Below are 57,285 nucleotides of genomic sequence, written 5' to 3' on the forward strand. Positions count from 1 at the left end.
TAGCATTACAGTTGCATTTTCGGTTGACATCTGAATCCATGAGTTTCCATGATTCGGAGGTCATGGATGACAGGTGCATCGGTCGAGACAACGCTTGAACTTTGGGCGTCTTCGTTACGGGAAGTGAAGGCACGGCTGCGCCCGTTGTTCACCCAGGAGCGTGTGGCAGCTTCAGCGGGGCAGTTTTTGGATGGCCTGCTGGGGGACGAAAGACGCAAGACGGGCTGGATGCGCGCGGAAGCGGTAGGCGATCCTGGTCCATGGCGGCAACAGGCAATTCTGGGCCGGGGGCGCTGGGATGCGGATCGGTTGCGTGACATCGTACGCGATTACACGCTCGAAACGCTTGCGGATCCTGATGCCGTCCTCGTGCTTGATGAGACCGGCTTTCTCAAGCAGGGCAAAGCGTCCTGCGGGGTCGGTCGGCAATATACAGGTTCGGCAGGCAAGATCACCAATTGCCAGATCGGCGTGTTCGCCTCTTACGTCTCCCGGCACGGCCATGCCTTCATCGACCGGGCGCTCTATCTGCCGAAAGTCTGGACGGATGACCGGGATCGTCTGGCGGCAGCGCATGTGCCCGAACACGTCCGCTTTGCCACCAAACCCGCCTTGGCGCTCACCATGATCGAGCACGCCATCGCTGGCAATGTGCCGTTCTCCTGGGTGGCGGCCGACAGCGTCTATGGCGTGGGTGACATCGAAATGGCCCTCAAACGAGCAGGCAAGGGCTATGTGCTGGGCGTGAACGCCACCCATTCCTTCCGCTCATGGGACAAGTCGCTGGCCGTGGCTGGAACGGCAAAGGATATCGCCGAAGCCTTGCCGGAGGAGGCCTGGAGACGGCTGTCGGCAGGCGAGGGAAGCAAAGGCGCGAGACTGCATGATTGGGCCTATCTCGAACTCGCCGATCTTGACGCCGATGATTTCGACGCGGACTTTGCCGGCACCTGGACCCGCGGGCTGATGATCCGCCGCAACATCGCCGATGGTGACCTCGCTTTTTTCTCCACCTGGTGTCCGGCTGGGACGACCCTGGAGAAATTGGTCACCGTGGAGGGGCACCGTTGGGCGATAGAAGACAGTTTCGAAACCGCCAAGAACGAGTTTGGCCTCGACCACAATGAGACCCGATCCTGGCATGGCTGGCATCGCCATGTATCGCTCGTCATGCTCGCCTTCGCGATGGTGGCGGTTATCCGCCATCGCGCCAACGCCGTGCCGCCCCCAAAAACGATGCGGCCCGCAAGGCGCAAGATCGACAGTTGATCCGATGGTCGATTCAGGAAATCCGGCGCATCGCTACCCGCCTTGCTCGCGCGCACATTGATCCATCATCCATTATCGCATGGTCGCTCTGGCGACGAGCACATCAGGCCGCCGCTCAACGCGCACAACTCAAATCGAAAATGCAACTGTAATGCTAGAACGGGACGGTCCCACAATGGAGAAAGGCGCGTGAAATGACATTGAGAATGGCAGGATTGACCGTATCCGGTCTGGCGTTGGCCGCGGCCATATCTCCGGCGCTTGCGCAGGAAAGCATCAGTCTTGGCAACGGCGGATACCTCAATGTGCTCGATTACGTGATCGAAACCGATGGTGAGGGGGTCCGCACGCTGTTCGTCAAGGGAGAGCCCGATTTCGTTCCCGAACCCTTCGGTCCCGTGCCGTCTGACGAGTACGCCCGCACTTATGAGCCGCTGTGCCAGACGCTGATCGACAACAGCTGGGATTCCCTCGAGAGCGAGGAGATCGATTTCGTCGTCGTGCGCGCCGACTTCGAGCCGACAGTCAACGAGAGCGAGTTCATCGTGACGCGCTTTCATGAAGCTCTGTTCGAGGTGACCGAGGAACCAGGGTGCCGGCCCATTCCGCTTGGAGTGGGACGCTATAACGGCGCGCCGGATCTGCCGAGCGGCGTGAACGCCACGGCTCGGTACATCGAAACAGGCCCGGTGCCCCGCCGGCTGACCATGACCTATACGCTGGACACGCCCATCGCAGAGATCGAGCGCGACATACTTGAGAACGCGGCCATCGAACTGTGCATCCTCCATGCCGATCTGGTCCTCGAAAGCCAATCTCAGTATTACGAGCAGATCGAGACCGAAACGGTCGCCATCACCTTTGCTGAAGGCCCCACCGAGCGCGGTATCGAGCGCACCGAAACCTTCCTTTTCGGGGTGCGTGATTATGCCTGCGAATCGGGGCTGAGCCCCATGATCAGCGACGCGATTCGCGGCAGAACCGCCGATGAAAACTCGGCTGAGCAGTAGGGCGCTGCCGCACGGAGCGCCGGCCGAGCGCGAACGGGAAGGATCAGTGCGCGGAAACGCTTCTTCTGCGACGGATTTCGCGGCGGCGGAGCACTTCATATACAACAGCGCCAAGGATCGTTACCGCGATCATGATCAGCGCCAGCGCGTTCACCGCGGGAGTCAGTCCGGTGCGGACCTTGGTGGCGATGTAGACCGTCAGGGGCGTGTCGAATCCGCGGACGAACAGCGTGGTGTTGTAGTTCTCGATTGACTGCAGGACGGCGAGAAAGCCTGCCGCAATCAGGGTCGGGGCGAGGAAGGGCAGCAGAACCCTGCGAAACACCATGACCCGTGAAGCCCCCAGGCTCAGGGCGGCTTCTTCCTGGGTTCGGTCGAAGCGCTGCAGGCGCGCCACCACCATCAGCATGACGTAGCATGCGATGTAGCTCGATTGGGCGACGACGATGAGGAAGAGACCTCCGCCCACCCCGACCTGACGCCACAGAATGAGGGTCGCAATGCCGATCACGACGCCCGGGGTGAGAAGCGGGGACACCATCACCGCATAGGCCACGCCCCGAGCTCGGGCGTGCAGGCTGGTGAGCACGAGCGCCGCGGCCGTGCCGACAGGCACGACGACGAGCACGACGCAGACCGCAATCAGGATCGACGTCCACAGCGCCTGCCACATGGCCGTATCGCGAGACAGCTCTTGGAACCAGGTCAGCGTGGTGCCTTGCCATGGCACGACCGTCGGGAACCGGCTTTCGTTGAACGCAGCCGCGCCCATGATGGCCAGCGGCGCAAACAGGTAGAGGAAGAAGGCTACGAAATAGAGGGCATATAGGCCCTTGCGGACGGCCGCGCTCGTGATCATCGCGCCACATCCGCCAGGCTGACCCGCGCGACGCGCAGGGAGACGAGCACCACGGCGAGGCACAGCACCAGCAGCACCAGCGCATAGGCCGCCCCCCGGTTCCAGTCTCCGCCTTCGAAGAACCAGTTGTAGATGATCTGGGTGAACCACCGGCTCCCCGGCGCGCCCAGAAGGGCCGGTGCCACATAGGTGCCCGCCGCGAGCATGAAGGTAAACACGCACCCCGTGGCGATGCCGGCCTTGGCATGGGGTATGACGATCCGGGCGTGGATTCTGACTGTAGAGGCACCCAGATCGCGCGCCGCCTCTATCTGCGCACGCTCGAGACTTTCGATGGCGTTGTAGACCGGAAACAGCATGAACAGAATGAAGGCGTAGACCATGCCGGCCAGAACGCCGCCATCGCCATACCAGCGCATGGGCGCCTCTATAAGCCCGGTGGCGAGCAGCAATTCGTTCAACGGGCCGCGGAAAGCCAGGATGATGTACCAGGCAAGGGTCCTCAGCACCTCGTTGATCCAGAAAGGGATCGTCAGTGCAAGAAGCACAAGTGCAGTCTGGCCCCGGGTCGCGGTCTGGGCCAGCCAGAAGGCGAGGGGATAGCACACGACGAGGGTGACTGCGGCGACCAGCGTGCTGGCCCACACGGTCTTGAAGAAGATGGCGAGATGAACGTCCTCGCCAAAGAAGTAGAGAATGTTCGACAGCGTGTAGCCGTCCGCCGCAGTGCCGATCTCGGAGGGCGTCAGGTTGGGGCGCAGGGCGTAGTCGATCATCATCAGATTGGGGGCCAGCACCATGCCGGCGAGCCACATCAGAACCAGCGCCACAAATCCCGTGGACAGTGCCGGGCCGAACCGGTCGTAGAGCTCACCCATCCGCCAGCACCATTCCGTGTTCGGCCGGGAACCGGAAGATCGCCTTGCTCCCCACTTCGGGCATTGCGGACAGCCCCGTGCTGGCAACAGCCGCCACAAGGGTCTCGCCGGTGTTCGTCGCCCCGTGGACAAGTGCGAACGCGCCTTCGAAGTCCAGGCGGGCGATCGTCACTTCGGTCTGGTTGGTATGTGGCGAGGCGGGCTCCTGGTCGCCGGCGCGGGAAATTGCCATCGCTTCGGGGCGCACATAGATGTGCGCGGACTGCCCGGGCGAAAGCGGCTGCCGGGCACGGCCCTTCATTGGTCCGATCGCGGTTTCAACCCCGACATGCATGCCATCGGACTGCGTGATCTTGCCGGCCAGCGCATTGGTTTCGCCCACGAACCGGGCAACGAACGGAGTTTCTGGGTCGTCGTAAAGCTCGCGGGGCCGGCCCACTTGCTGGAGGATGCCAGCGCTCATGACGGCCACGCGATCGGACATCGCGAGGGCCTCGGACTGGTCGTGCGTGATGTAGATGAACGTAACTCCTGTGCGCTTTTGCAGGCTGCGCAACTCGGCCCGCATGTGCTGGCGCAGCTTGAGATCGAGCGCCGACAGCGGTTCGTCGAGAAGCAGGACTTGCGGCTCGACCGCAAGGGCGCGGGCGATCGCAACGCGTTGGCGCTGACCACCCGAGAGCTCGCCGGGCATCCGGTCACCGAACCCGGGCAGGGCAATGGTCTCGAGGAGCGCTTCGGCCCTCCTGCGCCGATCGGGCCTGGACATGCCTCGGGCCTCGAGCCCGAAGGCGATGTTCTCCCAGACCGGCATGAGCGGGAACAGTGCCAAGGACTGGAAGATCATGGCCGTGGGGCGCTGGTCGGGACCAAGCCCCTTCATGTCCTGTCCGCCGATCCGGACCGATCCGGCCGTCGGCTGGAGAAAACCCGCGATCATGCGCAAGATCGTGGTCTTGCCGCATCCCGATGGCCCGAGGATCGAGAAGAACTCGCCGCTCTCGACGGTGAAGCTGACATCGCTGACCGCGCGCGTGTCCCCAAAGGACATACCCACATCGGCAAGTTCGACGGAATGGCTCATGGCATGGATCTCGGGAATGGCGCGCAAGGAATTGGAGAGCCCGCCTGGCGGGCTCCCCATGAGATCGATCAGGCCGACAGGAAGCGGTCCTGATACTCGTTTCGGCGCGTGACGAACCAGTTTTCCTGGATCGGCCACCACCAGAGGGTGTCCAGCGCGTCGGCCGGGTAGGCGTTGGCAAAGAACGCCTTGGCTTCGTCCGAGATCAGATCGGCAGCACCGACCGCCGTGGAGTTGATCGAGGTCGCGTTGGTGTACATGGCACCCGCTTCCGGCGTCAGCATCCAGTTGATGAAGGCATAGGCCTGATCCAGGTTCTCGGCGCCGGAGGGAATGCACACGCCTTCCATCCACGCCAGCGCGCCTTCGCGCGGAGCGATGAAGCCGATGTTGAGGCCTTCGCGCGCCAGCGCGGCGGCCGAGGAATCCCAGGTCTGGCCAACGGCGCAGCCATTGACGCGGAATGCGCCCTGAGCTTCGTTTTCATTGCTCCAGAACTGGGCGATGTTACCCTTGCGGGCGATCGCTTCTTCCAGGATCACGTCATAGACGGCGATCATGTTCTCTTCGGAGGCGAAGGCATCCCGCATCGGCATGGGCAGGCGGCCTTCGGCCTCCAGCCAGAGGCCAAGGCCCACGAGACCCGAATGGCCGCGAACGGTGGCAAGGCCTTCCATCTCGGGCTTCCAGATGTCGCCATAGGAGGCCGAGCCGTATTCAAGCGGAGCCTGGTCGCGGTCAAAGGTCAGCCCTTCGGTGCCCCAGTCGGTCGGCACCTGATAGCGGTTGCCTTCGATCACGGCACCGAGCTGTTCAGAGCTCGTCCATGCGCTCGGCAGAACGCGATCCACTTCGATGCGGTTGACGTCCAGCGGCTGGACCAGCTCGAACTCCACGTAGTTCGGGACGCGGTCGACGGTCGGCCAGATGATGTCGAAGCCCGAACCGTTGTTGGCGCGGAGCTGGTTGAGCAGCTCGTCATTGGTGCCGTATGGCGTGAACTTGGCGTCGATGCCGGTCTCTTCGCGAAAGGCGGTCAGCATCTCGTCATTGATGTAACCGGCCCAGGCGAAGATGTTGAGCGCACCCGAGGTGCCCTGCGCGAAACCGGTGCGTGACACGAAGGGAGCGGCGAGCGACAGCCCGGCCACGGAAGCCGCGCCGGTCAGGAGCCTGCGGCGTGTGATGATGGACATGAAATAACACTCCAGATTGAGCAAAGAGATTCAAAATGCACCTTGCGATAGGTGCGTTTGATTGCAGCCCGATGACAGTTTTCATCTACGAGCCGTAGCAAAAGTGTCATGAAAACGTCGTACGGCTGACGGCGACATTTCGACCCTTGGGTGCGCCATGCTGGACCTCAACGACCTCCGCCTGTTCGTGCACATCGTGGACCACCGGGGGATCCTGAAAGCCGGGCGGGCGCTGGGGCTACCCAAGTCGACCATGAGCCGCCGGCTTGCCGCCCTCGAAGAGCATCTCAAGGCCCGGCTGGTGATCCGGAGCGGAGAGGAATTTCAGCTCACTGCCGCCGGTCAGCAGGTCTATGCCGCTGGCCGGAACGTTGTGGATATGGCCCGTCAGGCCGAAGAGCAGCTATCCTCGGCGTCGGCGACCATTGGCGGGCCGGTAACGGTGAGCACTTCGCGGCTCTTTACGCCGTGCCTATCGCCCTACCTGCGCGAGATACGCAGCCGGCATCCGGCGGTGACCCTCACGCTTGAAATCACCGATCGGCTGCCCGAGCATACGGGCGATGGCACCGATCTGCACCTGTGCGCCCACTTCGGCCCGCTGCGCGACAGCACGCTGATCCAGCGACGCATCTGCCGGAACCCGACGATCATGGTTGCGGCTCCCACCATCGCTGCGGGCGTCGCGCCCCGGCCGGTCGCGCTGGGTGAAACTCCGCTTTTCGTGTGGGGGCGGGACCCTGAGGCCATCCTCGAGAATTTCTCGGACACCGAGGGCGCATCGGTGCGTCTCTCCAGCGTCGCTGCCGTCGCCACGGCTGACACACCGACGCTTGTTGAGGCGGCTGTCGCTGGAAAGGGCGTTGCCATTCTGCCCGAATATGCGGCTCGGCCCTATCTGGCATCCGGCGTGCTGGTTCCTGTTCTGGAGAACTGGCGTGGGCCCGCGGTCATGGTCACGCTGTTGAGTCCCCCGCGACGACTGATGAATCCGACCCTGCGGCTCGCAGCGGACACCCTCGGGGGAGTGGTCAAATCGGCTGTACTGGGGCGAGGCAAGGGTGTTCCCGAGGTGGGATGGGCGGTTCCATTTTCGCACCCCCCCGATTTCACCGAACTGTCATCGGACGTGCCTAGCCAGGTGGGGCGCGCCGCAGCCATCAGGCGACGGATGAGCGCTAGAGATGCCCCGAAACCTGTTCGAGACGAGATGACAATGAACACCTTCCAGAAAGCCCTCGGCATTGCAGCAGTGAGCGCTGTCTCGCTGTCCATGCCCGCCGCTGCACAGGATGCGGATGGTCCGCTTGTGCTCTACACAAACGACTTCGAAGGCGTGATCACCAACCGCTTCGAGGCCGACACCGGCCGCGAGATCGATGTGGTTCAGATGTCGGGCGGAGAAATCCTCGCCCGCATCGCGGCGGAAGCCTCTAACCCCCAATGGGACGTGCTGGTCTTTAACGGCTCGTACAGCTTCCACTCGCTGGATCTGCAGGGCCAACTGCTCCAAGACGTCGAGCCCGCAAATATCGGCAACCTCAACGCCATCGGCCGGCAGTACCTGCCCGAAAACCGCTCCTGGTTCCCGATCGGCATGGCCGCCTCTTGCGTCATGCTCTATCGCACCGATCTGGTCGATAACCCGCCCGCCAGCTTCGACGACCTTGCCGATCCGCGCTTCAACGGCATGTTCGGCATGGCCGACCCCGCCGTCGCTGCTCCTGCGTATCCCTGTGTTGCCGAGTTCTTCGAATCCCGCGGCATGGAAGAGGCCGAGGCGCTCTTTACCTCCTATTTCGACAACGGCATGCGCGTGTTTCGCACCAATGGCCCCACCGGCCAGGCTCTGATCGCCGGCGATATCGCACTGGCGCTCATCACCTCGCAGGTCGCCTATTCCCAGATTGCGGCCGGTGACGCACCGCTTGAAGTCGTCTGGCCCGAGGATGGCGCCCCCGGCGTCGTACGCGGCGTGGGTATCCAGGCCCAGACCGGTCGCCCCGAAGCGGCCAAGGCCTTTGTTGAGTGGCTCCTTGAAGCCGACACCCAGTCCTACCTCGCCGCGTCCGTCCCCAGCGACGGAATGTTTGAGCCGACCGTAGAAGGTGCGGTGCGCCGCGCGGACGGCCCGCCCGAAGGCATGACCTACCGCGTGGCGTCCGATGCCTTTGCTGTCGAGAACGAAGCGCAGATCAAGACGTGGTTCGCCGACCGCGCTCTGAACTGATCGGTCCGAATGCAGGTGTGCGGGTCGGCAGCGCCGGCCCGCACACGTCAGATCTGATTTCTCGTGCTTTTCAGACCGGAGAAGCGGTGTCGCTTTTCCTGCAAGCGCCCCCGGAGGGCAGGGCCAATGGCTGACATCGTGCATCCCGTATCCGCCGCCCGTACCGGTCTCGGTCAGCGCCGTGCGCTGCTCAAGGCCGAAGATTGGCTTGGCCTCATAGTCGTCGCAGCGCTCGTCATCCTCGTGCTTGCACCCATGGCCACGGTGATCGTTCAGGCTTTCGTGCCGGGCCTTTTCTCGGGCCAGGCAAACCAGATCGGCTTTTCCGGGCTCGGCGAAGTCTTCTCGCGCCCGCTCTGGCAGCGCTCTCTCTCCAATTCGCTCTTCCTCGCCACAAGCGCCGCAGTGATCGGGGGCGCAATGGGCACCGGGCTTGCGATCGTCCGAGCCAATTCGCGCATGGTGCTGGGCCCGGCGCTTGATGTCGCCGCCTGGGCCATCATCGTGTTGCCCTCCTTCATCATCGCCCAGGGGTGGATCCTGTTCGCCTCCCGCGGGGGGATCGCCAACAATTGGCTGGGCCTTTCGTTCGTTCCCGACCTGGTCTTCAATCCCTGGGGTCTCGCCGTGGTGATGAGCCTCAAGGCTTTCCCCTTTGCCTACCTGACCGTGACCGCGGCGCTCCAGTGGCGCATGGACGATTTCGTGCATGCGGCGCGTCTTTGCGGCGCGTCTCGCCTGCGGGTATTCACGACCATTCAGGTGCCCATGGTTCTGCCCGCCGTCCTCTCGGGCACGGCGCTGATCTTCATCGACGTGCTGGGCGATTTCGGGCTGCCGGCCGCGCTGGCGACCACCTACAGGTTTCCCACGCTGACCTATGCGATTTATGTAGCCATCAACCAGTCCCCGATCCGGTTTGATTTGGCCGGCGTTCTGGCCTTCTACGTCACCGCCATCATGCTCCTTGCCGTCATGTCCTATTTCTGGGTGCTGCGGAACCGGCGCTACGATTTCCTCGGCGGCAAGGCCCGGTTGCAAGGAGGAGGGGGATCCCGCTTGGCGCTCTGGCCCAATGTCATTGCCCTTCTGGCGCTGGTGATCACCATCGTCGTGCCGATCGGATCGAGCGCGCTCGTGTCGATCACGACTCGGATCGCCGACGGCCTGGCACCGGCCAATCTCACGCTCGAGCACTATGCCTTTGTGCTGGACACGGGCGGTGCCTTCCTTAGTGCGCTCAGGACATCGATGGGCATCGCGATCATGGCGGCCATCGGAAGCGGCATCATCGCAGCTGCTGCGGCATATGTGGTGACCTTCTCGGACTTCCGGCTCAACCGCCTGATCGACCTCACCTGCACGCTCAGTCTTGCCGTTCCCGGCGTGGTGCTGGGCATTGGGTATATTTTCGTGTGGAATTCGCCCTTCCTCGACAGTCTCGGCCTCTCGCTTTACGGCAAGCCCGCAATCCTCATTCTCGCCGGCATTGCCGGTGCGGTGCCCATCGCGGTCCGCGTGCTGTTGGGCGCCATGGCGCAGGTGCCGGCGTCCATGCTCTCGGCTGCGGCGCTCCAGGGCGCAGCGCTGCCGCGCCGTCTGATGACCATCGCGATCCCTCTCGTGGCCGCGGCACTGGTCTCGGCAACGCTGACCGCGTTCGGCTCGGCCGTCTTCGATCTGGCGATCAACTCGATCCTGCGGCCGCCGCGCCTCGACGTCTTGCCGGTCTATGTAAACCGGGCCTTCGAGCAGGGCCAGTTCGGGGCGGCCACGGCTGCAACGCTGCTAGCCGGTACCCTCACCATCCTTATCATCATGCTGGCGCGCCTCGCTGCCGGCCTCGCCATCAGCCGGCTGTGGTCCGTCCAGCCGCGCCGCGCAAAGGGAGCACGCCATGCTCAGGATTGAGTCCCTCACCCGCCGGTTCGGCGACCAGACCATTCTCAAAGCCCTCTCGCTCGACGTGCCCGAAGGAGACGTCGCCTGCCTCGTAGGGCCCTCCGGCTGTGGCAAGTCCACCCTGCTGCGTCTCGTTGCCGGACTGGACCGGCCCGATGGCGGGCAAATCCGGCTGGGCGAAACCACCCTTTCCGCACCCGGTTGGGCGCTCGAGCCGCACAAGCGCAGGCTCAATATGGTGTTTCAGGACTACGCGCTGTGGCCGCACATGCGCGTGAGCCAGATCGTAGGCTATGGGCTGCGTCACATGACCCGTGCCGATCGCGATGCGCGGGTGGCCCATCTGCTCAAACTCGTGCAGATTCCCCATCTCGCCGATCGGCTCCCTTCCCAGATTTCGGGCGGCCAGCAACAGCGCGTCGCCATCGCCCGCGCGCTCGCGACCGATCCCGATATTTTGCTCCTGGACGAACCGCTCTCCAACTTGGACGTTCAGCTGCGTCTCGAGATGCGCAAGGAATTCAGCGAGCTGTTCAAGGCGGTGGGCAAAACCGTACTCTATGTCACGCACGATCCTCTGGAGGCCTGCGCCTTTGCGGATACGCTGGTTGTGATGCGCGAGGGTGAAATCGAGCAGATGGGCAGTCCGGAAAGCCTGTTCGCAGAGCCGAGATCGGCCTGGATCGCGACATTGGCGGGCTATGAGACGCGCATGGAAGGCGAACTGACCGAGATTAGCGGGCGCGATCGTGTCGGCGTCAGGATTGGCGACCAGTTGATGGAGTTGCCCCGGCGCCATATCGGGTTGGGGCGCACGGGCCGGGCGGTGGTCATGGTGCCGTCGGCGGCGATTTCGCTGGCGGACGATGCCGGACGGGGGCGTCCTGGAACGCTCAAGGGGCAGATCACCCATTGCCTGTTCGAGGGGCGTGGCTGGCGTGTGGTCATTGATATCGAGGGCCAGCCCCTGTCGCTCAATTCCACTCGGAGGTTTGCCCCCGGTGGCTGGACGACCGTTCATGTCGATGCCAGCGCGGCGGCTGTCTTCCCGCAATGACCACAGCGATGTCGTCCCTGGCCGGGACGCAGCCCGGCTATGTCCCGTTTCGCGTCACTCAGTCCGCAGAGCCACTGGGCCATGTGTCCGATGATGTGGCCGACCTTCTGGTCAGGGCCGGATCGGTGAGCAGGTCCGGATCGGCGATTGTGCTTGAACCGCACGACAACCTCACGCTCACCCTGGATCACGTCCGGCAGGTGCTGTTTCAAGAAGCGGCTATAGGACCGCCCAGAGGGGAAGCGATGCCCGTGACCTTGGGGCCCGGCGGAAAGGAAGTGGCCCGAATCGACCGTAGCGCCCTTCGTGTTCTGGGGCTCTGGGCTACCAAGGTGCACATCAACGGTCTGATCCGGGATGCGGCGGGCGAGGGCGCCGTGTGGCTTTCACGTCGCGCAGCGAGCGCGGCAGCAGCCCCCGGGTCGTTCGACACGATGGTTGCCGGTGGCCTTGCCTGCGGGCAGACCCCGCTCGAGACAGCCCGAAAAGAGGCATGGGAAGAAGCCGGCCTGATGCCCGAGGCGCTCGACGCCCTGCGCATGGTAACCCGTATGCCGGTGGTTTACGCCAGCGATCAGGGGCTGCATCAGGAACTGCTGGTAATCTACGATCTGGACCTGCCACCCGGGTTCACTCCCCGATGCATCGACGGGGAGATCGACGAGACCGTGTGTATCCCACTTTCAAGGCTCGGACAGGCGCTCGATGGCGGCATGGCCTTCAAGACCAGTTCGGCGCTGGTCTGCCGGGAGCTGCTGGCGCGGTACGTATCTGAATTCTGATCGAAATAGAGTGCCCCCCACGCTCCTTTCCAGTCGCGTGGGGGGCGGACGCCCGGGAGGAGCGGGCTTTTCCGGATCTAGCCGAAATACCTCACGCGGATCGCGTCGATGGCCACGGCGATGAAGATCATGAACCCGCCGATCATGCCCACATAGAAGGACGGAACGTTGACGATGGCCAGGCCAACCTGGATGACGGTGAGCAGCAACACTCCGCCCAGCACACCGATCACATTTCCACGGCCGCCAAAGACGCTGATGCCGCCAATGATGGGCGCGGCAATCGCATAGAGCAGATAGCTCGAGCCCTGCGATGATGTGATCGCCATCTGCCATGAGGCCAGAAGAAAGCCACCCAGCCCGGCAAGGCAGCCGGCAATGGTGAAGGCGGCGATCTTGACCCGGTCGACGCGAATGCCTGCGGAATTGGCCGCGGTCGCATTGCCGCCCACCGCGTAGATGCTCCGCCCCAGAACCGTGCGCCGGAGCATGATGCCCACGACCACGATAGCGGCGATGAACACCACCGGCATGATCGGCCACCCGCCGACAGTCGCCTGCCCGATCCAGACATATCCGTCCGAAAGATTGGTGATCGTGCGGCCCTGGGTGATCGCGAGCAGCGCGCCTTCGAGGATGATCATCATCGCCAGTGTCTGGATGAGCGACACCATGCGCAGCTTGGTGATGCACAGCCCGTTGAAAAAGCCGATCAGAGTGCCGACCCCGACGCCCACCAGCATGGCGAGGAACCAGGGCAGTCCGAGTTCGGAATAGGCGAGCGCGCCGATGGCCGAGGAAAACCCGAGATTGGCCGGTATCGAGAGGTCGATTTCTGCCACCATCAGGGGCAGGGCGACCGCAAGGCCCAGCATGCCGAGCACGGTCGCCTGGACCATTACGTTCTGCAGGTTGAAGACCGTGAAAAAGAACTGGTTGAACAGGCCGAACAGCACGACCAGCGCCACCAGCCAGATCCAGACCACGTTGTGCAGCACCCAGGCAAGCACGTTGCGACCGGTTGTCGATTTGCCGGAACCGGGTGGCGATCCCGAGAGGGTTGCAGATGAATTGCTCATAGTCTTCTCCATGTCGCCCGTCGTCTCGCCCTAGGCCGTCTGGCGCTGGCGCAGGCGCTGATTGGTTATGTCCGCTCCGGTGATCTCTTCGACGACATCTCCGCCCGCAAAGACGCAGACCCGGTCGACCGAGCGGCAGATCTCGTCGATGTCGGTGGATACGATGACCACGGCGACGCCACGCGAGGCGAGGTCGTCGATGATCCGCAAGACGTCCTGCTTGACGCCCACGTCGATGCCGCGCGTCGGCTCATCGAGGATCAGTAGGCGCGGTTCAGTGGCCATGACGCGCCCGAGACACACCTTCTGCTGGTTGCCGCCGCTCAGCGTGTCCACCTGCACGTCGCCGCCGGGCGCCTTGATGCCCATCAGCTCGAAATAGCGCGCGCTGATGGATCTGATCTCACCGAAATCGATGAAGTTCAATTTAGAGAGGCGACTTAGAGAGGATAGCGAAAGATTCTGGTCGATCGACATCTGACCCACCAATCCGTCGCGACGCCTGTCGTCCGAGAGAAATGCGATCCCCCGATCGAACGCTTCAGTCGGATGGCCGGGCAAGCGCGTGCCCTGCGTTCCGCCAAGGCTGATCGAGCCTGATGAGGAGGGGATGAGTCCGAACAGCGCGCGGGCCAGTTCCTTGGCCCCGGACCCCGGCAGGCCTGTGAACCCCACGATCTCGCCGGGATGCAGATCGAGCGCCTCGAGGCGCACGCCCTGTGCAGCTACGTCCCGGATCTCGATCCGCGCGGACTCGACTCCGAAATCCTGGCGCTTCCGCTGGAAAAGATCGAGTCCACGTCCCAGAACGAGTTCCGAAAGGGCTTCGGAGGTCATTGTGGACATGTCCTTGGTCCCACCGGCCAGCCTGCTGTCACGCAGTACTGAAACCGCGTCGCAGATCTCTAGAATTTCGTCATTGTAGTGCGAGATGAAGATGAAAGTGACGCCCTCGGCCTTGAGCCGCCGCATGAACCCGAAAAGTTCGGTCCGGTCGTCGGCATCGAGCGACGTGGTTGGCTCGTCGAGGATAATGACGTTGCCGCCCGAAAACATGGCGCGCAGGATATTGAGCTTGCGGCGCGCGACGGCGTCGAGCTTGTCGGCGCGCATCCTGGGGTCGATGCCGGTGCCCTCGAGCATGCGGGCTGCGTCGGCGCGCAACGTTCGCCAGTTCACAAAGCCCTTGCTGGACGGCCAGATCCCGAGCATCAAATTCTCGGCCGCGTCCAGATGATCGACGATCATCGGCTCCTGGGTGACGAGAAACACCCCGGCGTGCTCCATGCTCTTGACGTCGGCGTGCTCGATGGGCTTGCCGTTGAGATAGATGGTGCCGCTGGTGGGCTTGCGCTGGCCCGAGATCAGGCCGACCAGCGTGCTCTTGCCGGCCCCGTTCTCGCCCAGCAGGCCGTGGATGGTCCCGCGCTGGATGTCGAGCGTGACGTTCTGGAGTGCGATGACGGCGCCGTATGTGCGGCCCAGGTCCTCGACCCGGAGCACCACATCGCCCTTCTCGCTTTGCGATGATTGAAGGCTCATGATTGGCCCGTCCTGCAAATGATCGGTGTGCCGGCGCCCCATCAAGGCCGCCGGCACTCGGATGATCGGCGCATCAGACGGTAGACCCGCCTGATGCCTGAACGCAATTGGGTTCCCTTAGGTGTAGGCGATGCCCCACTCGCCCTCGGCGATGGCACCCCAGTGGCGCGGATCGTCCACATTGCTGCCGTCGATCACGAAGGCCGGGATGATGAGCGTCGGGCCGGTCGCACCGTCGACGATCTCGCCTTCTTCCCAGAAGTACTTCTCGTTGCGATAGGTGCCGAGCGGCACGGCTTCGCCCTGCATGGAGTGCTTCTGGAGCATCTCGACCGCGATCTCGCCATAGGCGATCGGGTCCTGGGAGACGCAGGCGTCCATGTAGCCGTCGCGGATCCACTCGAGCGCCACCGGCTCGCCGTCGATGTTCACGAAGATGACGTGGCCTTCCTCGCCCACAGGCTTCCAGCGGTCGCGCTGGCGCAGGGCCGTTGCAATGCCGCGGGAAGGGGAGTCGCTGGGGGCGTGCACGGCGTCCAGATCGGGGTATTCCGACAGGGTGGACAGCGTGACCGAGAGCATCTGCTCGAGTTCGCCCTCGGTGGGGCGGGCGAGGTAGTTGATCTCGGGGTACTGCGCGAAGACCGAGTCCATGCCTTCCTTGCGCAGGCGCCAAGCCACGCTCTCGAGCGCGCCATAGCAGTTGAGAACGGTGCCGCGCGGGCTGCCGTACTTCTCGACGAGACGCTTGACGATTTCTTCGGCAGCCATGACGCCACCTTCGAAGTTGTCGAAGCTGATGGTGATCGCCACGTCACCGCCTTCGGACGGCGTATCGATGATAGCGACCGGAATGTTCTGCTGGTTATAGCGACGGATGGCGCTGACAATCGCCTGGCTGTCGATCGGATCGCTGACGATCGCAGACGGCTGGCTGAGCATCAGGCTCTGCCACTGCTCGAGCTGGCGGGTGTTGTCGAAGTTTGCGTTGGTCGCCTGGAATTCCCAGCTATTGGCCTCCACGGCGCGCTTCACGGCCTCTTCTTCAATCACGAAGAAATAATAGTCGAGGCTCTTGTTGGAGAAGGGCACGAAGACGCGATCCTGGCCCATGATGGGGCCCGCCATTGCGGACAAGCCGAGGGCGCTGCCCCCTGCGAGAACGGTGCGCCTGTTCAGTTTGAAGTTTGACACGATTGAATCCTCCCTTGGTCTGGATTGCATGTAGTTTTGCTATTTCTTGAGTTGTGTGTCAACTGACTCGCGCCATCTTCATTGCGAAAATCCGCTCGAATTTGATGATTCTAGGCGTTGGTGTCGCTAGTGTTTCTGCGTCTTTCAAGAAAAATTCGCACAATCGGGCGCTGGCTGGTCGGCGAGGTGCCCCAGCCATGGTAAGCGAGCGGGTATCTAGAGTTTTACTACATTATCGCATCTTAACGTAGGACGAGCCGTCGAAGCACCCGACCACCATGCCGTCTGCCTCCCGCGTGAACAGCCCGTTCTCGACCACGCCGGGAATGCGGTTGAGCTCGATTTCCAGCTTGCCCGGCTCATCGATGGGCGTGCACTTGCAGTCGAGAATGAAGTGGCCGCTGTCTGTGACAACGGGCTGGCCGTCGCGCATGCGCCTCGTGATCTGCGCGCCGGCAATGCCGTGTTCGGTGAGCGCGCGGGCGACCATCCGCTCTGTCTGCTTCCAGGCGAACTGGACGACCTCGACGGGCAGGGGAAATGCGCCCAGCGTATCCACGATCTTGCTCTCGTCGCAGATTGTGATCATCTGGCGCGAGGCATGGGCGACGATCTTTTCCCACAAGAGGCAAGCGCCGCCGCCCTTGATCATGTTGAAGGCGCGGTCGATCTCGTCGGGGCCATCGACCGTCAGGTCGATCTCGCCTAGCTCGTTCGGGTCGGTGATCGCGATGCCCGACTGGCGCGCGACGTCGATGGTGGCGCGCGAAGTGGCCGTGCAGGTCAGCTTCATGCCCTCGGCGACATGCTTGCCCAGCTCACGCACAAAGAAATGGGACGTGGTACCCGAGCCCAGCCCGAGGGTCATGCCGTCGCGCACGAACTCGGCGATCACGCGTCGGCCTGCGGTCTTCTTGGCTTCGTTCTGGATTTCGGTCTTGTCGAGCTGCGATGTCATCGTGTGCAGGTCCGTGTGCTAGATCTTGTCGGTCTGCCAGCTGTCGAGAGCGGGCAATTGGTCTGGAAATTCGCTGCCGCTGATCACGGCAATGGCCGTGACAAGCATGTTGACCACCAGATGGTGGTTCAGCCGCGAGGCGAGGGGGGTCATGAGTTCGGTCCGGTCATAGGGCAGTACCGCCACCAGCGTGTCGGAGACCCGTGCAAGGGGGCTGTCTGCGGCGGTGATCGATACAACCCGCGCGCCGCCGGCCCTGGCAGCGATGGCGATTTCAACCAGTTGCTTGGTGTGACCCGATTGCGAAAAGATCAGCACCACTTCGCCCGGCCGGGCGCTTTCGGCGTGCATCCACTGCTTCTTGCGTCCGATGATGGCCGCGCAGCGCATGCCGAGCCGCTGGAACTTGTGCTCTGCGTCGATCGCGGTGACCTCGGAAATCCCGGTGGCGTAAATGCCGGTCCAGACCGCTTCGTGCAGCCGGTTCGCCGCCTCCTCGATCTGTTCGGGCACGAGGTCCTCCAGGACGCGCTGGATGGCGTTGAGCGAGTTGCGACAGGTCTTGCGCACGATGTTCTCTATGCCGTCATTGGCAACGATCTGCTCGTAGGCGAAGGGCGCGGAGGGCACGAGGCTCTGGGCGAGATGGAGCTTGAAGTCCTGATATCCATCGAACCCGAACCGGCGGCAGAAGCGCACGATCGTGGGATCGCTGGCCGAGCAGTTCTCAGAGAGCTTGGCCATGCTCATATGGATGACCTGGCCGGGGGCTTTGGAGATGTAGTCCGCCACGCGCTGTTCGGCGGCCCCCATGGACTCGCGGTCCTGGAGGATGCGCTGAAGGATGCTCATCGATCGCCCTTTCTGCCGCGCGCGCTCATGCGGGCTGTGCCTTGTGCTTGCCTGCCAGCGTCAGCAGATCGGCAAGCCGGGTCAGGCGCTGGCGATCCTCTACCTCGACGAGCGGGCCGGTGCCCCAGGGCACGACGAAAAACGGAACCTTCGCCCCGACCGCGGTGCGCTTGTCGATTCCGGTGTCCCCGACATAGGCCCAGGCGCTTTCGCCCAGATCCATCTTTTCGGCGACCGCCAGCAGATGGCCTGGGTCGGGCTTGCTGGCCGGCACGGCATCGGCGCCGACATAGGCCTCAAACAGATCGGAGAGCTTGAGGGCCTCGAGGACGCGCCCGGTGAGCGCGTGCGGCTTGTTGGTGCAGATTCCCAGCCGGATGCCGGCGTTGCGAAAGCCCTCGAGGTCCTCGCGCACGTTGGGAAACAGCGTGGATTTTTCTGCCGGGTGTTCCGAGTACTGGGCGATGTATGCGCGCGCGACTTCCGTAATCGTCTCGGGGGAGGCCGGCAGGCCCTGATCTTCCAGAATGTCGCCGATCAGCCGGCGCGAACCGTTGCCGATATAGCGCTCCACATATCTTACGTCCAGTTGCGGCCAGCCGCGCGCAGCAAAGCACACATTGACCGCAGCCGTAATGTCGGGGGCGCTGTCGACGAGCGTGCCGTCGAGATCGAAGATGAGGGCAGCATATGGTGCCATGATGCCGAGCGTTCCTTGTGTTCGCGTTCAGCCGTCCAGTTGGGGGTGTCCCAGCGCGGCAAGGCTGGAAGACAGGGCGGGGTAGAGCGCCCTGTAGATATCATGCGCGCGCCGGTATGGTGCCGCTGTATCGGTGTTCGGTCGCTCCCGCGTCAACTCGCGCAGGACGCCCGCCGCTTCGTTTCCATCCTGCCACACCTGCGCGCCCATGCCCGCAACCAGCGCGGCGCCGAATGCGGCGCCTTCGGCAGCCCCTTCGGTCGTCACCACGTCGCAGCCGAACATGTCGGCCTGGATCTGTCTCCAGAGGGGCGCGCGGACGCCGCCGCCAGAAGCCTTGATGATCTCGCCATTCACGCCCATTTCGCCCATGAGCGCGTACATTTCGTAGAACGCGTGGACGACGCCTTCCATCACTGAGCGGGACATATCCGCCAGCCCATGCCGGGCCGTGAGACCGACAAAGGCGCCTCGCGCCTGCGGATCCGGGTGCGGGCAGCGTTCGCCGTTGAGATAGGGAAGGAACAGAAGGCCCCGCGCGCCGACGGGGGACTTTTCCGCCGCTGCGACGATATCCTCGAAGCCCAGCGCGTCATTGCCGGCCTGTGCCAGAACCTGGCGGAACCAGGACATCGCGCCGCCGGCATTGAGCGAAACGCCCATGGCGTGCCATTTGTCAGGGCAGACATTGCAGAAGAGCTGAATGCGGCCGTCCCCGCATGCGATCGGCTCATCGAGCGCCGCGGCGAGAATGCCGGCCGTTCCGATCGTAGTCTGAAGTTCACCCGGAGAGATGACGCCGGACCCGATGGTCTGGATCACGCTGTCCCCGCCCCCACCGGCAACCGGCGTGCCTTCGGGCAGGCCGAAGAGGCTGGCGCCCGACGCGCTGACGCGGCCGGTGATTTCGTGCGACTCGAAGCAGTCGGGCAGCAGCGCTCTGTCGATGCCGGCCGCCGCGATCAGATCGTCCGCCCATTGCCGCTTGCGGACATCGAAGAGCCCGGTTCCCGACGCGTCCGACACCTCGGTCGCGATGGCGCCGGTCAGCACCAGCCGGAGATAGTCCTTGGGATTGAGCGCGTGGCGCATCCGGCCATAGAGCTCGGACTCGTGGGCCTTCATCCACGCGATCTTGCCGCCCGTGTACCCGACCAGCATACGATTGCCGGTATGGGCGAGCAGAGTGCCGAGCCCGCCGGCGCTTTCGGTGATCGCGTCGCACTCGGCCTGGTTGCGCTGGTCGTTCCAGAGGATCGCCGGGCGCAGAACCTCGAGGTCCGCATCGAGCGGAGTGAGTCCGTGCATCTGCCCCGAGAGCCCGACAGCGAGGATATCGACCTTGCCGGACTTTTCGAGCGCGCCAGCCACCGCCTTGCGCGCGCCCGCCAACCAGAGTGCAGGATCCTGTTCGGTCCATCCGGGACGCGGCTGGGAGAGGGGGTAACTCGCCGTGCTCGAGGCGAGAACGCCGCCTTGCGCGTCGATCAGCAGCGCCTTGCAGCCTGATGTGCCGATATCAATGCCCAGCAACGCCTCGGTCATGTCAGCTTACCCCATGAAACAGGCGGACATGCTTGAAGTTGAAGTATTCGAGCAGGCCCTCGCGCCCATGCTCATACCCCACCCCACTTTGCTTGCGACCGCCATAGGGAGCATTCATGATTCCGGCATCGACATTGTTGATGGCAACGTTCCCATAGTCGAGCTCGGCAGAAATCTTCTGAACCTCAAACAGATCCCGCGTATAGGCATATGACGCCAGACCATAGGGCGTATCATTGGCCAGGGCGATGGCCTCATCGAGCGTATCGAACGGGGCGATGCCGACCAGCGGGCCGAAGGTTTCCTCGATCATGACCTTCATTTCGTGGGTGCAGTCGGCAACAGCGGTCGGACGAAAGAAGTGACCGCGTGCAAAGGCCTCGCCCTCGGGCGCGGCACCGCCGGCCAGCAAGCGCGCACCTTTGTCCAGCGCGTCGGCCAGATGCTCGCGGGTCTTGGTGAGCGGCTCGGCCGAAGCCATGGCACCCACATCTGCGTCCGGCGCCTCGATGCCGTTGCCGACGACGAGGGCATCGGCCGATTTGGCCAGCGCGGCAATGAAGTTCTCGTAGATCGACCGCTCGACATAGATGCGGTTAATCGCGATGCATATCTGGCCCATGTTCCGGAAGCCGCGACGCGTGGCGCCGGCGACGGCCATGTCGAGGTCGGCAGTCGCAGTAACGATCATCGGGCAATTGCCGCCGAGCTCGAGCGAAAGGCGCTTGATGCGCGGACAGGTCTGCTGGATGTGCAGCCCGACGGCGCTCGAGCCCGTGAACGCGATCTTGTCGACGTCGGGGTGCTCAACCAGCGCCTGGCCGACAATCGAGCCCTTGCCGGTGAGGACGCTGACGGCGCCCTCGGGGAAGCCGGCGTCACTCACCTTCCTGGCAATGGCGAGGGCCGTGAATGGCGTGATCTCGGCGGGCTTGATCACGATCGTGCAGCCCGCGGCCAGGGAAGCGCACAGTTTCCAGCCGATCAGCTCAGCCGGGTAGTTCCAGGGTGTGATTGCACCCACAACACCGATGGGTTCGCGCACGACTAGGCTTTGGAAGCCGGGCTTGTCGTTGGGCACGATTTCGCCATGCACCCGCACCGCCTCTTCGGCATAGAAGTGGCAGGCCTCTGCCAGCTTGAGGATTTCGCCGCGCGCTTCGTTGAGCGGCTTGCCCTGCTCGAGGGTCATGATGCGGGCCATGCCGTCGGCGTCCGCGGCGATCAGCTCACCCAGGCGGTGCAACGCCTTGGCCCTTGCGTGCGGGGTGACGCGCGACCACTCCCGGAAAGCCGTCCTGGCTTCGGAAACAGCGCGATCGATGTCCGTTGGCGTTGCCTGGGCGATCTCGCCAATGGCCTCGCCGGTCGCAGGATTTTCAACGGTGATCCGCTCTCCCGCACCGGGTGTCAGTTCTCCGCCGAGAAACAACATTCCGCTCAAGGGTGATATCGCGTCGTCACTCATGCTTTATCCTGTCGTGGACCCGTAGATAAGGTGTGGTCGCATTAATATAGCATAACTACGCCTTTTCAACCCCCCCCGTGATGAGAAGGGGCGCTGTATCATGGTTGATCGAATTGGCGCACTGCGATGTATTATGACGGTTTTGCAGTAGCTTGCGGGGATTACCGGAATCTGCATGGCCGCGGCCGGTGCCGCGCAAATCGCTTGAATGATCCGCGTTCGCTAGTTTAACTAGGTTCGATTAGATTGAGGCGGGCCGCAATCGCGTGCCCATGGGACAAGAGGCTCACTATGACATACCGTTCGAAGCTCGACCTGGACAAGAGGGTCGCTCTGGTAACCGGTGCGGGGCAGGGCATAGGTGCCGCCTGCGCCGAAGCGCTTGCGGAAATGGGCGCGGAGGTGATTTGCACCGATCTGGATGGCGCACGGGCCGAGAGCCAGGCACGGGCGCTGACCGACAAGGGATTCGCGTCGCGCTGGGAACAGCTCGACGTCACCAATTCTACACAGCTCGACGCCCTGGCGACGCGGCTCGGCCCGCTCGACATTCTGGTGTGCAATGCCGGCGTCGTCACCAACGTGCCGGCGGAGGAGATGACCGATGTCCAGTGGCAGAAGGTGATCGATGTAAACCTGACCGGCGTTTTCAAGACCTGCCGCGCTTTCGGGCGACGGATGCTCCGGGCCGGCAAGGGCTCGATCATCACGATCGGCTCGATGTCGGGCCAGATCGTCAACACCCCCCAGCCTCAATGCCACTATAATGCCTCGAAAGCAGGGGTGCATCATCTCACGCGGTCTCTGGCGGTCGAATGGGCGAAAAAAGGCGTGCGGGTAAACTCTGTAGCGCCAACCTATATAGAGACGCCGCTATTGAAAGAGCTCGAAGGACAGGCCGGCCTGATCGATCGCTGGCTCGATCTCACCCCTGCGGGCCGCATGGGCCGCGCTGATGAGATCGCCTCGGTGGTGCAGTTCCTTGCCTCCGACGCATCGAGCCTCATGACCGGCGCCATACTGACCGCCGATGCGGGCTACACCAGCATCTGAGGTGAACGGACAATGGTTCAGGCGCCAGGTTGCGCCGGTACGGGGGAAGGGCTGGACTCAATCACGAAGAGATCGTCGTTTCCGTCCGCCGGATAGCCGTTCGTCAGAATATCGACGATGTCCCCATCACGCTTGCCGAGCAGTGAATAGTGATTGGCACCGATAACGGGAAGAAATTGCCCGTGAGGCGCCGACGCGAACAGGCGCTGGCCAAGGCTCGGCGGAACGACCTGATCATGATCTCCATGAGTGACGATGATATATGCCGCGCGCGAACGCGCGATCCTCTGTTGCGAGACGAATGTGTCGTGCATCAGAAAACCCGGCAGGAAGGGAATGGTAGTGGCGACCACGTCGGGCAATGAGCTGAACGGCGCTTCGAGCACGAGGCCGAGGCTGTCGTGGCGCTCGGAAATGGCCACGGCCACGCCCGAGCCCAGCGAGTAGCCGTGCAGGACCACGGGACTAGCGGGCGCCCGGTCGCGCACGAAACGCAGCGCGGATTCACCGTCCTCGATCAACCCGGTTTCCGAGGGCCGGCCAGTCGAGCCCGGATAGCCTCGATAAGCGAAGGCGAGCACGCCGAACCCTGCCTCGGCCCAAGGAGCTTGTCCGAACCGGGCGGCCATGGGTTCCGGCAGGCTGCCATTGCCGTGGAACGCGATGATCACAGGCGCATTGCCCGTGGGCGGCTTCCAATAGGCCTTGAGCGATTCACCATCGATGGTGACCAGCACAACGCGCTCGAACTCGGGCCCGACCATAGTCTGGAAGGGCGCAGGATTGACGTATCTGCGCGGAAACACGAACTCCCGCTGTACGGAATAAACCCCTCCGACGAGCAGAAGATACGCGCCGGCAGCCCCGGCCAGAATCCTGAACCACGATCTGAAAAAAGCCTGCATCACGGCACTCCACCAAGCACGAAATCGCGGAACCGCTCCCCAATGCAATTGTGTGAGATGATTTGGCCGTGAGCTCAAGCCAATGCTGCGACCATGACAGTAATGTGACTGCGACGTGCCCCTATGGGCGCGGGATGAAAAACCCGGTCCGCTCCTTGTAACGGGCATACTGCGCCGCGAATTCAGAACCCTCGAAGCTGCGCTCTTCCAGCTGTGCTGCCCAGACATAGAGGCACAGAAGGGGGATGAGGCCGACAAGGGCCAGCAGATGCCAGACGGCCAGTGACCATCCGGCCCAGAATATCGCGTAGGACACATAGAACGGGTGACGGACCAGCCGGTATGGTCCCTCGGTGACGAGCGTCTGAGGGTTGGCGTGATCGAAGACGAAACGCAGCCTCGCGCGCTTGGATGTCCCGATCGCCCAAACGAACAGAGCCCCAGCGGCGAGTTGAATCGCCAAGCCGAGGGCCTGGGCAGGCAGGGGCTGGGTGAATGCCCATGTCAGGGAGGCCAGAAGCAGGGTACTGGCGATGACGAACACCGCGATCAGGCGCGCGCCAGCGGGCATGGAGTCGGATTTGAAATGGCCCTGCACAGACCAGACATAGGCCCCGACCGTGACCAATCCCGCAACCGTGACCAGAGCGTCAAACGCTGTTTCCACCATGCCTGGCTGCCCCGCTCGATTCCGCGCCCAAATTGCAGGGATGATCTTAACTACGATTTCACCAGTCAAGGCAACGATAAGTAGAGGGGTGATCGCGCATCATCGTGCCGATCCAAGGAGTTTTCGCTGGTGCGCATCTCGGCCCCGAGCCACAATGTCGAGCAATTGGCGTTCCGCGACAGCGGGCACGGCGCCCCTGTCGTGATGCTGCACGGACTGGGCTTTGATGGCGCGGTGTTCGACCATCAGTTCGAAAGCCCGCTCTCGGACATGTTCAGGCTCATCTCCCCCGATTTGCCGGGCCATGGCGCCAGCGCTGATGCCAAGGACCCCTCGGTCACCTACACGGTATCGGGCTTGGCGGACGTGGTGGTTCAACTTCTCGATGCGCTGGGACTCCACAAGCCGGTCCTGATGGGCTGGTCGCTGGGCGGTCACGTGGCCCTCGATCTCATGGAGCGCTATCCTGATCGGGTTGCCGGGGTTATGGCCGTGGGCACACCACCCTTCGGGCGCGGAATGCTGGCCAGCCTTTTTGGCTTCCGGCTGCGCCGCGAACTGCTGTTGGCCTCCAAACCCGCGTACTCGGCCCAGGATGCCGAGCGCTTCGCCCGCCTCTGCTTTGGCGATCGGGCCGAAGCGCGCCACATCGATGCTCTGCTAAGGGCGAACGGTCCCATGCGGCCCCTGGTCAATCGCAGCCTGATGACCGGGCAGGTCGCCAGTCAGCGCGAGACGGCGGAGCGAAGCCCTGTGCCCCTCGCCATGGTCAACGGCGCGGACGAACCGCTGGTCCGGACCAGCTATGTTGCGGGGCTCGATTATGCCCGGCTCTGGGAAAACCGCTGTCACGAAATCCCCGGGGCAGGGCACGCTCCGTTTTTCAGCCATCCTCATGCGTTCAACGCGATCCTGCACAGGTTCGCCACCGAGATGTCGCTGAGGGTGGAGCGACCATCCGCTGCGCCGTTGGCACAACGGGCCTGATCCTATCCCCGCTTGTGCAGGCGAACCCAGATTCCACCCTCAGGGCGCAGGGTGATGGAGGGAAGGTACCCAACCGGCTTGTCCGTCAGGCGCTCGATATCGAAACGGCGCGCGATCGTGGCCAGCATCAGCATGGCCTCCATCATCGCAAAGCGGTTGCCGATGCAGATGCGTGGGCCACCGCCGAACGGAAAATAGGCAAACCTGGGCAAGGTCCGGCGAAAGTCGCCCACCCAGCGCTCGGGTCGGAACATCAGAGGGTCCTCGAAATAGCGAGGATCGCGCTGAGTGACCCACGGGCTGAGGATCACCGTGGTGCCCTTGGCCACTGCATAATCCCCGAGTGTCACGTCCTCCCGCGCCTCGCGCCCGATCGCCCAGCCGGGAGGGAGCAGTCGCAGGATTTCGATCACCGACCACTCGGTGAGCGAGAGCTTCGCGATGTCCTCATAGGTGAGGGCACGGTCACCGGCGACCTCGTGGGCTTCCTGTGCAATTCGATCCTGGATATCACGGTGTTGTCCCAAAAGGTGGAAACCCCACGCCATTGAGAGGGCAGAGGTCTCGTAGCCAGCGAGAAGCATATTGCAGATCTCGTCGCGCAACTGCCGGTCCGACATGGGGTTGCCGTTCTCGTCGCGTGCCGACATCAGGAGCGACAGGAATCCTGCAGGCTCGCCCCTTCCCGAACGCTGTTCCGCGATGATCCGGTAGATCATCTTTTCCATGTATGCGATGCCACGCCGATAGCGGATATGTCCGGGCAGGGGCACCGCATCGGGAATGACCACGGGGCGCGAGAACCTGGCCGCCACTTCATCGATCACCCAGTATGCGGCCTGCTCCATTTCCTCGAGATACTCGCTGACATCGGCGTTGAGCAGCGTGCGCGCCGCGATCATCAGGCCCAGGGCCATCATTTCGCGGTGCATGTCGATTTCCTGACCGTCTTGCCAGCGACCGATCACCTTCTCGGTGAGTTCGACCATGTGAGGCGCGTAGTCCTGCAGCGGACGGGTGGCAAATGCCGGGGCGGACAGCTTCCGCTGGCGCTGCCATTCGGCGTCTTCGGCAGTGAACAGGCCATTGCCCAGCAGCGCTTCAAGCTGACGCCAGAACACCCTGTTCTTGGTGAAGCGTTCATGTTGCTTGACCAGCACTTGCTCGATCAGATCGGCTTCGTTGACCAGCACCGCGGGGAAGACCCCCAGCTTGAGCCGGGTGACATCGCCATGTTCACGCGCGCTGCGCTCAAGAAAGCCGAGCATGTCCCGGTTCATGTCCAGGAGATGGCCGAGCACCGGAAGCGCCCGGGGGCCAGTCACGGGACGGGGCGATCCTGCAGTGTTTGGCGATGGCGCGAGCGTGGACATCCTGTGACCCCAATCCTGTTTCGCGCCGGCAAGATAGGTGTAAAGGCACAGGCCGTCCACCACCGTGGCTGGGGTAGGGCGAAGCCGTCGGGTCATCGCGATCCAAGAACGGATTTGCGCTATACCGCAGCAAACAAAGACGGGTTTCCTGGAATTAGGACTTGATCGGAACAGCTTTGCGCTGGAAGTATGTTGTCCTCTAGAGAGACGAGAAATGCTCAAACTTTCACAAGGGAGACGAACGTGAATACTCTGGAAAAACGTATCGGCATCAAGACTGCGACTGTGGCTGCTGCTGGCGTCATGCTGGCCTTTTCGGCTGCTCCGTCGATGGCACAGCAACAGTTCGTGACGATTGGCACGGGCGGCGTTACTGGCGTCTACTACCCCGCAGGCGGCGCGATCTGTCTGAATGTGAACCAGGGCCGTGCCGAACACGGCATCCGCTGCTCGGCCGAATCGACCGGCGGATCGGTCTTCAACCTCAACTCGATCCGTGAGGGAGAGCTCAACATCGGTGTGGTTCAGTCCGACGTTCAGTACAACGCGCTCAACGGCATCGATCAGTTTGCCGACGCCGGGGAATACGAAGATCTGCGCGCGTTGTTTTCTCTGCACCCCGAGCCGTTCACCGTCGTGGCACGGGCTGACGCGGGCATCGAGTCCTTCGAGGACCTTGTGGGCAAGCGCGTGAACATCGGCAACCCCGGGTCGGGCCAGCGCAACACCATGGAACTGCTCATGGAAGAGTATGGCTGGACCATGGACGACTTTGCCCTTGCCGCAGAGTTGCCCTCGCGTGAACAGGCTCAGGGCCTTTGCGACAACCAGTTCGACGCCTTCGTCTTCACCGTCGGCCATCCCTCCGGTTCGATCTCCGAGCCGGTCGCGACCTGCGATGCCGTTCTGGTCAACGTGACCGGTGACATCATCGACGATCTGGTGGAAGCCAACCCTTATTACTTCCACGCCACTATTCCGGCCGGCATGTACAACAACGAGGAAGACGTCTCGACCTTCGGTGTCGGGGCAACGGTCGTATCCTCGACCGACACATCGGCAGACATGGTTTACGAGGTCGTCAAAGCGGTCTTCGAGAACTTCGACCAATTCAAGGGTCTGCACCCGGCGTTCGCAGTGCTCGAAGCCGAGACCATGGTGTCTTCGGGCCTGTCTGCTCCGCTCCACGAAGGCGCTGAGCGCTACTTCGAAGAAGCAGGTCTGCTCTAGACGGCAATTGGCGGTGGGCTCGGCGACGTTCGGGCCCACTTTCGTTTCGGGCAGTCGCTTTGGCTGCTTTCGCACATGGGCAGGGCGAGATTGCGCCCTGCCGCCAGAGGGTAGATTGCGAGAGGGGCGAAGATGTCCGAAACGATAGGCACAAAGGCGCAAACTGATGCTCCCGACAGCCGGGATCTCCAGGATATGGTGGCCGCAGCCGATACCGGCGCGCGCAACCCGAAAGGATTTCCGGCAAGCCTGCTGTTCGGCGTAGCGATCGCGTGGTCGTTGTTCCAGCTCTGGATCGCCTCGCCACTGCCCTTCATGCTCGCGCCGACGATCGACCCGATCCTGCGCGGCCTGCTTGGAGTTGTCCTCGGGGACAACAGTGCCAGTATCGTCTTCAACAGCACTCAGGCGCGTTCGATTCATCTCGCCTTCGCGATGTTCCTCGCGCTGACGGCCTATCCCGGCGCTGTCCAGCGCACCGCGAGTTTCCCGGTTTTTGCCGTACTCTATGTGATCGCCGCACTCGGCTTTGCCTATTATGCGTTGACCCTCGCGGGTGCAGGGGACCCGCAATGGCTGGTGTTCACCGTGATGACGGTGCTTGCGCTCATGGCGGGATACTCGGCATGGCGCCCGACGCCGCTCGATCGCGTGCCCAGCATCGATTGGGTGCTGGCGGCGGCCGCGGCATTCTCGTCCGCCTACCTCTATATCTTTTATGCGGAACTGGCGCAGCGTCCGGGCTCGCCTGAACTGTTCGACCTGATCGTGGCCGGTGCTGGGGTCGTGCTGCTGCTGGAGGCCACGCGACGCGCGCTTGGCCCCGCGTTGCTGTTCATCGCCGCGATCTTCCTGGTCTATACCTTCGCCGGGCCGTACATGCCCGACCTTATCGCCCATCGGGGCGCGTCCTTCCAGCGCGCCATGAGTCAGCAATGGCTGACCGCAGAAGGCGTGTTCGGGATCGCGCTCGGCGTATCGACGAGCTTTGTGTTTCTGTTTGTGCTCTTCGGGGCCTTGCTCGACAAGGCAGGGGCCGGCAATTATTTCATCAAGGTCGCATTCGCGCTGCTGGGGCACATGCGGGGCGGGCCTGCAAAGGCCTCGGTCGTGGCGTCGGCGATGACCGGAATCATATCGGGTTCCTCGATCGCCAATGTCGTAACCACCGGCACGTTCACCATCCCGCTGATGAAGCGTGTCGGGTTCAGTGCCGAAAAGGCCGGTGCGGTCGAAGTCGCAGGGTCGACCAATGGCCAGATCACGCCTCCGGTGATGGGGGCGGCGGCGTTCCTGATGGTCGAGTATGTGGGCATTTCCTACGTCGAGGTGATCCAGCACGCCCTGCTGCCGGCGCTGCTCGCATATGCCGGGCTCATCTACCTGGTGCACCTGGAGTCCCTCAAGCTGGGCCTCGAAGGGCTGCCCAAGCGCAAGGTGACTCCCTGGTTCTGGAGCCTCTTCAATTTCGGCATCACGATCGCGAGCATCGTGATCCTCGCCGCCATTGTCTATTACGGCATCGGCTGGACGCGGAACGTGTTCGGCCCTGCGGCCAGCGTGGTGGTTCTCGGTCTGATCCTGGCGACTTATCTGGGGCTGCTCTGGATGTCGGCTCGCGAGGACGAACTACAGATCGATGACCCGAACGATCCTGTTCTCGAATTGCCCGATACAGGTCCCACGGTGCGCAGCGGGCTCTATTTCCTCCTGCCCATAGTCGTCCTGCTCTGGGCCTTGATCGTGGAGCGGCTGTCGCCGGGCCTGTCGGCCTTCTATGCCGTGGCAGTGATGATGTTCATCCTCGTTACCCAGCGCCCGATCCTCGCGCTGATGCGAAAGCGTGGAGAGTTGATCGCGTCAGTAAGGCAAGGCTGTGCGGATCTCGTCGAGGGCTTGGCCGCCGGCGCGCGCAACATGGTGGGAATCGGTGTTGCCACGGCATCGGCAGGCATCATCGTGGGTACAGTGGCGCAGACCGGTATAGGGGCCGTTCTGGTGGAGCTCGTACAGTATATCTCGGGTGGCAACCTGCTGCTCATGCTCTGCCTCACCGCAGTGTTCTGCATCGTTCTCGGCCTCGGCCTGCCCACCACGGCGAACTACATCATCGTCGCCACGCTCATGGCTCCGGTGATCGTGGAACTGGGCACCCAGCAGGGGCTCGTCGTGCCGTTGATCGCAGTGCATCTGTTCGTGTTCTATTTCGGACTGATGGCAGACGCCACGCCGCCCGTGGGGCTTGCCGCTTACGCCGCGGCTGCCGTATCGCGCGGTGACCCGATCAAGACCGGGTTGACCTCGATTACCTACGACATCAGGACGATCATCCTGCCGTTCATCTTCATCTTCAACACCCAGCTGCTGCTGATCGGCATCGATGGACTGTTGACGCTGATCAGCGTTGTCGTAACCGGCTTCATTGGCATGCTGATGTTCGCGGCGGGCTCGCACGGCTATTTCATTACGCGCAGCCGCCTCTGGGAATCGGCCGCACTGCTGCTGGTGTCCTTCACGCTGTTCCGGCCCGATTTCTGGATCGACATGATCGATCCACGCTACGAAACGCATCCGCCCAGCGAGATCATGAAGGTCATCGAGACCAAGCCGGACGGGTCCTTCCTGCGGCTCGAGGTATCTGGCCTGACTATGATGGGCGACGAGGTGACCCGCACGGTCATGCTCAATATGGGCCCCGAGGCCCCGCCGATGGATCGGCTGCGCAGCGCCGGCCTCGAGGTCATGGCCACGGGCGATACCGTGCAGGTGATGAATGTGCAATTTGGCAGCGAAGCCGAACGCATGGGAGTCGAGTTCGGCATGCAGGTGACCGAGGTGCTTACGCCCAATGACGACCGGTTGCCCGACGAGATCGCTTACATCCCTGCCTTGCTGCTGCTTGGCGGAGTCTATGTGTTGCAAAGGCGCCGAAAGGCGTCCGAACCGGACAAGCCCAAGGCGCAGAGGCCGGCAGTCGAAGCCTAGGGAGGCGGCCATGTACAAGAATATCCTGCTTACCATCGACCTCGCGAATCTCGACGGTGAGCGCAGGGCGGTCGATACGGTGGTGGAGTATGCACGAGCGTTTGGGGCGCAGCTTCATATCCTGACGGTGGTCCCTGATTTTGGCATGTCCATCGTCGGCAGCTTCTTTCCGCCCGAGCATGAAAAACGGGCGGTCGAGACGGCGAACGAGCAATTGCACGCCTTCACGCGCACGGCGATCCCGGTCGATATCCGGCACCGGCACATCGTCGATCACGGCGTGATCTACCGTGTGATCCTGCACTATACGCGCGAGACGCAGTGCGATCTGGTGGTCATGTCCTCCGGACGCCCGGATCTTGAGGATTACATCCTTGGGCCCAACGCCGCGCGGGTTATGCGGCATGCGCGCTGCTCTGTGCTGGTGGTGCGCGACGACGGGGAAGCCCATTAGCGCCACATTTGGCCTGGGAGGGCCCCATGAAATCGCGATACGTATTTCCACGTCATACCGGGGCGGACCTTCCCGTCGCGGTTGGCGGGGACGGAATCCATCTGATCGATAGCGAGGGTCGGCGTTATATCGATGCCAGCGGCGGAGCAGCCGTTTCGTGTCTCGGGCACTCGGACGCCGATGTAACCGCAGCCATATGCCGGCAGGCTGAAAAGCTCGCCTTCGCGCATACCGGATTTTTCACCAGCGAGCCCACCGAAGCGTTGGCCGAGAAGCTGGTAAGGTTGGCGCCTGAAGGCATCGAGCGCGCCTATTTCGTGTCCGGTGGGTCAGAAGCAATGGAGGCCGCGCTCAAGCTGGCGCGGCAGTATTATCTCGAGGTGGGCCAGCCCCAGCGGCGACAAATCATCGCCCGCTGGCAGAGCTATCATGGCAATACGCTCGGTGCGCTATCGGCGGGCGGTAATCGCTGGCGGCGTGCGCAGTTCGAGCCGTTCATGGTCGGGGCCATGCATCATGTATCCCCATGCAATGCCTGGCGGTACAAGGCGGAAGGGGAGACCGACGATGCCTATGGTGACAGGCTCGCGGCGGAACTGGACGCAAAGATCGAGGAACTGGGGCCCGAAACCGTTGCCGCCTTTGTGGCCGAACCGATCGTGGGGGCGACGATGGGAGCGGTTCCGCCTGTCGAAGGATATTTCCGCAAGATCAAAGCCGTATGTGAGAAACATGGCGTATTGCTCATCCTCGACGAGGTCATGTGCGGCATGGGCCGGACCGGGACTTTGTTTGCGTGTGAACAGGACGGGATAAGCCCGGACATGATCGCGGTCGCCAAGGGACTGGGCGCCGGCTATCAGCCCATCGGCGCGCTTTTGGTTTCGGCCGGGGTATATGCGGCCATCGAGGCGGGCTCGGGCTTTTTCCAGCATGGGCACACCTATGTCGGCCATCCGATCGGCACGGCCGCAGCGCTTGCTGTGCTCGAGAAGATATCGGGCCCCGAGATGCTGGCGCAGGTCAGGCACAGCGGCAGCCATCTCATGGCCAACCTGTGCGCGCGGTATCGCAACCATCCTCATATCGGGGAGGTCAGGGGCAGAGGGCTCTTCATCGGGCTGGAGGTTGTCGCAGACCGGGCGACCAAGGAGCCGTTCGATCCAGCGCGGCGTTTGGCAGCGCGCATCAAGTCCGAGGCCATGGCCAATGGTCTGATGTGCTACCCAATGAGTGGAACCGTGGATGGCGAACGCGGAGATCATGTTCTGCTCGCGCCGCCTTTCATCGCAACGATCGACGAGCTCGATCTGCTGGCCGATTTGCTGGATAAAAGCATCGCGCGCGTTCTGGCGGCTTGAGGCGGCCAAATTTTGCTCTTGGCCGCCGAGCGGGGAAACCGCGTTTCCCGTCCGGAGAGCCCGCCGGAATATCGGTTCTCCAAGGGGACTGGCGAACTGGCCGCAGTCTGTGGCACTGTGAAGGCTGTCGAGAGAAGCGCGCACGCGCCCAGAGAGAGAGGGGACCTCACACCCATGGGGATCATGAAACCAATAGCCGGCACCCTGGCGGCCGGGACAATCCTTGCCGCATCGCTTGCCGGGGCCGTGCAGGCGCAGGAGACCGACGCGTCGGTGCTGGCCGGAACTTGCGCGAACTGCCACGGCACAGACGGAGTGTCGCCCGGCAGCATTCCGAGCATTGCCGGACAGCCCTATGCCGTCCTGATTGCGCAGCTCCAAGCCTTCAAGGCAGGTGAAGTCCCCGGCGCTACCATCATGACTCGCATCGCGAGCGGCTATACCGACGAAGAACTCGAGGCGATCGCCCGGTACTTCTCGGAAATCGAGCAGTAAGGGGAGGCTGGAATGGTCACGAGACGCACACTCATCAAATCGCTCGGCGCCGTATCGGTTGCCGCACCCATGTTCTCCATGCCCTCGATCGCGCGTGGCCAGTCGGCCGGTCGCGTCGTCGTGGTCGGCGGCGGCTTTGGTGGCGCCACGGCAGCCAAGTATCTCAAGCGGCAAAACCCGGCGCTTGATGTAACGCTGGTGGAGGCATCCGGGCGCTTCTACACCTGTCCGTTCTCGAACCTTTATCTGGGCGGGCTGCGGGACTTCGAATCCATCGGACATTCTTACGACGAACTCACGGACGTCTACGGGGTGAACCTCGTGACGGATTGGGCGGAAGGCGTGGATGGCGATGCGCATACAGTCACATTGGCCTCGGGCGAGGTCCTAGACTACGACAAGCTGTTGCTTTCTCCGGGCGTAGACATGCGCTGGGGTGCGATCGAAGGCTATGACGAGTCCGCAGCGCAGCTTGCTCCGCACGCCTGGAAAGCCGGCGAGCAAACGCAGATCCTAAAAGCGCAACTTGAAAGCATGGATGATGGTGGCCTGTTCATCCTGTCCTCGCCCGAAAACCCGTTCCGGTGCCCTCCGGGGCCTTATGAGCGGGTGTCGATGATTGCCAACTATTTTACCAACAACAAACCCAACTCCAAGATTTTGGTGCTGGATTCCAAGGATGCGTTCTCCAAGCAAGGGCTTTTCGAGGCTGGATGGCGCGAACTCTATGGGGACATGATCGAGTGGGTGTCGCTTTCCAACGACGGTCGCGTTGTTCGCGTCGACGCGGAGAACCTGGAGGTCGAGACCGAATTTGGAGAGGTTCACAAAGCCGACGTCCTCAATATCGTTCCGCCGCAGAAGGCCGGGGCCATCGCTGATGCGGCCGGTGTGACCAATGAGGGCGGGTGGGTTCCGATCGTTCCCGAAACATTCGAGTCCCAGCAGGTTCCCGATATCTATGTTGTCGGCGATGCCACAGTCGCGGCTCCGATGCCCAAGTCGGGGTTCTGCGCCAACTCGCAGGGTAAGGTTGCAGCTGCAGCCATCGTTGCCTCACTGGCCGGACAGGAGCCGCCAGCACCGTCCTGGGTCAACACCTGCTATTCCGTTCTGGCCCCCGATTACGGGATTTCGGTTGCGGGCGTCTATCACGTGGCGGACGGACAGATCGCAGAAGTTGCCGATTCGGGCGGGGTCAGCCCGGCTGATGCAGATTCCGACTTCAGGCGGCGCGAGGCGGAATACGCTGTCGGCTGGTACGATGCGATCGCCCGCGATACCTGGGGGACCGGCGCCTAGAGCATTCCGAGGAAAATACCCGTCCCAAAGTCAATTGGGGATGGGTACACTTCCCGGGTCGGAAACGCGACACGTCGAAGAATCAGAACTCCTGTTCTGGATCAATCAGAACAGGAGCAACCGGCATCTTGAGGAGGGCGGTCGTTGCCACCCGATCAATTGGTACTGTGGGCGGGGCTGGTTATCGGCCTCGCCTTCGGCATATGTGGACAGATTTCCGGGTTCTGCCTGATGAGCGGCCTGCGCGGCTGGTGGGTGACCGGCGACGGGCGCAAGGTTCGCGCCTTCGCGCTGGCGCTGGCCGTTGCGATCGTCGGCAGCCAGATGCTCGAGGCAGCCGGACTGGTCGCGTTCTCAAGCTCGATCTATGTCCAACCCAGCTTTTCACTGGTCCTGACGGTACTGGGCGGCGCGCTGTTCGGGTTTGGCATGGTCATGTCCAATGGCTGCGGCGCCCGGGCGCTCGTGCTTTTGGGAAATGGCAATCTGCGGTCGTTCCTCGTGCTGGTGTGCCTGGGTATCGCCGCCTATATCATGCTCTCGGGCCTGCTTGCACCGGTGCGGCTCGCCCTTGGCCAATGGCTCTCGGTGACGCCGCCGGGCGGCGGCTCGACGATCGGACTGCTTGCCACTGCCGGGCTGGACCCGGTCCTGGGCCGTTGGCTGCTGGTGGGCATCCTTGCCGCGGGGCTGGCCGCGTTCTGTCTCCTCGACCCGCGGTTCAGGACTGATCCCATCGCTGTCGGCAGCGGTATCGTGATCGGTCTGCTTGTGCCGGCAGGCTGGTACGCCACCGGCGTGCTGGGCGCGGACGACTTCGATCCTGCGCCGCTCGTATCGCTGACCTTCGTGGCGCCCATCGGAGACACCCTTCAATATGCGATGCTCTCGACCGGCACGCGGCTGAGCTTCGGCGTCGTGGTGGTCATCGGTATCTTCGTCGGGTCGCTGCTAACGGCCCTTATGACACGGCGCGCGCGCCTAGAAGGCTTCACGCGTGCCCGATCAATGTTGCGTTACATGGGCGGCGGTGCGCTGATGGGAACGGGGGGCGCAATGGCCCTCGGCTGTTCCATCGGTCAGGGCCTGACAGGCCTATCTACCTTGGCTGTTGCGTCTTTTCTGGCCGTGGTGGGCATACTGGGCGGCGCGGCGTTGGCGCTGCGTGGGCCGCTTCGGCTGGCACCGCCCGAGCCTTGAGGGGCGGATGGTGCCCACCTATATTCGGGAAAAGGAGGACGACATGCCCAAAGCCCCAACAGCTTCCGCCGTTACACTGTCCCGACGCACCGTCATCGCGCTGACTGCGAACGCCGCCACGTTGGCCCTGACCCCGCTCGGGGCCCTGGCCCAGGGCGGAGGTGCGTGGTCCCGGGTCGACGAGGCGCTTGCGATTGTCGGGGATGCCGACCCGATTGCTGAGGGCGTGGTATTGGACCTTCCGGCGGTTTCAGAAGACGGCTCGACCGTGCCTCTGGGCGTCAGCGTCGACCGGCCCATGCAGCAAGGCGAGTTTGTTAAGGCGATCCATATCATCGCGCCGGGCAATCCCTATCCGCTGATTGCCACCTTCAATTTCACCGAGCTTTCCGGCCGGCCCGAAGTCGAGACGCGCGTGCGGTTGAACGAAAGCCAGACTGTGATCGCGCTCGTTGAGCTGTCCAGCGGTGCGATGCTCGTGGGCGAGCGGGACGTGCGCGTCACCGTCAGTGGGTGCCTGGCGCGTGCCGACACCTACGATACGGCAAACCTCTTCACCACCCGCGTCCGTGTGCCCGAATCCCTTGCTGCGGGGGAGTCAGGGGAGGTGCTGACCATGATCAACCACCCGCAGGAAAGCGGCCTGCGCGAGAGCATGGATGGTGGTCTGGTGCCCAAGCGTCTGATCGAGCGGATGGACGTGACGCTGGATGGCGAGCCGGTGTTTTCCGCCGACCTTCACCGGTCGGTGTCGTCCAACCCCTATATCAAGTTCTTCATGACGCCCCAGAGCGGGGGCACGCTGGACTTCACATGGACCGAGGATACCGGCGAGACGGCGCACGAGAGCGCTGAACTCGCCGTTTAACGCTCACGGACGACAGCGTTCAGAGCACTACCTGGTGCTCTGCCTGCCCGCGGGTGACATCCTCTGCAGCAAAGGTCATTCCGCTGTAGGGTGCATCGCGCAGGTTCTTCTCGTCGAGACCTTCGCGGGCCGTCGTGCAGAACAGTGTGGTGAGGGACGGGCCGCCGAATGCCGGGCATGAGGCGTGAGGAGCCTCGACGCTGACCGTGCGCATCATCGAGCCGTCGGGGGCGTAGGCAGCGATCCGGCCAGCCCCCCACTGAGCGATCCACATCATGCCTTCGGCATCGATCACCGCGCCGTCCGGATTGAGGTTCTCGCCCGAGAAATCGATGAACAGCTCGGGCTGTCCGGCCAGCCAGCCGGTGTGTGGATCAAGCCCGACCTGGAAGACTTTCTGCTCGGCGGTATCTGAAAAGAAGGCCCGGCGCCCGTCGATCGAAAAGCACATGGAATTGGTGATCGAGACTGAGGGCACGATCTTGCGCACTTCGCCGCGGTAGAACCGATAAATCGCGCCGGCCCCCTTTTCGGCCTTTTTGCCCATCGTGCCGATCCAGAAGCCCCCGAAGGGGTCGGCCCGGCCGTCATTGGAGCGGGTGGAGGCGTTGTCGGCGTCGAGGTCCGCCACGACCGTGGTCTTGCCCGTCTCGATATCGAAGCGCAACAGGGCCGTCTCCGAGGCAACGAGCAATGTGCTCTTGTCTACCCATCCGGCAGCCGAGACCATGTCGTCAAACGTCCAACTATGCTCGCGCTCACCAACCCGCGTGCAAAGCGTGCGCCCGATGATGTCGAACCAGAAGAGCTGCTCGCGTTCGGGGTGCCAGAGCGGCCCTTCACCCAGTGTGCACGGACGATCATCGAAAATGCGGGCGTGCATACGTGCTGCCTTCGGTTCGAGTGCGTGGTAGCCGGAGTTGATCGGCTGGTCCGGTCGATGTCAACCGATGGTGGCGCGCCGCCGGACCTCGCCCTGACCTCGGGCGACGGGGTCGTGGAGGAAATCGCCCTGAAGCTCGGCCTGGAGATCAAGCATGGCCTGCTCGGCATAGGCCATGTGATCGGACATGATCGTGTGCACTGCGTCGGCATCGCCGCGGCGCATCGCGGCGATCAGCTCGCGCTGATAGGCAATGCCGCGCTGCCGGAGCACGGGGCGGGGCTGGCGGTAGATGTCGCGGCATACGGCCTGCTCCTTGAGCAGGCGCTGCAGGAAGCGGCAGGTGAAAGCGAGCAGGGCGTTGTCCGCGTATTCGGCGACCACGCTGTGGAAGTCGAGTTCGGCCATGCGCTGGTCCCAGCGCTCCTGAGCGTCGGCCGGCTCGTGGTCGTAGATGGCGATGATGTCGGCGAGCCGCCGATAGCCGGCTTCTTCGATATTGGCCATGGCGCTGACGGCGGTCAGCGGCTCAAGCACCTTGCGCAGGGCGTAGATGTCGGCAATCGAAATTTCCTTGGCAAAGAGGAAGTTCGACAGAAGGCTCATGGCGCGCTGTTCCGACATGCGCTCGATGAAGGCCCCGCCGCCCGGGCCGGTGCGGGTGCGGATCAGCCCCTGCACCTCAAGCGCCTTGAGCGCTTCGCGGATTGTGCCTTTGCTGGCTGCGAACTGTTCGATCAGCTCGCGCTCCTGGGGTAGCCGGTCGCCGGGCTGCAATCCGTGCTCGACGATGGTCCGCTTGATGGCGTCGACGATTTCGTCAGTCCGTTTCCGGCGCAGCGGCTGGTCGCTTTCCAAGATAATGTGTCCTATTCGGCGGCACGGTTGAGGCGCGGGGCGCTCGCGATGAGCTCCCTTGTATAGTCATGGCCCGGCGCGCGGAAGAGGGCCTGGGCTGTTTCCATCTCCACCATCTCGCCAAGATACATGACGCCGACCCGGTCCGAGACCGATTCGACCACGGCCAGATCATGGCTGATGAAGAGGTAGGACAGGCCGAACTCGTGCTTGAGATCGTCCAGCAGCAGAAGGACCTGAGCCTGTACCGAGACGTCCAGCGCCGAGACCGGCTCGTCGAGTACGAGTATCCTCGCTTCCGCGGCAAGGGCCCTGGCGATGGCGATGCGCTGGGCCTGGCCGCCCGAAAATTCGTGCGGATAGCGCTCAAGCGTATCGGTGGGCATCTGTACCGCGTCGAGCAGTTCACGTTTGCGGGCCGCACGCTTTTCCGAATCGTGGCCGCGCAGCAGCCGGAGCGGGACGTCGAGGATCGAATCGATGGTCTTGCGCGGGTTGAGCGAAGCGACGGGGTCCTGGAAAACGTACTGGATCACGCGCCCGAACACCTGCGAGCCCTGCGCACGCAGCTTTGCGGCATCCTGGCCCTCGATCTCCATGACGCCAGAGGTCGGGGTTTCCAGGCCCACGAGCATGCGCGCGATGGTCGACTTGCCCGAGCCCGATTCCCCGACGATGGCAAGGGTCTCGCCGCGCTGCAGCTCAAAGGACACCCCTTTGACTGCCTGCACGGCATGGGAGGTGCCGCCGAACAGAGAGCGGTTGCCCCCGAACGTCTTGACCAGATCGCGAACGACGATTGCAGGTTCGCTCATGGCTGTTTCTCCGCAAAGAGGGGGCGGAGACCTTCGAGGAAAGCTTTGCCCTGGCCGATCTCGGGGACGCACGCGATCAGCTTCCTGGTGTAGGCGTGCTGGGGATCGGCCAGCACCTCGCCCGTGATCCCGGCCTCGACAATATCGCCGTCCTTCATCACGGCGACGCGGTCGCAGACCTGAGCGACGACACCGAAATCATGGGTGATCAGCAACAGCGCCATGCCGCGTTCGCGCCGCAGGTCCTGGAGAAGATCGAGAATCCTGGCCTGCACGGTGACGTCCAGTGCCGTCGTGGGCTCGTCGGCGATGATGATGTCGGGATCGTTGGCGAGCGCCATGGCTATCCCGATCCGCTGGCGCTGGCCGCCTGACATCTCGTGGGGGAAGGCATCGACCCGTTCCTTTGCGTCCCGGATTCCGACCTTTTCCATCAATTCCAGCGCGCGCGATCTCGCCTCGCTGCGATTGATCCTGCGATGCGCAAGAATGGCTTCGGCGATCTGGTCACCGACCTTAAAGAGGGGGTGCAGCGTGGTCAGCGGATCCTGGAAGACATAAGCGACTTTCGACCCCCGGAGCGCCCTGACACCCGTTTCTGTGCGGGAGAACACGTCCTCGCCTTCGATATAGACCGCGCCGTTGGTGATCATGCCTGGTGGTGACGCGACGAGGCCGAGGAGGGAAAGCGCCGTGACCGATTTGCCCGAGCCCGATTCCCCGATCAGCCCGAGGCATTCGCCCTTTTTGAGCGAAAAGGAAATGTCCTTGACCGCCGGGACCGTTTTGCGGCCTTTCTGGAAACTGGTTTCCAGCCCCTGCACATCGAGGATTGCGTCGGTCTCGATCCGCGGTTCGGGCTTGCTGCGGCGCTCAAGGCGGGTCATCGAGCGCGGTCGTGTCAGATCGCCTGCGCGCAGACGAGGATCGAGAACGTCACGGACCCCGTCGCCCAGAAGGTTGATGCTCATCACGAGGGCAAAGATCATAAGGCCGGGAATGACCGACACATGCGGCGCAGTGAACAGAACCCGGCGCCCTTCACCCAGCATGGAGCCGAGATCTGCCTGGGGCGGCTGGGCGCCGAGGCCCAGGAAAGACAGGCCCGCAGTTTCGAGAATCATCCAGCCTACGGTTGTGGACATGGTGATCACGATGACGGGCAATACCCCGGGAAGCACTTCGGTGAAGAGGATGGAGGCGTGACCTTTGCCCGACAGCCGCGCCGCGTCGACGAATTCGCGCGAGACCAGCCCGACCGTCACCCCGCGCACATTGCGCGCAAAGAACGGGATATTGACGATGGCGATGGCGTAGAGCGCATTGATGAGGCTGGGGCCAAGCACCGCGACGATCGCCAAGGCCAGCAGGATGTAGGGGAAGGCCATGAGCATGTCGATGCCGCGCATCATGACGTTGTCCGTCCGTCCGCCGGCATAGCCTGCGACAAGCCCGATGATCGACCCAAAGAGCGCCGCGATGGCGGTTGCCGCCAGCCCAACCGCGATGGAAATCTGCGAGCCCCAGATCAGCCGGGACAGAACGTCTCTGCCGAGCTGGTCGGTGCCCAGCAGATGCCCCTCGGTCAGGGGCGGTTGCAGCCGGTCTGCGGGGCTGGTGGCATTTGGATCGTCAAGCGGCAGAATGGGTGCGAGAATAGCGAGGAGCGCAATTAGCCCGAGGATGATGAGGCCACCCGTGGCAAGCCGGTTGTTGAGCAGCAGGCTCCAGGAGGAAAGGCGAGAAGAGGTGGCCGGGCTGGTGGTTGCAGCTTGAAGTTGACTCATGACTTCAGCCTCGGGTCGAGAAGGGCCTGGAACACGTCTGCTGCGAGGTTGAAAAGCACGTAGCTCGCGGCGACGAACAGGACGCCTCCTTGGACGAGCAGTATATCGCGCGTGGAAATCGCGTTGACGAGCATCTGGCCGATACCGGGCCACTGGAAGACGGTCTCGATGTAGACCGCGCCACCAAGTACGAAGCCGGCCTGGATGCCGATGACGGGAATGACGCTGACAAAGGCGGCCTTGAAGGCGTGCTTGTAGATGACTGTGCGCTCATCGAGCCCCTTGGCGCGAGCCGTGCGCACGAAATCCTGCCGCAGCACTTCCAGCATGGCAGCGCGGGTCAGGCGCGCGATAACCCCCGTTGCTACGACCGCGAGCGTTGTGGCGGGCAGGATCATGTGGCGCAACAGATCGGGCAGATCGCCCCCACCATAGATCGCGTACATGCCGCTGGCAGGCAGCAGGCGCCACTGCACGGCGAAAACGAGGATCAGCAGCAGCCCCAGCCAGAATGCGGGCATGGAAATTCCGATCAGGACAAAGAAGGTGATGATGCGGTCGGCCCAGCCGAACTGGCGAACTGCCGAGACGATACCGGCCAGAAGGCCCAGAATCGAGCAGATGACCAGCGAGGTTCCGGCGAGAACGAGAGTGGCGCTGTAGCGCTCGAGAATCTCGTCCAGCACAGGACGGTTGAGCCTGAACGAGCGCCCGAAATCACCCTGCAGGACATTGGTGATCCAGGCGAAATATTGCTCGGGGAGGGACCGGTCCAGCCCCAGATCGCGGTTGATGCGCTCCACGTTCTCCGGCGTCGCGTAAGCGCCAAGGATGGCCGTGGCAGGATCGCCGGGTATGAGCGCCATGATGGCGAACACGATGACCGACAGACCGAAAAGCACCGGTACTGCCGAGATGAGCCGCTTTGCGATATAGCCGAGCATCGCATTCTCCTGCGCCGGGCCGTGCGTGATGCGATCGGCAGCGGGAGCCGCCGATCGCAGGGTTGCGTGAGGAAACTTACCGCTTGGTGACGTCGCCAAGCTGCAGCAGGAAGGAAGGCTGGAGCTCGAAGTTCTCAACCGCTGACGATGTCACCGCACCCTGCTGCCAGTTGGCGACAAAGATCCACGGTGCATCCTCAAAGACGATCGCCTGCATCTCCTTGTAGAGTTCGGCGCGTTCGTCCTGATCGGTTGCCGTGCGGGCAGCGTTCAGCAATTCATCCACTTCCTCGTTGGAATAGTAGGACGAATTGAAGCCGCCGGCATCGGGCCATGCCTCGGTCCGCAGGGTCAGAAAGGGCAGGGTGTCCGGATCGTTGGTCATCCATGCCATCTGAGCCATGTCAGCCTGATCTTCGAGGCCGGCGTTCACGAGACCCAGGAAGGTGTTCCACTCATAGGTCTCGATGTTGACCTCAAAGCCTGCAGCCTCGAGATCGGCCTGAATCGCCGTGCCCATGGTGATGGGGTCGAGCATACCCGAGCCACCTTCGGTCACATAGAACGTGACTTCGGCGCCTTCCGCCCCAGCCTCGGCCAGCAATTCGCGGGCCATTTCAGGGTCATAGGGGTAGGGCTCGAGATCCTCGTTATAGGCCCAGTTGAAGGCCGGGGGGATTGGGCTGTCCGAGACCGTGGCCGTGCCCTGGAGGATGTCATCGACCAGCGCTTCCTTGTTGACCGCATAGTTGGCGGCCTGGCGCACGCGCACGTCGGAGAACGGACCTTCGGCTGCATTGAGCATCACGTACCAGACGTGCGGTCCGGCCTGCTCATGCACCGTGAAATTGGCATCGGCCTCGAACGTGCCGACATTGTCGGCAGGCACTTCGACGAGAACGTCGATGCCGCCCGAGAGCATTTCGGCGACCCGGGTGTTGGCATCTGTGATCGGGCGGAAAACGACCGCCTCGAGTTCAGGCGCACCATCCCAGTAGTCGGCGTTACGCTCGACCACTACGCGGGTGTTCGATGCCCATTCCACGAACTGGTAGGGGCCGGTGCCGACCGGGTTGCGGCCGTAATCTTCCCCGAATTCCTCGACAGCAGCCGGCGAGACGATCAGACCGGTGGGGTAGGCAAGGTTGGACAGGAAGGGCGCGAAGGGCTCAGAGTGGACGAACTCGACGGTGAACTCGTCGATGACGTTCACTTCCTCGACCGAGTCGAAATTGAACGAGAGCGGAAAGGGGCCGGTCTCGTAAAAAGGGTGGCTCTCGTCGAGCATGCGGTCGAAGTTGAACTTCACCGCCTCGGCGTTGAACGGCGTGCCGTCATGGAAGGTGACGTCGTCGCGCAGGGTGAAGGTATAGACCAGCCCGTCTTCGGACACTTCCCAGTCGGTCGCAAGTGAAGGCTCGACCTCGAGCGTGCCGTCCGCGTAACGGACAAGTCCGTCATAGACGTTTACCGCGATCCGAAAATCGTTGACCGCTGTGGCGACGTGGGGATCGAGCGATTGCGGCTCGGCAATCTGGCCCACGACCAGAACGTTGGGGGGCGTTTGGGCAGATGCAGGCGAAGCTGCAAGCAATGCCGCGATCGCGACCCCGGCTAGCAAGTTTTTCATGACAACCTCCTTTGACCAGACGTGCCCCGAAACGCTTGCGAGGCATCGGTACTGCGATTAATTTATCAGCATAAATGGACAGCGCAAGGAAGTTATCAGTATAAATGGACAGGCCATACAGAGAGTCGCGCCCATGACGTTTTCCATTGTCGCCCGTGATGCCGCCACAGGATATGTCGGCGTTGCCACTGCGACCGGCGGTCCCGCCGTCGGCTCCCTCGTTCCGCACGCGCGTCCCGGCTTGGGCGCCATTGCCACCCAGGGCCTGACCAATCCCTTCCTCGGCTTTGACGGCCTCGAGGCGCTGGCCGAGGGGCTTTCGGCTGGAGAGGCACTGGAAAGGGTGAAGGCGGCGGATGCCGATATCGCCAAGCGTCAGGTGATCATCGTGGATCGCAACGGGGGCACGCAAGGTTGGTGCGGCTGCGCTCTGGGCGCAGAATCGGGAATGGTGCTGGCCGAGGGTGTCGCGGTTGCCGGCAATCTGCTGGCGGACACCGAAGTGCTCGATGCCATGCTGGCGGCTTACCAGCGGCGTGAGGGCGAGGCACTGGAGGCCCGACTGCTGGCGGCGCTGGGTGCAGGAGAGGCGCGGGGCGGCGACCGCCGCGGCACACGCTCGGCGGCGCTCAAGGTTTATGCGGACCAGCCTTATCCCCGCTATGACGTCCGCGTCGATTCCTCGGACCATCCGATCGCCCAGCTTGCCGAAGTGCTGGGCGAGGTGCGGATCGGCGATTACGCAGAGTTCTTCGCGCAGGTGCCCCGGCGGTAGGTGAACCGCCGGGACGCCTCGATTCGATCTATGAAAGCGCCTTGGTAAGCTCCGGAACCGCCTCGAAGATATCGGCGACCAGCCCATAATCTGCCACACCGAATATGGCCGCATCCGGATCCTTGTCGATGGCGACGATGACCCGGGCGTTCTTCATCCCGGCCAGGTGCTGTATGGCCCCGGAAATGCCGATGGCGATATAAAGATCAGGCTGGACGACCTTGCCGGTCTGGCCCACCTGCCAGTCATTGGGGGCGTAGCCGGCATCCACCGCGGCGCGGCTTGCGCCGATCGCGGCCCCGAGCGTTTCGGCAAGGGGCGTGAGCAGCGCCTCGAAGTTCTCAGCAGAGCCCAGCGCCCGACCGCCCGAGACGACGATCCGCGCCGATGCGAGGTCCGGACCTTTGCCCGCTGCGCGCTCCTTGCCGACGAATCGCGTGCGCGCAGGGGAAGAAGGGGTGAATGCGACCGTTTCGATGGGGGCTGTGGCCTCTCCCGTCGCCGCCATCTCGAATGCCGGCGCGCGGACGGTGAGAACGATCTTCTCGCCCGTCGCCTCGACCTTCTGGATCGCACCGCCTGCGTAGATCGGACGCTCGAAGATCGTATCGGAGACCACCGCGCTGATGTCGGACACCTGCATGACGCCGAGCAGCGCGGCGACGCGGGGCAGGACGTTCTTGCCAAAGCTGGTGGCTGCCGCCGCGATGTGGCGGTAGGGCTCTGCCACCGAGACAATCAGCTCGCCCAGCGGTTCGGCCAGCCCGTGGGCAAGGGCCGCGCCGTTCGCGACCAGAACCTTTTCGACCCCTGAAATGGACGCGGCCTCGGCCGCGACGGCATCGCATCCCTCTCCGGCGACGAGAATGTGAATTGGCGCACCGAGCGCCGAAGCCGCCGAGATGGCGCGCAGCGTGGCAGGATTGAGCCGGGCATTGTCATGCTCTGCAAGGACGAGAGTGCTCATATCACCCGTGCCTCCGTCTTGAGTCGTTCCACCAGGTCTGCCACCGACTCAACGGTGCTGCCCGGCTTGCGCGCTTCGGGTGCCCGGGTCTCGAGAATCTTGAGCAGTGGCGTAAGGTCGATGCCGAGCTCGGAGGCCTCGATCTGCTCGAGCGGCTTTTTCTTCGCCTTCATGACGTTGGGGAGCGAGGCGTAGCGTGGGGTGTTGAGCCGCAGATCCGCAGAGATCACCGCGGGAAGGTCGAGCTCGAGGGTTTCGAGCCCGCCATCCACCTCGCGGGTGACGGTCACGACAGCCTCGCTTACCTCCACCTTTGAGGCGAAGGTCGCCTGCGGCCAGCCGACCAGCGCCGAGAGCATCTGGGCGGTCTGGTTGGAATCGTCGTCGATGGCCTGCTTGCCCATGATGACGAGATCGGGCGCTTCCCGCTCGACGAGGACGGCCAGCAGCCGGGCCACGGCAAGCGGTTCGACCGGCTGGTCGGTAAGAACGAGGATCGCCGTATCCGCACCCATGGCCAGAGCGGAGCGCAGCGTGTCCTGGGCCTGCGCGGGGCCTATCGACACCGCCACGACGTCGCTCGCAACGCCCGCCTCCTTGAGCCGCACCGCCTCTTCGAGCGCAATTTCGTCGAACGGGTTCATGGACATCTTGAGATTGGCGAGGTCGACGCCGGAGCCATCCGGCTTGACCCTTACGGCCACATTGGCGTCCAGGACGCGCTTGACGGGAACGAGAATTTTCAACGGGACCTCCGGACCGGGTGTCGGGCTGGCCAATGGATGGCCATTCGCATCCCCGAATGCAAGGAACGAGATACCAATTTCGCGGCCGGAAGGAGAAATGGTGGAGCTGATCGGGATCGAACCGACGACCTCGTCATTGCGAACGACGCGCTCTCCCAACTGAGCTACAGCCCCATTCGGCTTCGCGTCTTATACCATCCAAAAGCGGGCGAAAAGAGCAAACTCGCACGCGCGCCGATCTGCTGTCAGCCTCGGGCTTCAAGCGGCAGGGCGAGGGCGATCAGGCCCGGGAGCGTGCGGGTTGGATCAAAGCTCAGGTTCTGGCAATTGGATGCGAAGATAGCGGTCCATTGCGCCGCGCCGTTGCGAATGAAGGCGGTGCGCGCCGCCGGGCCGGAGAGCTCGAGCGCGCTGGCCGCGAACTCGGCGCGCTGCACGGCGCTCATGAAATCGGAATCGGCGAAGTATGAGCATTCCTCGACCTCGATCGACTGCCAGGCCAGGAGCGCGGTGTCGATCATGTCGCCTGCGACCTGACGGCCGAAATCAAGGAACGGGACAAGGCCCTCATGCCCGCAGGCAATGGCGGCCGCATCGCCGCGCATGGTGGACATCCGGTCGGCAAGGTCTTGGACGGTGGGGCGAAGGGAATCGGAAAGCTGCTCGATGCGATACTCTATGGCGGTTACCTCGATGGGCTCGAGATAGGTCACACTTGAATCAAAGAGCGCACAGCGCGTGCTGACCTGGCTGGCGACTACAAGGGCATCGAGATCCACCAGTGCCTGCTGGTTTGCATCGGCCTGTGCCGGCGCGGCCTCCTGCTCTTGCGCCCCCGCGTGGAACGGAATCAGAAGCGCAAGGATGAGGGACAGGGCAGCGGCACGCACCTTGGGAGAACTCCCGATCAATTCCGTATATGGCATGAGACAGAAGAACACCTGCATGCGCGGCATTTATATGGCGCCAATGTGGTGGCAGGGAAAGCGCCAATGGCGCCCTCACGGCAATTTCGGAGCGTTTCCGATTCCTTAACCGTGCCGGAAAACAAAGGTTAAAATCCCGTTTAAGTTTGTGTGGTCAATTTGCAACATCGGGTTCGCAACCCTGCAATCGTGGGTCCCGGGGGGTGTTTGGCCTGTTGCGCGGGGCGCGGGCATCGCTAGAGTGGGTCTTGCGAATCCATGCATGGGATCGTTTGTCGGTCGCAACGCGACGGCAACACACGACACCAACAATAATGTGGTCGCGTTTCGACAAACCGCCGGAAAGCCCGGCACACTAATGACTGACTTTGGAGGTCAATTATGAAAATCAAGAGCCTTCTTCTGGGTTCTGCAGCCGCTCTGGCCCTGTCCTCGGGTGCCTACGCCGCTGATCCGGCCATGGCCGAATTCGTTTCTCTCGACGTCTGCGATGCTTACGGCATCTCCGGCCTGACCATTGCTTCGGACGACACCTGCCTGCTGATCACGGGCGAAGTGTCCTACGAGTTCGAGGTCGAAGGCGTTGCTGGCAACGATCTCGACGAAAATGATTATTCGTCGATCATCGATTGGTCGCTGACGTTCGATGCGTCGACCCAGACTGATGCGGGTCGCGCGCAGGCCGTCATCACGCTCTTCAATGACGAAGACGAAGAAGACGTGATGTTCGATGAGGCCTATGTCGCTTTCGGCGACACCACCGTCCTGATGGCCGGTAAGAAGGGCACCATCTTCGAAGTTACCGACAACAGCCACATTGCGCTGGTTGACGAGCGGCTCGATCGGTTCAATGGCTGGTTCGATCAGGCGGAAGAGATTGACGATTATATCTTCCCCGAGCGTGGCGGTCACGTGATCCAGGTGGTTTCCGAGGTTGCTGACGGCTTCAGCGTCAAGGTTGGTCTCGAAGACCTCGACAACGCCGATTCTGGTGGCGGTACCCTGGGTGCTGGGGTCGGCTATGCGGGTGCTGGCGTTGCCGGCAACGTCGGTGTGCTCTTTGGCGATATCTTCGGCGATCAGGACGAATGGTCGGTCTACGGTGACGTGACTGCCGATCTTGGCGTTGCAGAAATCTTTGCATCGTCGGTCTATAGCGACACTGAGTGGGGCTATAGCTCCTGGGCAGCTCTTCTGACCGCTTCGGCAGAGTTCGATCTGTTCTCGGTTCGCGCGGGCGTCGGCTACGAGTCGGAAGAGTATCCGATCCTTGGTAACTATAGCCCAGAAGTGTTCTCGGTCGGTGCAGGCGTTGGCTTTGCTTTGACTGATACTGCTGATCTCGATGTTGAAGTTCGGTACTTTGACGGTGACGTCACCACGCGCCATGGTCGTTCGGCCGACAGCGAACTCGACGCAGAGCTCGGTGTTGCAGTCGCTCTGACTGAAGCTCTGACCGCCAGCGCATTTGTCGGCGGCAACTGGGATGACACGGGCGCAGACGACGTCTACCGCTTCGGCGCAGGCCTTGCCTATGCGCCCGGCGGCAACTTCGAGACCAGCCTCGACGCCGAAGTCAACACTCTTGAAGAGTACTCGCTGACCTTCGCAGCTTCGAAGTCGTTCTAATCGACTCTTCGACGCTTCAAGACAGGGAAGGGGTCGGCCATTGGCCGGCCCCTTTTCTTATGCGCTGGCGCGGGTGTTGGCTGTGGCGGTTGGCGACGTGATCTGCGAAACTGCGCGACACACTTCCCGAGTCGGGTGGGCGCATCGAATGGCGGTCCGGTCCGACTTTGTGCCCGGAGGCTTTCAACCGTTGCGACCGCGCCTGCTCTCTCTTCTGGCTTGCGGCCTGATGGCCGGCACAGCCGTGACCGTTTCTCCCGCCAACGCTCAACACAGCCACCACCTTCAACTTGCGCAGTTCCAGGTGCTCGAGACCGACGAGGCGGCGCCCGATGTGCCGCTTGCGGAACCGGTGGACGATCCCGAGGCCGTCGAGACTGCCCCGGTGACAACGCCGGACCTCGAAGCCCAGCCCGAAGGTGATGCAGAACCTGAGACCGGGATCGACTCGGAACCTGAGGCGGGGTCTTTTATCTGGACGCTCGAGATCGCGCCGGGCGCTATCGTCGCGACGGGATCGGCTCCGGGTTCACAGTTCCGGACATTTCAGTCCTCACGTCTCTCCAATTTCAGCGACGAGACGAGGGAGGCCGGAGAGGCGCCCGAAGGCTTTGTGGGCAATGCCCTGGCGGCCCTCGATATCGCAACGATGATCGAAAGCGGCACCATCCGCTTTGACGAAAATGGCTGGACCCTCGATGCGGTGTTGGCGCAAGGATCCGATCCGGGGCGCGTGGAAACACGGCTGCAGGCGGGCGGGGCGGATCAGACCCTCTGGTCCCTGACCTATAGGGAAGGGGAATCTGTCGGCGACGCATCGGAATCGTTAGATGAAGCGGTGCCGCCAGCCCCCGACACCATAACGGAAATTATCGAGGAGGCGCAGCCGGACGACCTGCCGGTCGAGCCGGAGCCGGTCCAATCCGAAGTCCCGGCCGAGGACGAGGGCATGGATATCCCGTCCGAGGCCCCGGTCGAGGACGAAGAATCCACTGAGCCAACTGAGGACAGTTCTGCCGAGGGTGCGCCGGTCACCGCAGAGCCAGAGGCGATGGAACCGCCTGCCGAGGCTCAGTCGGAGGTTCAGGGCACTGACGCTGCCGATGCGGGCACCGTCGATGAGGCTCCCGCGCCCGACATGCCGATTGTCGAGGACCCGGAAGCGCCGGAGCTCGGGGCGAGTGAACAGACGCAGCCAGAGGAGCCGGATGCTGCCGATGAGGAGGTCGAGAACGAAGACGCCACCGACCCGGCGCCTGTCGATAGCGAGCCCGCCGATCAGGATATCTCCGAGGATGCCGATGCGCCCGAAGACGCTGAACCGGCTGCCGCTACGGTCGACCCCGACTATGCATTTTCCGTCATGCAGCGGGCCGACGGTTCCCTGACCATGAGTGGTTCGGTGCCCAGCGAAGCGGTGCGTCAGCTCCTGGCCGATCTGCCCGGACAGACCGTCGATGCTGACGATCTCGGCGTGGCGCCGGGCGCGCCGGACGACATGTTCACCTCCATACTCGCCGGACTGTCCGCGCTCGAGCTGCTCGATGCCGGGCGTGTGGCATTGTCTTCTGGACAGTGGTCCATTTCGGGCCGTGCGCGCATCGATTCCGTGCGGACAGACGCCCTGGAACGGCTGGACCGGGCAGGGGGCGCCGAGACGTGGCGGGTGACCGTCACCGCACCGCGCGCCGAGGATATCTGCCGCGACGAGGTGCAGGCCTATATGGAGGACCGGTCGATCCTCTTTGCATCGGGCAGCGCCGCGTTGACGCCGGAATCGGCCGAGCTGATGCCCGAACTCGCGAGTATACTCAGTGTTTGCCCAGAGACCGTGGTCTATGTAGAAGGACACACGGATTCCGTCGGTGGGCAGGAGCTGAACCTGCCGTTGTCGGTTTCGCGTGCCGAAGCGGTCGTGGATGCGCTGATCGAGGAGGGCGTCTCCGTGATGCGGCTCTACGCAGTCGGCTATGGCGCCAGCCTGCCTATCGCGAGCAACGATACGGCGGCAGGACGGATGGAAAACAGGCGGATCGTCTTTACCTTCGAGGACCCTGCCGAGCAATGAACGCGGCAGCGTGGGGAGTGAACATGAGCCTTGATGCGGTCTTGTACCTTTTGCAGACCTACTGGATTTTCCTGGTTCTGGCCCTGGTGATCGGGGTCGCCACCGGCTGGTACAGCCATGATGGCGGCGATAGCGCGAAGGGCTGACCGGACATGAACGCGACCCCCCATATTCTCGAAAGCGCATTGCTGCTTCTGGCGGCGTTCCTCATCGGCTGCCTCGTCGGGTATCTCGCGCGCCGCATGTTCGGCAAGGCACCCGCCGAGCGGCCCGCCGCACCAGCGCCGGCAGCAGTTGTGCCGGCCGAGCCCGAAACCGCCAGCGCACCGGCGGCCACCGAGCAGCCGGTCGCCGAGGCTCCGGTCACCGCCGAGGCTGTTGCCACTCCGGCACCGGCCCCCAGGGCGCGAGCCACCAAGCGCGCCAAGGCAGTGCCTGAAACGGCGCCAAAGACCGCTGCACCGAGCGAGATTGCCGAACAGCAGACGGTCGCCGTTCCGGCCAACACGCAGGCAAAGCCCGATAATCTGCGGGCCATCAATGGGTTGGGGCCGAAGATGGAATCAAAACTTCATGCAGCCGGCGTGACGCAGTTGGACGAGATCGCCGGGTGGAGCCGCAAGGCCGCCGATGCGATGGACGCCAAGCTCGGTGCGCAGGGCCGGATCGAGCGCGACGACTGGGTCGGCCAGGCCAAGGCACTGCTCAAGAAGAAGAGCTGATCGCGCTCGTATCCCCGGGCCTGGGCACTTGCCTGCCCGGCGTGCCCAGGGCATCGGCCTGATCGAGAAATTTGGCGAGTGCGACCAGCGTCTCGATGTCCTCGAAAAGTGCGGGGCTGCCCTGTCCAGGGACTTCGTGGCGGGTGGCGTCCGGTCGAAGCCGCATCATCTCCTCGAACGTGGCGCGCCGCACCTGGTCGGTGAACTGGGTGCGCATGAGCATCAGAGGTGCGTGCGAGAGCGCCCTGAACAGGGCCCATTGCGGATCGAGCACATCGTCGAAATCGAAATCGGCAAGCTGGGCGATCAGCCGGGGATCGAAGAGCGTGCGGACGTTTTCGCGGCGGTCGAGCCAATAGACGCGTTCGGCGAGCATCTCAAGATGGGCTTCGGGTTCGCCGGGGTAGTCGGTGGAGAGCACGCGGCGGAACGCCCTGCGCGCGCCGGGCGCGCCGCGGATCTTGCACACATAGTCGTGATTGTTGCGCATGCGCACGAGGCTTTGGGGATCCGACAGAGGCCCTGAATCCACGAGGATCGTTCCCGCGAGCACCGACGGACGTCGTCGCGCCACCAGAAGCGCGACCTGGCCGCCATGGCCCTGGCCCAGCAAATGGGCCCTCGTGATGCCGAGCACAGCAAGCACCGCGAGCACGTCCTCGGCGTCGCGAAGGGAAACGTAGCGCTCGGTCTTGGGCAGCCAGTCGGATCGCCCGCGGCCGGCGAGATCGATCAGCACCACGGCGCGTTCTTTCGCGCCATACCGCCCGACGCCTGAATAAAGGGCCGAGAAATCGAGCATGTTCCGCACATAGCCGGGCAGGCAGACCAGCGGCGGGCCGGCAGTAAGGTCTCCGCTCACATGCACGGCCACCCGCCGGGCCGCCGAGATGCTGGCGATCTTGCGCACGGGGAGGTCCGAGAAGCGCTCGAATTGGTCGATGGGTGTTGCGCGTTTGAACATGATGCTTCATAGCACGACGGCGCCGCCCGGCAACGGGGGCCGCGCGCGGTGCGCGCCCGATTGCGGTGTTGTTGCCCCTCAGGGGCTCCCGCACTATGGTGCCGCGCCAGGCGCGCGCGACCGAACGCGCCAAGCAACAGAGGGTCACCGGGCGCGCCGGATGGCCAGACACGAGGACTACTGGATGTTCAGCGGATCGATCACGGCGTTGCTGACGCCGTTCAGGAATGGTGCGGTTGATGAAGATGCCATGGCACGCTTCGTCAAATGGCAGATCGACGAAGGCAGCCACGGCCTCGTTCCCGTAGGCACCACCGGGGAATCGCCCACAGTCAGCCACGAGGAGCATCGCAGGATCATCGAGATCACGATCGCGGTTGCCGACAAGCGTGTGCCGGTGATCGCGGGGGCGGGGTCCAACTCGACCCGTGAGGCGATCCATCTCGTGGAGTTCGCCGAACAGGCGGGCGCCGATGCCGTGCTGACAATCCTGCCCTATTACAACAAGCCCAATCAGGAGGGTCTTTTCCGTCACTTCGAGGCTGTCGCAAAGGCGACCAGCTTGCCGGTGATCCTCTATTCGGTGCCCACGCGGACCGTCATCGACATCAATGTCGAGACCATCCGGCGGCTGACGGAGGTGTGTCCCAACATCATCGGCATCAAGGATGCCACGGCGGACATGGCCAAGGCCTCCATGGAGCGCGTTGGGCTGGGCGAGGATTTCGTGCTGCTCTCGGGTGAAGACATCACCGCGCTGGGCTTTAACGCCCATGGCGGAAGGGGCTGCATCTCGGTGACGTCCAATGTTGCCCCGGCGCTCTGCGCCGCATTCCAGAACGCCTGTCAGGCAGGGGACTATGCGACCGCGCTGCGTCTGCAGGACCGGCTTGCCCCGCTCCACAAGGCCCTGTTCATCGAGCCCAATCCCGCCGGTATCAAATATGCAGCTTCGCGCCTTGGCCTCTGCGAAAACGAGGTGCGTCTGCCCATAGTGCCCGTGGCCGAGAGCACGAGCGCGGCAATCGACGCAGCCCTGGCTCATGCCGGGTTGATTTAGGGGGCGCCATGGCGGCACGCAACAAGCGCGGAGATTCGGGCCTGATTTCCCACGGGACCGTGGCGGAGAACCGTCGCGCGCGGTTCGACTATGAGGTGCTCGATACGCTCGAGGCAGGGATCATGCTCACCGGCACCGAGGTGAAAGCCTTGCGCAATGGCGAAGCGCAGATCACCGAATCGTACGTTTCACCGGAAGGCGGGGAGTTGTGGCTGATCAACGCCACGATCCCCGAATATATCCAGGCCAACCGCTTCAACCACGACGAAAAGCGCAGGCGCAAGCTGCTGGTATCGCGCAAGGAAATGGTCAGGCTGGCGAAGGGGGTCGAGCGCTCGGGAAACACGATCGTGGCGCTCAAGCTCTATTTCAATGATCGCGGTCTGGCGAAGCTGCTGATCGGTCTGGCCAAGGGCCGCAAGTCGTTCGACAAGCGCAACGTGCTCAAGGACCGGGACTGGGCGAGAGACAAGCAGCGGTTGCTCAAGCAGGGCTGATGCGTGCAGGGCGGCTGACTTAGCCTGCCTTTGCGTATTTGGCGGCAAGCCCCATGGCGCTCTCGAACATATCGGCGGTCAGCCTGCCCGTGTTGGTATTGTACCGCGAGCAGTGATAGCTGTCGACGAGGACCCGGCCTTCGCCCAGCTGGTGCACCGCGGCGTGGCCGAAGGGCATGCGGGATCTGGGGATGCCGAGTGCCGACAGCAGGGAATCGTGGGCGATGCGCCCGAGCGCAAAGAACGCTCGTGCCTGCGGGTTGGCATTGATCGTGTTGGTCAGAAAGCGCCTGCAGGTCTTGATCTCTTCGCCGGTCGGCTTGTTCTGAGGGGGGACGCACCGGACCGAGTTGACGATCAGTGCTCCGGTCAGCCGCAGGCTGTCATCGGGGGCTGCCGCGTATTCGCCCTGAGCCAGTCCGAATTTCTTGAGCGTGTCGTAAAGCAGATCGCCCGCGTAGTCGCCGGTGAAAGGGCGCCCGGTCCGGTTGGCCCCGCGCAGCCCCGGTGCGAGGCCCACGATCAGAAGCGCAGGCGCCTCCGAACCCCAATTGTTCACTGGTCCATTGTGCCAGTCGGGGTGCTCCTTCTGCGCCTTGTGCCGAAAGGCAACGAGCCGCGGACACAGCGGGCAGTCGGAAGGCGGGTTGGTCTGCATCAAAAAGTCACGCTAACAAAAATTCAGGAGGTCGCATCCTCCCTTGCCGCGCTGGACCGGTCAACCTGGGGCCGCCCTACCGTTTCCAGCAAGTCGGCGATCTCCATGAAATAATCGGCCTGCCGACGCAGATCGTCCGAGATCATCGGGGTTGAGGTGGTCAGGGTCGAAGCCACGGTGACCTTCTTGCCTCTGCGCTGAAGCGCGGCGACGAGGGCGGTGAAATCGCCGTCCCCCGAAAACAGGACGAGATGGTCATAATGGGGTGCCATCTCAAAGGCATCGATCGCCAGCTCGATGTCCATATTGCCCTTGATCTTGCGGCGACCATTGGAATCCACGAACTCCTTGGCGGGCTTGGTCACAACCGTGTAGCCATTGTAGTCCAGCCAGTCGATCAACGGGCGGATGGAGGAATATTCCTGATCCTCCACCAGCGCCGTGTAATAATAGGCCCTGAGCAGATACGCTTCGGACTTGAACTGGATCAGCAGCCGTTTGTAGTCGATGTCGACGGCGAGCGCGCGGGAGGTGGCGTAAAGGTTGGCGCCATCTATAAACAGAACGACCTTCTCGCGGGGGTCAAACATTCCAAAAATACTCCAGCCGGAAAACGGGTGTCGGCAATCAAATGCATGACCGCACAACGCTTTCGGGCGCTGCGGGTTCACCAACACATTGCCATTGTTTCCCCCGGACCCCTGCCTGGCAGAGCGCGTCGTGCTTGCTATGGCTGGCGTCCTCGTGTAATACGCCAACAATTCCCCACAAGGCGATGGAGACCGGCAGTGGCACGCGTCACCGTAGAAGATTGCATTGAACAGATCCCCAACCGGTTCGAACTGGTCCTTCTGGCAGCTCACCGCGCGCGGATGATCTCTTCGGGCACCCAGATCACCGTCGATCGTGACAACGACAAGAATCCGGTCGTTGCCCTGCGCGAGATCGGTGACAGGACCATTTCTCCCGAGGACCTCAAGGAGGACCTCATCCACTCGCTGCAGAAATATGTCGAGGTCGACGAGCCCGAGAGCGACATCGTTCCGCGCATCGAGACCGCCTCGGACGAGGAGGGGCCGGTGTTCGACTCGATCAGCGAAGAAGAACTCCTGCGCGGTATTGAATCGCTTTCGCCTCCCGAGCGCCGCGACGATTGATCGCCGGAAGGCTTTCTCGCTATTGTGATTTGGGCGTTCGGCCGCTGGCCGGGCGCCTTTGTGGTTGTGGCGAACGGATTGCGACATGGAGCATCCCCGACGCATGATGCGTCAGTACGAACTCGTCGAACGGGTACTGGCCTATAACCCGGATGCCGACGAGAGCCTTCTGAACAAGGCCTATGTCTATGCCATGCAAAAGCATGGCACCCAGAAGCGCGCCTCAGGCGATCCCTATTTCGCCCACCCGCTCGAAGTTGCCGCCATTCTCACGGACCTCAAGCTCGACGACGCAACCATTGCCGTCGCCCTTCTTCACGACACGATCGAAGATACCGACGCCACGCGCGCCGAGATCGACGAGATGTTCGGCACCGAGATCGGCAGGATCGTCGAGGGTCTCACAAAGATCGAGCGGCTGAACCTCATGAGTCGGGAAGAGGCTCAGGCGGAAAACCTTCGCAAGCTGCTGCTGGCGATCTCCGAGGACGTGCGGGTCCTTCTCGTCAAGCTTGCAGACCGGCTCCACAACATGCGGACCCTGGAGTTCGTGCCGGTGCACAAGCGGGCCCGCATCGCCCAGGAAACCATGGATATCTATGCGCCGCTCGCCGGACGCATGGGCATGCAGGACATGCGCAATGAGCTCGAGGACCTTTCTTTCAAGGTCCTCCATCCAGAGCATTACAGCGCGATCTCCTCGCGGCTTGCGGCGATGGAATCGTCCTCTCGGGACATCACGCGCGAAATCACCGATGAGCTGCAGCAGCACCTCGCAAGCCAGGGGATTTCAGCCGAAGTCAGCTTCCGGGTGAAGTCGGCGTGGTCGATCTTCTCCAAGATCGAGCGTAAGGCCATAGCGCTTGAGCAGCTCTCGGACATGATCGGCTTTCGCGTCGTCGTCGACAACCTTTGGGACTGCTATCGCACACTGGGGGTGATCCACACGAACTGGAAGGTCGTTCCGGGCCGATTCAAGGACTATATCTCGGTCCCCAAGCATAACGATTACCGCTCGATCCACACCACTATCGTGGGACCGGGCCGCCAGCGGGTAGAACTGCAGATTCGCACGCGGGAAATGCACGCGATCGCTGAGGTCGGTATCGCGGCGCATGCGCTCTACAAGGACAACATTTCGGGCGACATGACCAAGCTCGAGGCGGAAAGCCAAGCCTATAACTGGCTCCGCACCACGATCGCGCACCTCACCGAAGGCGACAATCCCGAGGAATTCGTCGAGCATACCAAGCTCGAGCTGTTCCAGGATCAGGTGTTCTGCTTCACCCCCCGCGGGCGCCTGATCGCCCTGCCGCGTGGCGCGACGCCTATCGACTTCGCCTACGCGGTGCACACCGATGTCGGCGACACCTGCGTGGGCTGCAAGATCAATGGCGCGGTGATGCCGCTGATCACCCATCTGCGTTCGGGCGACGAGGTTGAGATCGTCCGCGATGCCAACCATATTCCGCCCCCGAACTGGGAGAACATCGCCGTCACCGGCAAGGCGCGCTCGGCCATCCGCCGCGCCGTCCGCCTGGCGGCGCAGCACCGCGCCATATCGCTTGGCGAGCAGGTGCTCGCCGCAGTCATAGAGCGCGAAGGGCTGGAATTTTCCGAGGAGGACGTGCTGGCGCTGGCCGCCTATTTCGAGATGGGGGACCGTCGCGAACTGATAATCGGGATCGGGGAAGGGCGGGTGAGCGCCGAC

The 57,285-nt window shown here is 63.0% G+C and carries 52 protein-coding genes and 1 tRNA gene (1 of these 53 only partly in view); 25 read left to right on the forward strand and 28 right to left on the reverse strand.

What is annotated here, in order from left to right; translation table 11 throughout:
- The first annotated feature begins 48 nt into the window (after window positions 1–48).
- Window positions 49–1,269: an IS701 family transposase gene (locus EO136_RS01190; RefSeq protein WP_127142641.1), complete on the forward strand. Its 1,221-nt coding sequence runs from the start codon at window positions 49–51 to the stop codon at window positions 1,267–1,269.
- Between the two features lie 206 nt (window positions 1,270–1,475).
- Complete coding sequence (locus tag EO136_RS01195; RefSeq protein ID WP_206513244.1) at window positions 1,476–2,279, forward strand: hypothetical protein; 804 nt, start codon at window positions 1,476–1,478, stop codon at window positions 2,277–2,279.
- 43 nt (window positions 2,280–2,322) lie between these two features.
- Here the strand turns inward: EO136_RS01195 and EO136_RS01200 are convergent, their stop codons facing one another.
- The 4 genes from EO136_RS01200 to EO136_RS01215 form a co-directional block, all read right to left on the reverse strand.
- Complete coding sequence (locus EO136_RS01200) at window positions 2,323–3,138, reverse strand: ABC transporter permease (RefSeq protein WP_127142651.1); 816 nt, start codon at window positions 3,136–3,138, stop codon at window positions 2,323–2,325.
- Complete coding sequence (locus EO136_RS01205) at window positions 3,135–4,016, reverse strand: ABC transporter permease (RefSeq protein WP_127142652.1); 882 nt, start codon at window positions 4,014–4,016, stop codon at window positions 3,135–3,137. The genes EO136_RS01200 and EO136_RS01205 overlap by 4 nt, the downstream gene beginning before the upstream one ends.
- Window positions 4,009–5,100, reverse strand: a complete 1,092-nt coding sequence (locus tag EO136_RS01210) for an ABC transporter ATP-binding protein (RefSeq protein WP_127142777.1) — start codon at window positions 5,098–5,100, stop codon at window positions 4,009–4,011. The genes EO136_RS01205 and EO136_RS01210 overlap by 8 nt, the downstream gene beginning before the upstream one ends.
- Window positions 5,101–5,168: 68 nt before the next feature.
- Window positions 5,169–6,296 carry an extracellular solute-binding protein gene (locus EO136_RS01215; RefSeq protein WP_127142653.1) on the reverse strand — a complete coding sequence of 376 codons (1,128 nt, stop codon included), beginning with the start codon at window positions 6,294–6,296 and terminating at the stop codon, window positions 5,169–5,171.
- Window positions 6,297–6,453: 157 nt separating this feature from the next.
- Here EO136_RS01215 and EO136_RS01220 point away from each other — a divergent pair, with 157 nt between their 5' ends.
- The 4 genes from EO136_RS01220 to EO136_RS01235 all read left to right on the forward strand — a co-directional run bounded on the left by EO136_RS01220 (window position 6,454) and on the right by EO136_RS01235 (window position 12,267).
- Window positions 6,454–8,526, forward strand: coding sequence for an extracellular solute-binding protein (locus tag EO136_RS01220; RefSeq protein WP_127142654.1), 2,073 nt, complete (start codon window positions 6,454–6,456; stop codon window positions 8,524–8,526).
- Between the two features lie 126 nt (window positions 8,527–8,652).
- On the forward strand, window positions 8,653–10,437 hold the full coding sequence (locus EO136_RS01225; protein WP_127142655.1) for an ABC transporter permease: 1,785 nt from the start codon (window positions 8,653–8,655) through the stop codon (window positions 10,435–10,437).
- Window positions 10,424–11,485 carry an ABC transporter ATP-binding protein gene (locus tag EO136_RS01230; RefSeq protein ID WP_127142656.1) on the forward strand — a complete coding sequence of 354 codons (1,062 nt, stop codon included), beginning with the start codon at window positions 10,424–10,426 and terminating at the stop codon, window positions 11,483–11,485. Before EO136_RS01225 ends, EO136_RS01230 begins: the two co-directional genes overlap by 14 nt.
- An 8-nt stretch (window positions 11,486–11,493) precedes the next feature.
- Window positions 11,494–12,267, forward strand: coding sequence for an NUDIX domain-containing protein (locus EO136_RS01235; RefSeq protein ID WP_164730381.1), 774 nt, complete (start codon window positions 11,494–11,496; stop codon window positions 12,265–12,267).
- Window positions 12,268–12,344: 77 nt separating this feature from the next.
- Here the strand turns inward: EO136_RS01235 and EO136_RS01240 are convergent, their stop codons facing one another.
- The 8 genes from EO136_RS01240 to EO136_RS01275 all read right to left on the reverse strand — a co-directional run bounded on the left by EO136_RS01240 (window position 12,345) and on the right by EO136_RS01275 (window position 21,605).
- On the reverse strand, window positions 12,345–13,346 hold the full coding sequence (locus EO136_RS01240) for an ABC transporter permease (protein WP_127142658.1): 1,002 nt from the start codon (window positions 13,344–13,346) through the stop codon (window positions 12,345–12,347).
- Between the two features lie 30 nt (window positions 13,347–13,376).
- Window positions 13,377–14,888, reverse strand: a complete 1,512-nt coding sequence (locus EO136_RS01245; protein ID WP_127142659.1) for a sugar ABC transporter ATP-binding protein — start codon at window positions 14,886–14,888, stop codon at window positions 13,377–13,379.
- 117 nt (window positions 14,889–15,005) lie between these two features.
- Window positions 15,006–16,082 (reverse strand): sugar ABC transporter substrate-binding protein, encoded by a 1,077-nt coding sequence (locus EO136_RS01250; protein WP_246018231.1) that lies wholly within the window; start codon window positions 16,080–16,082, stop codon window positions 15,006–15,008.
- 232 nt (window positions 16,083–16,314) lie between these two features.
- Window positions 16,315–17,040 carry a ribose-5-phosphate isomerase RpiA gene (gene rpiA, locus EO136_RS01255; protein ID WP_127142661.1) on the reverse strand — a complete coding sequence of 242 codons (726 nt, stop codon included), beginning with the start codon at window positions 17,038–17,040 and terminating at the stop codon, window positions 16,315–16,317.
- Between the two features lie 18 nt (window positions 17,041–17,058).
- On the reverse strand, window positions 17,059–17,892 hold the full coding sequence (locus tag EO136_RS01260) for a MurR/RpiR family transcriptional regulator (RefSeq protein WP_127142662.1): 834 nt from the start codon (window positions 17,890–17,892) through the stop codon (window positions 17,059–17,061).
- A 25-nt stretch (window positions 17,893–17,917) separates the two neighbouring features.
- Window positions 17,918–18,592, reverse strand: coding sequence for an HAD-IA family hydrolase (locus tag EO136_RS01265; protein ID WP_127142663.1), 675 nt, complete (start codon window positions 18,590–18,592; stop codon window positions 17,918–17,920).
- Window positions 18,593–18,619: 27 nt separating this feature from the next.
- Window positions 18,620–20,137, reverse strand: coding sequence for a xylulokinase (gene xylB / locus EO136_RS01270; RefSeq protein ID WP_127142664.1), 1,518 nt, complete (start codon window positions 20,135–20,137; stop codon window positions 18,620–18,622).
- A gap of 1 nt (window position 20,138) precedes the next feature.
- Window positions 20,139–21,605, reverse strand: a complete 1,467-nt coding sequence (locus EO136_RS01275) for an aldehyde dehydrogenase family protein (RefSeq protein ID WP_127142665.1) — start codon at window positions 21,603–21,605, stop codon at window positions 20,139–20,141.
- 291 nt (window positions 21,606–21,896) lie between these two features.
- Between EO136_RS01275 and EO136_RS01280 the strand changes: the two genes are divergently transcribed.
- Entirely contained in the window at window positions 21,897–22,658 is a 762-nt protein-coding gene (locus tag EO136_RS01280) for an SDR family NAD(P)-dependent oxidoreductase (protein WP_127142666.1), read from the forward strand.
- A 17-nt stretch (window positions 22,659–22,675) separates the two neighbouring features.
- On the opposite strand, the gene EO136_RS01285 is transcribed toward EO136_RS01280, so the two are convergent.
- Window positions 22,676–23,464 carry an alpha/beta hydrolase gene (locus EO136_RS01285; RefSeq protein ID WP_164730382.1) on the reverse strand — a complete coding sequence of 263 codons (789 nt, stop codon included), beginning with the start codon at window positions 23,462–23,464 and terminating at the stop codon, window positions 22,676–22,678.
- A 220-nt stretch (window positions 23,465–23,684) separates the two neighbouring features.
- Window positions 23,685–24,233 carry a methyltransferase family protein gene (locus tag EO136_RS01290; protein ID WP_127142668.1) on the reverse strand — a complete coding sequence of 183 codons (549 nt, stop codon included), beginning with the start codon at window positions 24,231–24,233 and terminating at the stop codon, window positions 23,685–23,687.
- Window positions 24,234–24,362: 129 nt separating this feature from the next.
- Between EO136_RS01290 and EO136_RS01295 the strand changes: the two genes are divergently transcribed.
- Window positions 24,363–25,220, forward strand: a complete 858-nt coding sequence (locus EO136_RS01295; RefSeq protein WP_127142669.1) for an alpha/beta fold hydrolase — start codon at window positions 24,363–24,365, stop codon at window positions 25,218–25,220.
- Between the two features lie 2 nt (window positions 25,221–25,222).
- On the opposite strand, the gene EO136_RS01300 is transcribed toward EO136_RS01295, so the two are convergent.
- The gene (locus EO136_RS01300) at window positions 25,223–26,545 is read right to left on the reverse strand and encodes a cytochrome P450 (RefSeq protein ID WP_164730383.1); all 1,323 of its coding nucleotides are present in this window, start codon (window positions 26,543–26,545) and stop codon (window positions 25,223–25,225) included.
- Window positions 26,546–26,836: 291 nt separating this feature from the next.
- On the opposite strand from EO136_RS01300, the gene EO136_RS01305 reads away from it, so the two are divergent.
- The 8 genes from EO136_RS01305 (at window position 26,837) to EO136_RS01340 (ending at window position 36,488) form a co-directional block, all read left to right on the forward strand.
- Window positions 26,837–27,823 (forward strand): TAXI family TRAP transporter solute-binding subunit, encoded by a 987-nt coding sequence (locus tag EO136_RS01305; protein ID WP_425466578.1) that lies wholly within the window; start codon window positions 26,837–26,839, stop codon window positions 27,821–27,823.
- A gap of 132 nt (window positions 27,824–27,955) precedes the next feature.
- Window positions 27,956–30,808, forward strand: coding sequence for a TRAP transporter permease (locus EO136_RS01310; RefSeq protein WP_127142672.1), 2,853 nt, complete (start codon window positions 27,956–27,958; stop codon window positions 30,806–30,808).
- A gap of 10 nt (window positions 30,809–30,818) precedes the next feature.
- Window positions 30,819–31,262, forward strand: a complete 444-nt coding sequence (locus EO136_RS01315) for a universal stress protein (protein ID WP_127142673.1) — start codon at window positions 30,819–30,821, stop codon at window positions 31,260–31,262.
- Between the two features lie 26 nt (window positions 31,263–31,288).
- Window positions 31,289–32,623: an aspartate aminotransferase family protein gene (locus tag EO136_RS01320; RefSeq protein WP_127142674.1), complete on the forward strand. Its 1,335-nt coding sequence runs from the start codon at window positions 31,289–31,291 to the stop codon at window positions 32,621–32,623.
- Between the two features lie 174 nt (window positions 32,624–32,797).
- Window positions 32,798–33,118 (forward strand): c-type cytochrome, encoded by a 321-nt coding sequence (locus EO136_RS01325; protein ID WP_127142675.1) that lies wholly within the window; start codon window positions 32,798–32,800, stop codon window positions 33,116–33,118.
- 12 nt (window positions 33,119–33,130) lie between these two features.
- Window positions 33,131–34,420 carry an NAD(P)/FAD-dependent oxidoreductase gene (locus tag EO136_RS01330; RefSeq protein ID WP_127142676.1) on the forward strand — a complete coding sequence of 430 codons (1,290 nt, stop codon included), beginning with the start codon at window positions 33,131–33,133 and terminating at the stop codon, window positions 34,418–34,420.
- A 144-nt stretch (window positions 34,421–34,564) separates the two neighbouring features.
- Entirely contained in the window at window positions 34,565–35,620 is a 1,056-nt protein-coding gene (locus tag EO136_RS01335; RefSeq protein ID WP_164730384.1) for a YeeE/YedE family protein, read from the forward strand.
- A gap of 43 nt (window positions 35,621–35,663) precedes the next feature.
- Window positions 35,664–36,488, forward strand: coding sequence for a thiosulfate oxidation carrier protein SoxY (locus EO136_RS01340; RefSeq protein WP_164730385.1), 825 nt, complete (start codon window positions 35,664–35,666; stop codon window positions 36,486–36,488).
- Window positions 36,489–36,507: 19 nt separating this feature from the next.
- On the opposite strand, the gene EO136_RS01345 is transcribed toward EO136_RS01340, so the two are convergent.
- The 6 genes from EO136_RS01345 to EO136_RS01370 all read right to left on the reverse strand — a co-directional run bounded on the left by EO136_RS01345 (window position 36,508) and on the right by EO136_RS01370 (window position 43,405).
- On the reverse strand, window positions 36,508–37,371 hold the full coding sequence (locus tag EO136_RS01345; protein WP_127142678.1) for an SMP-30/gluconolactonase/LRE family protein: 864 nt from the start codon (window positions 37,369–37,371) through the stop codon (window positions 36,508–36,510).
- A 60-nt stretch (window positions 37,372–37,431) separates the two neighbouring features.
- Complete coding sequence (locus EO136_RS01350) at window positions 37,432–38,229, reverse strand: FadR/GntR family transcriptional regulator (protein ID WP_246018232.1); 798 nt, start codon at window positions 38,227–38,229, stop codon at window positions 37,432–37,434.
- 11 nt (window positions 38,230–38,240) lie between these two features.
- Window positions 38,241–39,044, reverse strand: a complete 804-nt coding sequence (locus EO136_RS01355) for an ATP-binding cassette domain-containing protein (protein ID WP_127142680.1) — start codon at window positions 39,042–39,044, stop codon at window positions 38,241–38,243.
- Complete coding sequence (locus EO136_RS01360) at window positions 39,041–40,831, reverse strand: dipeptide/oligopeptide/nickel ABC transporter permease/ATP-binding protein (RefSeq protein WP_127142681.1); 1,791 nt, start codon at window positions 40,829–40,831, stop codon at window positions 39,041–39,043. The genes EO136_RS01355 and EO136_RS01360 overlap by 4 nt, the downstream gene beginning before the upstream one ends.
- Entirely contained in the window at window positions 40,828–41,775 is a 948-nt protein-coding gene (locus tag EO136_RS01365; protein ID WP_127142682.1) for an ABC transporter permease, read from the reverse strand. Before EO136_RS01365 ends, EO136_RS01360 begins: the two co-directional genes overlap by 4 nt.
- A gap of 76 nt (window positions 41,776–41,851) precedes the next feature.
- On the reverse strand, window positions 41,852–43,405 hold the full coding sequence (locus tag EO136_RS01370) for an ABC transporter substrate-binding protein (protein ID WP_127142683.1): 1,554 nt from the start codon (window positions 43,403–43,405) through the stop codon (window positions 41,852–41,854).
- 133 nt (window positions 43,406–43,538) lie between these two features.
- Between EO136_RS01370 and EO136_RS01375 the strand changes: the two genes are divergently transcribed.
- The gene (locus EO136_RS01375; RefSeq protein WP_127142684.1) at window positions 43,539–44,180 is read left to right on the forward strand and encodes a DUF1028 domain-containing protein; all 642 of its coding nucleotides are present in this window, start codon (window positions 43,539–43,541) and stop codon (window positions 44,178–44,180) included.
- 28 nt (window positions 44,181–44,208) lie between these two features.
- Here EO136_RS01375 and EO136_RS01380 read toward each other — a convergent pair whose 3' ends face one another.
- The 4 genes from EO136_RS01380 to EO136_RS01395 form a co-directional block, all read right to left on the reverse strand.
- Window positions 44,209–45,147, reverse strand: a complete 939-nt coding sequence (locus tag EO136_RS01380; protein ID WP_127142685.1) for an electron transfer flavoprotein subunit alpha/FixB family protein — start codon at window positions 45,145–45,147, stop codon at window positions 44,209–44,211.
- Entirely contained in the window at window positions 45,144–45,893 is a 750-nt protein-coding gene (locus EO136_RS01385; RefSeq protein WP_127142686.1) for an electron transfer flavoprotein subunit beta/FixA family protein, read from the reverse strand. Before EO136_RS01385 ends, EO136_RS01380 begins: the two co-directional genes overlap by 4 nt.
- A 98-nt stretch (window positions 45,894–45,991) precedes the next feature.
- A tRNA-Ala gene (locus EO136_RS01390) sits at window positions 45,992–46,067 on the reverse strand.
- A 71-nt stretch (window positions 46,068–46,138) separates the two neighbouring features.
- Window positions 46,139–46,819 (reverse strand): hypothetical protein, encoded by a 681-nt coding sequence (locus EO136_RS01395; protein ID WP_127142687.1) that lies wholly within the window; start codon window positions 46,817–46,819, stop codon window positions 46,139–46,141.
- A 381-nt stretch (window positions 46,820–47,200) separates the two neighbouring features.
- Here EO136_RS01395 and EO136_RS01400 point away from each other — a divergent pair, with 381 nt between their 5' ends.
- The 4 genes from EO136_RS01400 to EO136_RS01410 all read left to right on the forward strand — a co-directional run bounded on the left by EO136_RS01400 (window position 47,201) and on the right by EO136_RS01410 (window position 51,238).
- Window positions 47,201–48,448 (forward strand): porin, encoded by a 1,248-nt coding sequence (locus EO136_RS01400; protein ID WP_127142688.1) that lies wholly within the window; start codon window positions 47,201–47,203, stop codon window positions 48,446–48,448.
- A gap of 229 nt (window positions 48,449–48,677) precedes the next feature.
- Entirely contained in the window at window positions 48,678–50,516 is a 1,839-nt protein-coding gene (locus tag EO136_RS01405; protein ID WP_164730386.1) for an OmpA family protein, read from the forward strand.
- A 23-nt stretch (window positions 50,517–50,539) separates the two neighbouring features.
- Window positions 50,540–50,662, forward strand: a complete 123-nt coding sequence (locus tag EO136_RS18945; protein ID WP_281280364.1) for a hypothetical protein — start codon at window positions 50,540–50,542, stop codon at window positions 50,660–50,662.
- A gap of 6 nt (window positions 50,663–50,668) precedes the next feature.
- Entirely contained in the window at window positions 50,669–51,238 is a 570-nt protein-coding gene (locus EO136_RS01410) for an NADH-quinone oxidoreductase subunit E (protein WP_127142690.1), read from the forward strand.
- On the opposite strand, the gene EO136_RS01415 is transcribed toward EO136_RS01410, so the two are convergent.
- The gene (locus EO136_RS01415) at window positions 51,222–52,202 is read right to left on the reverse strand and encodes an alpha/beta fold hydrolase (protein WP_127142691.1); all 981 of its coding nucleotides are present in this window, start codon (window positions 52,200–52,202) and stop codon (window positions 51,222–51,224) included. The two genes, EO136_RS01410 and EO136_RS01415, sit on opposite strands and share 17 nt — an antisense overlap.
- 184 nt (window positions 52,203–52,386) lie before the next feature.
- On the opposite strand from EO136_RS01415, the gene dapA reads away from it, so the two are divergent.
- Together dapA and smpB are read left to right on the forward strand one after the other, a co-directional pair.
- Complete coding sequence (dapA, locus tag EO136_RS01420) at window positions 52,387–53,262, forward strand: 4-hydroxy-tetrahydrodipicolinate synthase (RefSeq protein ID WP_127142779.1); 876 nt, start codon at window positions 52,387–52,389, stop codon at window positions 53,260–53,262.
- 8 nt (window positions 53,263–53,270) lie between these two features.
- A complete protein-coding gene (gene smpB, locus EO136_RS01425) occupies window positions 53,271–53,759 on the forward strand; it encodes an SsrA-binding protein SmpB (protein ID WP_127142692.1) in 489 nt (162 codons plus the stop codon).
- A 19-nt stretch (window positions 53,760–53,778) separates the two neighbouring features.
- Here smpB and EO136_RS01430 read toward each other — a convergent pair whose 3' ends face one another.
- Window positions 53,779–54,417, reverse strand: coding sequence for a uracil-DNA glycosylase (locus EO136_RS01430; RefSeq protein WP_127142693.1), 639 nt, complete (start codon window positions 54,415–54,417; stop codon window positions 53,779–53,781).
- 23 nt (window positions 54,418–54,440) lie between these two features.
- The gene (locus tag EO136_RS01435) at window positions 54,441–55,007 is read right to left on the reverse strand and encodes a LabA-like NYN domain-containing protein (protein WP_127142694.1); all 567 of its coding nucleotides are present in this window, start codon (window positions 55,005–55,007) and stop codon (window positions 54,441–54,443) included.
- Window positions 55,008–55,205: 198 nt separating this feature from the next.
- On the opposite strand from EO136_RS01435, the gene rpoZ reads away from it, so the two are divergent.
- Together rpoZ and EO136_RS01445 are read left to right on the forward strand one after the other, a co-directional pair.
- Window positions 55,206–55,574, forward strand: a complete 369-nt coding sequence (gene rpoZ, locus EO136_RS01440; RefSeq protein WP_127142695.1) for a DNA-directed RNA polymerase subunit omega — start codon at window positions 55,206–55,208, stop codon at window positions 55,572–55,574.
- A gap of 103 nt (window positions 55,575–55,677) precedes the next feature.
- Window positions 55,678–57,285 carry the 5' portion of a RelA/SpoT family protein gene (locus EO136_RS01445; protein WP_127142696.1) on the forward strand. It continues 669 nt past the right edge of the window, so only the first 1,608 of its 2,277 coding nucleotides appear in the window; it begins with the start codon at window positions 55,678–55,680; its stop codon lies off the right edge, out of view.

The sequence above is a fragment of the Pelagibacterium montanilacus genome (assembly GCF_003992665.1).
In the GTDB taxonomy this organism is placed as follows: Bacteria; Pseudomonadota; Alphaproteobacteria; order Rhizobiales; family Devosiaceae; genus Pelagibacterium; species Pelagibacterium montanilacus.

Excerpts from the sequence above, each read along its gene's own strand:
- EO136_RS01190 (WP_127142641.1), top strand. The coding sequence starts at position 49 with ATGATTCGGAGGTCATGGATGACAGGTGCATCGGTCGAGACAACGCTT.
- EO136_RS01195 (WP_206513244.1), top strand. The coding sequence starts at position 1,476 with ATGGCAGGATTGACCGTATCCGGTCTGGCGTTGGCCGCGGCCATATCT.
- EO136_RS01200 (WP_127142651.1), bottom strand. The coding sequence starts at position 3,138 with ATGATCACGAGCGCGGCCGTCCGCAAGGGCCTATATGCCCTCTATTTC.
- EO136_RS01205 (WP_127142652.1), bottom strand. The coding sequence starts at position 4,016 with ATGGGTGAGCTCTACGACCGGTTCGGCCCGGCACTGTCCACGGGATTT.
- EO136_RS01210 (WP_127142777.1), bottom strand. The coding sequence starts at position 5,100 with ATGAGCCATTCCGTCGAACTTGCCGATGTGGGTATGTCCTTTGGGGAC.
- EO136_RS01215 (WP_127142653.1), bottom strand. The coding sequence starts at position 6,296 with ATGTCCATCATCACACGCCGCAGGCTCCTGACCGGCGCGGCTTCCGTG.
- EO136_RS01220 (WP_127142654.1), top strand. The coding sequence starts at position 6,454 with ATGCTGGACCTCAACGACCTCCGCCTGTTCGTGCACATCGTGGACCAC.
- EO136_RS01225 (WP_127142655.1), top strand. The coding sequence starts at position 8,653 with ATGGCTGACATCGTGCATCCCGTATCCGCCGCCCGTACCGGTCTCGGT.
- EO136_RS01230 (WP_127142656.1), top strand. The coding sequence starts at position 10,424 with ATGCTCAGGATTGAGTCCCTCACCCGCCGGTTCGGCGACCAGACCATT.
- EO136_RS01235 (WP_164730381.1), top strand. The coding sequence starts at position 11,494 with ATGTCGTCCCTGGCCGGGACGCAGCCCGGCTATGTCCCGTTTCGCGTC.
- EO136_RS01240 (WP_127142658.1), bottom strand. The coding sequence starts at position 13,346 with ATGAGCAATTCATCTGCAACCCTCTCGGGATCGCCACCCGGTTCCGGC.
- EO136_RS01245 (WP_127142659.1), bottom strand. The coding sequence starts at position 14,888 with ATGAGCCTTCAATCATCGCAAAGCGAGAAGGGCGATGTGGTGCTCCGG.
- rpiA (WP_127142661.1), bottom strand. The coding sequence starts at position 17,040 with ATGACATCGCAGCTCGACAAGACCGAAATCCAGAACGAAGCCAAGAAG.
- EO136_RS01260 (WP_127142662.1), bottom strand. The coding sequence starts at position 17,892 with ATGAGCATCCTTCAGCGCATCCTCCAGGACCGCGAGTCCATGGGGGCC.
- EO136_RS01265 (WP_127142663.1), bottom strand. The coding sequence starts at position 18,592 with ATGGCACCATATGCTGCCCTCATCTTCGATCTCGACGGCACGCTCGTC.
- xylB (WP_127142664.1), bottom strand. The coding sequence starts at position 20,137 with ATGACCGAGGCGTTGCTGGGCATTGATATCGGCACATCAGGCTGCAAG.
- EO136_RS01275 (WP_127142665.1), bottom strand. The coding sequence starts at position 21,605 with ATGAGTGACGACGCGATATCACCCTTGAGCGGAATGTTGTTTCTCGGC.
- EO136_RS01280 (WP_127142666.1), top strand. The coding sequence starts at position 21,897 with ATGACATACCGTTCGAAGCTCGACCTGGACAAGAGGGTCGCTCTGGTA.
- EO136_RS01290 (WP_127142668.1), bottom strand. The coding sequence starts at position 24,233 with ATGGTGGAAACAGCGTTTGACGCTCTGGTCACGGTTGCGGGATTGGTC.
- EO136_RS01310 (WP_127142672.1), top strand. The coding sequence starts at position 27,956 with ATGTCCGAAACGATAGGCACAAAGGCGCAAACTGATGCTCCCGACAGC.
- EO136_RS01315 (WP_127142673.1), top strand. The coding sequence starts at position 30,819 with ATGTACAAGAATATCCTGCTTACCATCGACCTCGCGAATCTCGACGGT.
- EO136_RS01320 (WP_127142674.1), top strand. The coding sequence starts at position 31,289 with ATGAAATCGCGATACGTATTTCCACGTCATACCGGGGCGGACCTTCCC.
- EO136_RS01325 (WP_127142675.1), top strand. The coding sequence starts at position 32,798 with ATGGGGATCATGAAACCAATAGCCGGCACCCTGGCGGCCGGGACAATC.
- EO136_RS01330 (WP_127142676.1), top strand. The coding sequence starts at position 33,131 with ATGGTCACGAGACGCACACTCATCAAATCGCTCGGCGCCGTATCGGTT.
- EO136_RS01340 (WP_164730385.1), top strand. The coding sequence starts at position 35,664 with ATGCCCAAAGCCCCAACAGCTTCCGCCGTTACACTGTCCCGACGCACC.
- EO136_RS01345 (WP_127142678.1), bottom strand. The coding sequence starts at position 37,371 with ATGCACGCCCGCATTTTCGATGATCGTCCGTGCACACTGGGTGAAGGG.
- EO136_RS01355 (WP_127142680.1), bottom strand. The coding sequence starts at position 39,044 with ATGAGCGAACCTGCAATCGTCGTTCGCGATCTGGTCAAGACGTTCGGG.
- EO136_RS01360 (WP_127142681.1), bottom strand. The coding sequence starts at position 40,831 with ATGAGTCAACTTCAAGCTGCAACCACCAGCCCGGCCACCTCTTCTCGC.
- EO136_RS01365 (WP_127142682.1), bottom strand. The coding sequence starts at position 41,775 with ATGCTCGGCTATATCGCAAAGCGGCTCATCTCGGCAGTACCGGTGCTT.
- EO136_RS01370 (WP_127142683.1), bottom strand. The coding sequence starts at position 43,405 with ATGAAAAACTTGCTAGCCGGGGTCGCGATCGCGGCATTGCTTGCAGCT.
- EO136_RS01375 (WP_127142684.1), top strand. The coding sequence starts at position 43,539 with ATGACGTTTTCCATTGTCGCCCGTGATGCCGCCACAGGATATGTCGGC.
- EO136_RS01380 (WP_127142685.1), bottom strand. The coding sequence starts at position 45,147 with ATGAGCACTCTCGTCCTTGCAGAGCATGACAATGCCCGGCTCAATCCT.
- EO136_RS01395 (WP_127142687.1), bottom strand. The coding sequence starts at position 46,819 with ATGCCATATACGGAATTGATCGGGAGTTCTCCCAAGGTGCGTGCCGCT.
- EO136_RS01400 (WP_127142688.1), top strand. The coding sequence starts at position 47,201 with ATGAAAATCAAGAGCCTTCTTCTGGGTTCTGCAGCCGCTCTGGCCCTG.
- EO136_RS01405 (WP_164730386.1), top strand. The coding sequence starts at position 48,678 with ATGGCCGGCACAGCCGTGACCGTTTCTCCCGCCAACGCTCAACACAGC.
- EO136_RS18945 (WP_281280364.1), top strand. The coding sequence starts at position 50,540 with ATGAGCCTTGATGCGGTCTTGTACCTTTTGCAGACCTACTGGATTTTC.
- EO136_RS01410 (WP_127142690.1), top strand. The coding sequence starts at position 50,669 with ATGAACGCGACCCCCCATATTCTCGAAAGCGCATTGCTGCTTCTGGCG.
- EO136_RS01415 (WP_127142691.1), bottom strand. The coding sequence starts at position 52,202 with ATGTTCAAACGCGCAACACCCATCGACCAATTCGAGCGCTTCTCGGAC.
- dapA (WP_127142779.1), top strand. The coding sequence starts at position 52,387 with ATGTTCAGCGGATCGATCACGGCGTTGCTGACGCCGTTCAGGAATGGT.
- smpB (WP_127142692.1), top strand. The coding sequence starts at position 53,271 with ATGGCGGCACGCAACAAGCGCGGAGATTCGGGCCTGATTTCCCACGGG.
- EO136_RS01430 (WP_127142693.1), bottom strand. The coding sequence starts at position 54,417 with ATGCAGACCAACCCGCCTTCCGACTGCCCGCTGTGTCCGCGGCTCGTT.
- EO136_RS01435 (WP_127142694.1), bottom strand. The coding sequence starts at position 55,007 with ATGTTTGACCCCCGCGAGAAGGTCGTTCTGTTTATAGATGGCGCCAAC.